51 protein-coding genes and 4 tRNA genes (1 of these 55 running past the window's edge) are annotated in these 57,671 nt (G+C 40.8%); 31 read left to right on the forward strand and 24 right to left on the reverse strand.

What is annotated here, in order from left to right; translation table 11 throughout:
* Window positions 1-209: 209 nt before the first annotated feature.
* Window positions 210-971 carry a zinc dependent phospholipase C family protein gene (locus tag AN214_RS14600; RefSeq protein ID WP_268795506.1) on the forward strand — a complete coding sequence of 254 codons (762 nt, stop codon included), beginning with the start codon at window positions 210-212 and terminating at the stop codon, window positions 969-971.
* Between the two features lies 1 nt (window position 972).
* A complete protein-coding gene (locus tag AN214_RS14605; protein ID WP_054980400.1) occupies window positions 973-1,371 on the forward strand; it encodes a hypothetical protein in 399 nt (132 codons plus the stop codon).
* A 63-nt stretch (window positions 1,372-1,434) separates the two neighbouring features.
* On the opposite strand, the gene topA is transcribed toward AN214_RS14605, so the two are convergent.
* Both topA and AN214_RS14615 read right to left on the reverse strand, forming a co-directional pair.
* Window positions 1,435-4,089, reverse strand: coding sequence for a type I DNA topoisomerase (gene topA, locus AN214_RS14610; protein ID WP_054980401.1), 2,655 nt, complete (start codon window positions 4,087-4,089; stop codon window positions 1,435-1,437).
* Between the two features lie 251 nt (window positions 4,090-4,340).
* On the reverse strand, window positions 4,341-7,349 hold the full coding sequence (locus AN214_RS14615; protein ID WP_054980402.1) for a hypothetical protein: 3,009 nt from the start codon (window positions 7,347-7,349) through the stop codon (window positions 4,341-4,343).
* 167 nt (window positions 7,350-7,516) lie between these two features.
* Between AN214_RS14615 and AN214_RS14620 the strand changes: the two genes are divergently transcribed.
* Complete coding sequence (locus AN214_RS14620; RefSeq protein WP_408002965.1) at window positions 7,517-8,848, forward strand: dicarboxylate/amino acid:cation symporter; 1,332 nt, start codon at window positions 7,517-7,519, stop codon at window positions 8,846-8,848.
* Between the two features lie 168 nt (window positions 8,849-9,016).
* Here AN214_RS14620 and sohB read toward each other — a convergent pair whose 3' ends face one another.
* Both sohB and AN214_RS14630 read right to left on the reverse strand, forming a co-directional pair.
* Window positions 9,017-10,027, reverse strand: a complete 1,011-nt coding sequence (sohB, locus tag AN214_RS14625; protein WP_054980403.1) for a protease SohB — start codon at window positions 10,025-10,027, stop codon at window positions 9,017-9,019.
* A gap of 96 nt (window positions 10,028-10,123) precedes the next feature.
* The gene (locus AN214_RS14630; RefSeq protein WP_054980404.1) at window positions 10,124-12,574 is read right to left on the reverse strand and encodes a VolA/Pla-1 family phospholipase; all 2,451 of its coding nucleotides are present in this window, start codon (window positions 12,572-12,574) and stop codon (window positions 10,124-10,126) included.
* A 206-nt stretch (window positions 12,575-12,780) separates the two neighbouring features.
* Here AN214_RS14630 and AN214_RS14635 point away from each other — a divergent pair, with 206 nt between their 5' ends.
* The gene (locus AN214_RS14635; RefSeq protein WP_054980405.1) at window positions 12,781-13,527 is read left to right on the forward strand and encodes a YciK family oxidoreductase; all 747 of its coding nucleotides are present in this window, start codon (window positions 12,781-12,783) and stop codon (window positions 13,525-13,527) included.
* A gap of 52 nt (window positions 13,528-13,579) precedes the next feature.
* Here the strand turns inward: AN214_RS14635 and AN214_RS14640 are convergent, their stop codons facing one another.
* Both AN214_RS14640 and AN214_RS14645 read right to left on the reverse strand, forming a co-directional pair.
* The gene (locus AN214_RS14640; protein ID WP_054980406.1) at window positions 13,580-14,650 is read right to left on the reverse strand and encodes an AI-2E family transporter; all 1,071 of its coding nucleotides are present in this window, start codon (window positions 14,648-14,650) and stop codon (window positions 13,580-13,582) included.
* Window positions 14,650-14,904 carry a hypothetical protein gene (locus tag AN214_RS14645; RefSeq protein WP_152960777.1) on the reverse strand — a complete coding sequence of 85 codons (255 nt, stop codon included), beginning with the start codon at window positions 14,902-14,904 and terminating at the stop codon, window positions 14,650-14,652. The genes AN214_RS14640 and AN214_RS14645 overlap by 1 nt, the downstream gene beginning before the upstream one ends.
* Window positions 14,905-15,033: 129 nt before the next feature.
* Between AN214_RS14645 and AN214_RS14650 the strand changes: the two genes are divergently transcribed.
* From AN214_RS14650 to AN214_RS14670, 5 genes are read left to right on the forward strand one after another with little or no spacing between them, the layout of a single operon-like run.
* A complete protein-coding gene (locus AN214_RS14650; RefSeq protein ID WP_054980408.1) occupies window positions 15,034-15,702 on the forward strand; it encodes a hypothetical protein in 669 nt (222 codons plus the stop codon).
* 1 nt (window position 15,703) lies between these two features.
* Complete coding sequence (locus AN214_RS14655) at window positions 15,704-17,152, forward strand: M48 family metalloprotease (RefSeq protein ID WP_054980409.1); 1,449 nt, start codon at window positions 15,704-15,706, stop codon at window positions 17,150-17,152.
* A 51-nt stretch (window positions 17,153-17,203) separates the two neighbouring features.
* Entirely contained in the window at window positions 17,204-17,551 is a 348-nt protein-coding gene (gene arsC, locus AN214_RS14660) for an arsenate reductase (glutaredoxin) (protein ID WP_054980410.1), read from the forward strand.
* The gene (locus AN214_RS14665) at window positions 17,551-18,099 is read left to right on the forward strand and encodes an NAD(P)H-dependent oxidoreductase (RefSeq protein ID WP_054980411.1); all 549 of its coding nucleotides are present in this window, start codon (window positions 17,551-17,553) and stop codon (window positions 18,097-18,099) included. The genes arsC and AN214_RS14665 overlap by 1 nt, the downstream gene beginning before the upstream one ends.
* Window positions 18,096-18,530, forward strand: a complete 435-nt coding sequence (locus AN214_RS14670; protein WP_054980412.1) for a DUF2069 domain-containing protein — start codon at window positions 18,096-18,098, stop codon at window positions 18,528-18,530. The genes AN214_RS14665 and AN214_RS14670 overlap by 4 nt, the downstream gene beginning before the upstream one ends.
* Window positions 18,531-18,573: 43 nt before the next feature.
* On the opposite strand, the gene AN214_RS14675 is transcribed toward AN214_RS14670, so the two are convergent.
* The 3 genes from AN214_RS14675 to AN214_RS14685 form a co-directional block, all read right to left on the reverse strand.
* On the reverse strand, window positions 18,574-19,023 hold the full coding sequence (locus AN214_RS14675; RefSeq protein WP_054980413.1) for a flavodoxin domain-containing protein: 450 nt from the start codon (window positions 19,021-19,023) through the stop codon (window positions 18,574-18,576).
* A gap of 136 nt (window positions 19,024-19,159) precedes the next feature.
* On the reverse strand, window positions 19,160-19,912 hold the full coding sequence (gene truC / locus AN214_RS14680; protein WP_054980414.1) for a tRNA pseudouridine(65) synthase TruC: 753 nt from the start codon (window positions 19,910-19,912) through the stop codon (window positions 19,160-19,162).
* Complete coding sequence (locus AN214_RS14685; protein WP_054980415.1) at window positions 19,912-20,202, reverse strand: YqcC family protein; 291 nt, start codon at window positions 20,200-20,202, stop codon at window positions 19,912-19,914. The genes truC and AN214_RS14685 overlap by 1 nt, the downstream gene beginning before the upstream one ends.
* A gap of 95 nt (window positions 20,203-20,297) precedes the next feature.
* On the opposite strand from AN214_RS14685, the gene AN214_RS14690 reads away from it, so the two are divergent.
* Together AN214_RS14690 and AN214_RS14695 are read left to right on the forward strand one after the other, a co-directional pair.
* Entirely contained in the window at window positions 20,298-21,320 is a 1,023-nt protein-coding gene (locus AN214_RS14690; protein ID WP_054980416.1) for a DUF3549 family protein, read from the forward strand.
* 15 nt (window positions 21,321-21,335) lie between these two features.
* A complete protein-coding gene (locus AN214_RS14695) occupies window positions 21,336-21,638 on the forward strand; it encodes a DUF3301 domain-containing protein (protein ID WP_054980417.1) in 303 nt (100 codons plus the stop codon).
* Between the two features lie 606 nt (window positions 21,639-22,244).
* On the opposite strand, the gene AN214_RS14700 is transcribed toward AN214_RS14695, so the two are convergent.
* Window positions 22,245-22,898, reverse strand: a complete 654-nt coding sequence (locus tag AN214_RS14700; RefSeq protein WP_054980418.1) for a GNAT family N-acetyltransferase — start codon at window positions 22,896-22,898, stop codon at window positions 22,245-22,247.
* Between the two features lie 110 nt (window positions 22,899-23,008).
* On the opposite strand from AN214_RS14700, the gene AN214_RS14705 reads away from it, so the two are divergent.
* From AN214_RS14705 to AN214_RS14715, 3 genes are read left to right on the forward strand one after another with little or no spacing between them, the layout of a single operon-like run.
* A complete protein-coding gene (locus AN214_RS14705) occupies window positions 23,009-23,236 on the forward strand; it encodes a DUF2789 domain-containing protein (protein WP_054980419.1) in 228 nt (75 codons plus the stop codon).
* Window positions 23,237-23,277: 41 nt separating this feature from the next.
* Window positions 23,278-23,550 (forward strand): hypothetical protein, encoded by a 273-nt coding sequence (locus AN214_RS14710; RefSeq protein ID WP_054980420.1) that lies wholly within the window; start codon window positions 23,278-23,280, stop codon window positions 23,548-23,550.
* 4 nt (window positions 23,551-23,554) lie between these two features.
* A complete protein-coding gene (locus AN214_RS14715) occupies window positions 23,555-24,328 on the forward strand; it encodes a Zn-ribbon-containing protein (RefSeq protein ID WP_054980421.1) in 774 nt (257 codons plus the stop codon).
* Between the two features lie 193 nt (window positions 24,329-24,521).
* Here the strand turns inward: AN214_RS14715 and syd are convergent, their stop codons facing one another.
* Window positions 24,522-25,070: a SecY-interacting protein gene (syd, locus tag AN214_RS14720; RefSeq protein ID WP_152960778.1), complete on the reverse strand. Its 549-nt coding sequence runs from the start codon at window positions 25,068-25,070 to the stop codon at window positions 24,522-24,524.
* 61 nt (window positions 25,071-25,131) lie between these two features.
* Between syd and queF the strand changes: the two genes are divergently transcribed.
* Window positions 25,132-25,980, forward strand: a complete 849-nt coding sequence (queF, locus tag AN214_RS14725) for an NADPH-dependent 7-cyano-7-deazaguanine reductase QueF (protein WP_054980423.1) — start codon at window positions 25,132-25,134, stop codon at window positions 25,978-25,980.
* Window positions 25,981-25,999: 19 nt separating this feature from the next.
* Here queF and AN214_RS14730 read toward each other — a convergent pair whose 3' ends face one another.
* From AN214_RS14730 to AN214_RS14740, 3 genes are read right to left on the reverse strand one after another with little or no spacing between them, the layout of a single operon-like run.
* Entirely contained in the window at window positions 26,000-26,890 is an 891-nt protein-coding gene (locus tag AN214_RS14730; protein WP_054980424.1) for a peptidylprolyl isomerase, read from the reverse strand.
* Window positions 26,891-26,892: 2 nt separating this feature from the next.
* On the reverse strand, window positions 26,893-30,594 hold the full coding sequence (locus tag AN214_RS14735) for a translocation/assembly module TamB domain-containing protein (protein ID WP_054980425.1): 3,702 nt from the start codon (window positions 30,592-30,594) through the stop codon (window positions 26,893-26,895).
* Window positions 30,591-32,264, reverse strand: coding sequence for an autotransporter assembly complex family protein (locus AN214_RS14740; RefSeq protein ID WP_152960779.1), 1,674 nt, complete (start codon window positions 32,262-32,264; stop codon window positions 30,591-30,593). Before AN214_RS14740 ends, AN214_RS14735 begins: the two co-directional genes overlap by 4 nt.
* Window positions 32,265-32,579: 315 nt before the next feature.
* Between AN214_RS14740 and AN214_RS14745 the strand changes: the two genes are divergently transcribed.
* The gene (locus tag AN214_RS14745; protein WP_010559848.1) at window positions 32,580-32,906 is read left to right on the forward strand and encodes a ribonuclease E inhibitor RraB; all 327 of its coding nucleotides are present in this window, start codon (window positions 32,580-32,582) and stop codon (window positions 32,904-32,906) included.
* 54 nt (window positions 32,907-32,960) lie between these two features.
* Here AN214_RS14745 and AN214_RS14750 read toward each other — a convergent pair whose 3' ends face one another.
* Window positions 32,961-33,911 (reverse strand): diguanylate cyclase, encoded by a 951-nt coding sequence (locus AN214_RS14750; RefSeq protein ID WP_054980427.1) that lies wholly within the window; start codon window positions 33,909-33,911, stop codon window positions 32,961-32,963.
* Window positions 33,912-33,915: 4 nt separating this feature from the next.
* On the reverse strand, window positions 33,916-34,920 hold the full coding sequence (locus AN214_RS14755; RefSeq protein ID WP_054980428.1) for a response regulator: 1,005 nt from the start codon (window positions 34,918-34,920) through the stop codon (window positions 33,916-33,918).
* A gap of 261 nt (window positions 34,921-35,181) precedes the next feature.
* Here AN214_RS14755 and tpx point away from each other — a divergent pair, with 261 nt between their 5' ends.
* On the forward strand, window positions 35,182-35,784 hold the full coding sequence (gene tpx / locus AN214_RS14760; protein WP_054980429.1) for a thiol peroxidase: 603 nt from the start codon (window positions 35,182-35,184) through the stop codon (window positions 35,782-35,784).
* A gap of 56 nt (window positions 35,785-35,840) precedes the next feature.
* Here tpx and adk read toward each other — a convergent pair whose 3' ends face one another.
* Complete coding sequence (gene adk / locus AN214_RS14765; RefSeq protein ID WP_010559844.1) at window positions 35,841-36,485, reverse strand: adenylate kinase; 645 nt, start codon at window positions 36,483-36,485, stop codon at window positions 35,841-35,843.
* Window positions 36,486-36,786: 301 nt separating this feature from the next.
* On the opposite strand from adk, the gene AN214_RS14770 reads away from it, so the two are divergent.
* Window positions 36,787-38,475: a carbon starvation protein A gene (locus AN214_RS14770; RefSeq protein WP_054980430.1), complete on the forward strand. Its 1,689-nt coding sequence runs from the start codon at window positions 36,787-36,789 to the stop codon at window positions 38,473-38,475.
* A 61-nt stretch (window positions 38,476-38,536) separates the two neighbouring features.
* On the opposite strand, the gene htpG is transcribed toward AN214_RS14770, so the two are convergent.
* A complete protein-coding gene (htpG, locus tag AN214_RS14775) occupies window positions 38,537-40,447 on the reverse strand; it encodes a molecular chaperone HtpG (RefSeq protein WP_054980431.1) in 1,911 nt (636 codons plus the stop codon).
* A gap of 277 nt (window positions 40,448-40,724) precedes the next feature.
* Between htpG and AN214_RS14780 the strand changes: the two genes are divergently transcribed.
* On the forward strand, window positions 40,725-41,846 hold the full coding sequence (locus AN214_RS14780; protein ID WP_054980432.1) for a hypothetical protein: 1,122 nt from the start codon (window positions 40,725-40,727) through the stop codon (window positions 41,844-41,846).
* Between the two features lie 58 nt (window positions 41,847-41,904).
* Window positions 41,905-42,507, forward strand: a complete 603-nt coding sequence (recR, locus tag AN214_RS14785) for a recombination mediator RecR (protein WP_054980433.1) — start codon at window positions 41,905-41,907, stop codon at window positions 42,505-42,507.
* Between the two features lie 69 nt (window positions 42,508-42,576).
* Here recR and AN214_RS14790 read toward each other — a convergent pair whose 3' ends face one another.
* The 3 genes from AN214_RS14790 to AN214_RS14800 all read right to left on the reverse strand — a co-directional run bounded on the left by AN214_RS14790 (window position 42,577) and on the right by AN214_RS14800 (window position 44,371).
* Window positions 42,577-43,251 (reverse strand): hypothetical protein, encoded by a 675-nt coding sequence (locus AN214_RS14790; RefSeq protein WP_054980434.1) that lies wholly within the window; start codon window positions 43,249-43,251, stop codon window positions 42,577-42,579.
* Complete coding sequence (locus AN214_RS14795; protein ID WP_234004701.1) at window positions 43,244-43,579, reverse strand: PadR family transcriptional regulator; 336 nt, start codon at window positions 43,577-43,579, stop codon at window positions 43,244-43,246. Before AN214_RS14795 ends, AN214_RS14790 begins: the two co-directional genes overlap by 8 nt.
* Before the next feature lie 255 nt (window positions 43,580-43,834).
* Window positions 43,835-44,371 carry a hypothetical protein gene (locus tag AN214_RS14800; protein WP_054980435.1) on the reverse strand — a complete coding sequence of 179 codons (537 nt, stop codon included), beginning with the start codon at window positions 44,369-44,371 and terminating at the stop codon, window positions 43,835-43,837.
* A gap of 345 nt (window positions 44,372-44,716) precedes the next feature.
* Here AN214_RS14800 and AN214_RS14805 point away from each other — a divergent pair, with 345 nt between their 5' ends.
* The 3 genes from AN214_RS14805 (at window position 44,717) to AN214_RS14815 (ending at window position 47,756) form a co-directional block, all read left to right on the forward strand.
* Window positions 44,717-46,084: a HAMP domain-containing sensor histidine kinase gene (locus AN214_RS14805; RefSeq protein WP_054980436.1), complete on the forward strand. Its 1,368-nt coding sequence runs from the start codon at window positions 44,717-44,719 to the stop codon at window positions 46,082-46,084.
* On the forward strand, window positions 46,084-47,433 hold the full coding sequence (locus tag AN214_RS14810) for a sigma-54 dependent transcriptional regulator (RefSeq protein WP_054980437.1): 1,350 nt from the start codon (window positions 46,084-46,086) through the stop codon (window positions 47,431-47,433). The genes AN214_RS14805 and AN214_RS14810 overlap by 1 nt, the downstream gene beginning before the upstream one ends.
* A gap of 80 nt (window positions 47,434-47,513) precedes the next feature.
* The gene (locus tag AN214_RS14815) at window positions 47,514-47,756 is read left to right on the forward strand and encodes a hypothetical protein (RefSeq protein WP_054980438.1); all 243 of its coding nucleotides are present in this window, start codon (window positions 47,514-47,516) and stop codon (window positions 47,754-47,756) included.
* Between the two features lie 57 nt (window positions 47,757-47,813).
* Here AN214_RS14815 and AN214_RS14820 read toward each other — a convergent pair whose 3' ends face one another.
* The 3 genes from AN214_RS14820 to AN214_RS14830 are packed head-to-tail and all read right to left on the reverse strand — an operon-like array spanning window position 47,814 to window position 52,136.
* A complete protein-coding gene (locus AN214_RS14820; protein ID WP_054980439.1) occupies window positions 47,814-48,737 on the reverse strand; it encodes a class I SAM-dependent methyltransferase in 924 nt (307 codons plus the stop codon).
* Window positions 48,730-50,745, reverse strand: a complete 2,016-nt coding sequence (gene uvrB, locus AN214_RS14825) for an excinuclease ABC subunit UvrB (protein ID WP_054980440.1) — start codon at window positions 50,743-50,745, stop codon at window positions 48,730-48,732. The genes AN214_RS14820 and uvrB overlap by 8 nt, the downstream gene beginning before the upstream one ends.
* An 8-nt stretch (window positions 50,746-50,753) precedes the next feature.
* Window positions 50,754-52,136 carry an MATE family efflux transporter gene (locus AN214_RS14830; protein WP_054980441.1) on the reverse strand — a complete coding sequence of 461 codons (1,383 nt, stop codon included), beginning with the start codon at window positions 52,134-52,136 and terminating at the stop codon, window positions 50,754-50,756.
* Between the two features lie 1,325 nt (window positions 52,137-53,461).
* Between AN214_RS14830 and AN214_RS14835 the strand changes: the two genes are divergently transcribed.
* From AN214_RS14835 to rsxC, 8 genes are all read left to right on the forward strand, one after another.
* A tRNA-Asn gene (locus AN214_RS14835) sits at window positions 53,462-53,538 on the forward strand.
* A 20-nt stretch (window positions 53,539-53,558) separates the two neighbouring features.
* Window positions 53,559-53,635: transfer RNA gene (locus AN214_RS14840), tRNA-Asn, on the forward strand.
* 28 nt (window positions 53,636-53,663) lie between these two features.
* Window positions 53,664-53,740, forward strand: a tRNA-Asn gene (locus AN214_RS14845).
* A 21-nt stretch (window positions 53,741-53,761) separates the two neighbouring features.
* A tRNA-Asn gene (locus AN214_RS14850) sits at window positions 53,762-53,838 on the forward strand.
* A gap of 197 nt (window positions 53,839-54,035) precedes the next feature.
* On the forward strand, window positions 54,036-55,967 hold the full coding sequence (locus AN214_RS14855; RefSeq protein ID WP_054980442.1) for an EAL domain-containing protein: 1,932 nt from the start codon (window positions 54,036-54,038) through the stop codon (window positions 55,965-55,967).
* A gap of 191 nt (window positions 55,968-56,158) precedes the next feature.
* A complete protein-coding gene (gene rsxA / locus AN214_RS14860; protein ID WP_010559829.1) occupies window positions 56,159-56,740 on the forward strand; it encodes an electron transport complex subunit RsxA in 582 nt (193 codons plus the stop codon).
* Window positions 56,741-57,295 (forward strand): electron transport complex subunit RsxB, encoded by a 555-nt coding sequence (gene rsxB, locus AN214_RS14865; RefSeq protein WP_054980443.1) that lies wholly within the window; start codon window positions 56,741-56,743, stop codon window positions 57,293-57,295. It begins immediately after the preceding gene.
* 9 nt (window positions 57,296-57,304) lie between these two features.
* Window positions 57,305-57,671, forward strand: the 5' end (the start) of a protein-coding gene (gene rsxC, locus AN214_RS14870; protein ID WP_054980444.1) for an electron transport complex subunit RsxC. The gene runs 2,180 nt beyond the window's last position; only the first 367 of its 2,547 coding nucleotides appear in the window; it begins with the start codon at window positions 57,305-57,307; its stop codon lies off the right edge, out of view.

Below are 57,671 nucleotides of genomic sequence, written 5' to 3' on the forward strand. Positions count from 1 at the left end.
ATTCTTGTGGATATTTATTTCTCATAACACCTTCCATCTTACTTCATTTTCAAAATAAAAGATGTCTAGTTGCTTAGGGGAAGATCAAACCGGATGGTCTCTTCGTTCTGTACTTGGAGAGGGAGGGCCGAAATATTTGATAAACCTATGGGAAGACTATGCTAACAGTCAAGGCATGTACTCAGATAAAGAATCTGACTCTTCGATAGATGATCATAGATAAAAAGCTACAAAATAAGTGGGCTGAACTTATGCATTACGAGCGCACAGGAGACGTCATTAAAGCCGCTATTGCCTATTGCAAAACCCTAGAGGGGCACGCGCAAGAGAAATCATTTGCTTGGCTGTGTGGCTATATGGCTCACGTTGCCGCAGACATTACTATTCATCCTGTCGTTGAATTAAAGGTGGGGCCGTACGAGCAAAATCAAAAAGCACATAGGGTATGTGAAATGAATCAAGATGCCTTTATTTGGCAACGGCTTAATCTTGGCGAAATTGGCTACGCAGATCGAGTCGAGCTTAATATTGGCTCGTGCACTAATGCAAATAACGAATTGGATGACGATATAAAGCAAATTTGGCGTATTTGTTTAGAACAAACTCACCCTGAATATACAAAAAATGTAGCACCTGATTTTGATGCGTGGCATTCAGGGTTTCAGTTCGTGGTTAATAATGCTGAGGAGAGCCACCGGCTTTTTCCTTGGGCACGACACGTGGGTGTTGACCATGGTCTAACCTATCCAATGTTTGAAGAAGTCGATTTAGATTTCATTACCCAACTTGAAACACCTCAGGGCAAAATGCATTACAACGATGTATTTGATTTAGCGATTGAAAATATCAAATACTACATAACCATTATCGCCAATAGTATTTTTAGTGATACGCCTTGTGATGTTATTTGTAATTGGAATTTAGATACTGGAAAAGACGAAACTAATAAGTTAACAGCATGGGAGCACTAATATGAAACACCTTATTTTAATTATGGGTATGCTCTTTTGCATAGCATGTGCTAACAAGCCGAATGATTATAAAGCCGAGGAAATGGCAGACTTAGCATCACAACTAAAAGATATTGCAGCGGCACTAGACGGCACATTGAAGTTTAGCGACACACATTACACTGACGGCCGACAGTTGCTACAAGACGCAATTAATAATGATGCCAATCGATTAACCCCGTTTAAAAAATACCAGCTTCACGTCATTATTGACGGAAACAACGCGGCGTTACTGCTTTGTGATAACAATACCTTACTAATTGAAGATGCTGGCTGTACTGCACAATCGGATGTGCAGCACTGGCGCCAGCCTATCAATGAATGCAAAACAACTGTAGCGTTAAGCCAAGTATGTAACTAGGCGCTTTAAAAATACTAGACATAAAAAACGCAGCCAGTTGGCTGCGTTTTTTTGATTAGCGAATTATTTTTTGGCTTTCGCTTTAGACTTTGGCTTTGCTTTAGCCTTTGATTCTTCTACCCACTTGCCATCAACAAATTGTGCTGTCCAACCAGTTGCTTTACCCTCAACTTCAGACATTACATATTGTGATTTAGCTTTGCGGCTATAGCGGATAATTGCGTCATTATCATCAGGATCTTTCTCTGGCGCGTCTGCTAAGTAATAAAACTTAGGTGATATACGATCGCGAAAACGTTTTAACTCAGACACTTTAGGTGCTCGCGTTTCACGTGATTTCGGGAACGTTGACGCAGCCATAAAGATACCTGAAGCGCCGTCACGTAACACAAAGTACGCTTCCGACTTTTCACACGGTAACTCAGGTAAGTGTACCGGATCTTCTTTCGGCGGCGCAGCTTCACCATTTTTAAGCAACTTACGGGTATTTTTACATTCCTCGTTAGTACAACCAAAGTATTTACCAAAACGACCCGACTTTAATTGCATTTCAGACTGACACTTGTCGCATTCGATAACAGGGCCGTCGTATCCTTTAATTTTAAAGCTACCACTTTCAATTAAATAGCCATCACAGTCTGGGTTATTACCACACACATGCAATTTTCGCGTTTCGTCAATTAGGTAAGAATCCATTGCTGTTTCGCATTTAGGGCAGCGTTTCATCTGACGAAGCACTTCTGTTTCTTCGTCTTCCACATCTGCGGCGACCGCTTCTTCACCTGGTACCAAATTCATCGTTTGCGTACAACGTTCTTTAGGTGGCAATGCGTAACCAGTACACCCTAAAAAAACACCTGTTGAGGCGGTGCGAATACCCATATTGCGACTACACGTAGGACACGACAAGTCGATTTCAACCACTTGGTTGGTGCGCATGCCGCCTTCATTTTCATCAGAACTGGCTTTATCTAAGTTCGCTGAAAACTCTTGGTAGAACTTATCAAGCACGTGTGTCCACTCGCGCTCGCCTTCTGCGATATCATCTAAACGCTCTTCCATTTTTGCGGTGAAATCGAAATTCATTAAATCGCTAAAGCTTTCAACTAAGCGTTCATTAACAATTTCACCCATTTTTTCTGCAAAGAAGCGACGGTTCTCTACGCGCACGTAACCACGATCTTGAATCGTAGAGATAATTGATGCATACGTAGATGGACGCCCAATTCCACGTTTTTCAAGTTCACGTACCAAGCTGGCTTCACTAAAACGTGCTGGAGGCTTGGTAAAGTGTTGCTTAGGATCAAGTTCAACAAGCTTTAATACATCACCCGTTTTAACCTCAGGCAATGCTTGTTCTTCTTGGTTTTTCTTTTTAACTGACGGCTGAACACGCGTCCAACCATCAAACTTCAGTACTCGACCCTTGGCTTTTAATTCATAGTCATTAGCCGCAAGGGTAATTGTTGTTAAGTCATACTCCGCTGGTGTCATTTGGCATGCCACAAACTGACGCCAAATCAGCTCGTACAGTTTTTTGGCATCAGCCTCTACGCCGTCTAAATGGCCCGACAAAATAGCAACATTAGATGGACGAATTGCTTCGTGCGCCTCTTGCGCACCATCTTTTGACGAATAACGAATTGGCGATGCAGGTAAATATTTATCACCAAACTCATTTTCGATATAGCTTCTACAAGCCTCTACAGCATCATTTGATAGATTTGTTGAGTCAGTACGCATATACGTAATAAAACCAGCCTCATAGAGCCTCTGAGCGAGCATCATGGTCTTTTTAACGCCGTAACCTAAGCGCGTACTCGCCGCCTGCTGCATTGTTGAGGTAATAAATGGCGCTGACGGTTTGCTTTTGCTTGGTTTTTGTTCGGTTGCTGCAACCTTGTATTCTGCTGCTTTTAATTTAGCAACGGCTTCATCTGCATCTGATTTGTTCTTTGGTTCAAACGCTTTGCCTAAATATTTTGCTACTGCAAAACGAATTTGATCTTCATGAGATTTCAGCTCTGCGTGAATATCCCAAAATTCTTCCGGAATGAACGCTTTAATTTCACGTTCACGTTCAACTAATAAACGCACTGCGACCGATTGTACTCGACCCGCTGACAAACCGCGTGCTACTTTCGCCCAAAGTAACGGTGACACCATAAAGCCAACAACACGGTCGAGAAAACGACGCGCTTGCTGCGCGTTAACCATGTCGGTATTTAATTGGCCAGGTTCAGCAAAAGCATTCTGAATTGCGTTTTTAGTGATTTCATTAAATACAACGCGTTTATACTTTGACTCATCGCCACCAATTACCTGCTCAAGGTGCCAAGCAATTGCTTCCCCTTCTCTATCCAAATCGGTTGCGAGATAAACGTAGTCAGCGTCTTTTGCGAGTTTTTGTAATTCAGCAACAACCTTTTCTTTACCAGGAAGCACTTCATAATGTGGTTGCCAGCCTTTATTAGGGTCAATACCCATACGCGCAACTAAATTCGCATAATCTTTTTCTTTGCGATATTTAGCCTTTTCTTCTGGTGACATTTTGCGTACTTCAGCTGGCGATTTAGTAGCGGCTTTGTTCGCTTTACCAGATGTTGGCAGATCACGAATGTGGCCAACACTGGATTTTACGACGAAATCCTTGCCCAAATATTTATTGATTGTTTTCGCCTTGGCTGGTGACTCAACAATAACTAACGACTTACCCATATTTGCCTATTTTTACTTACGCAGTGCGATTTAATTTGTTAACCCATTTAGGGCGCTATTATTAAAGGTATATCGACAAAGTGGCAGCCTGACAAGCATATTTTTCAAAAACTCGCTATTTTTATATGTGTTAGCGTTAAAAACACACGGCTTGATTAAAATTTGACTAGATTGAACTGATAGATTTCTGAAGGAAAATAGATTTAGCGTATAAAAAAAGCGCCTTAGTGGCGCTTTTTAAATCTCAAAGGTTAACCTTCATCAATTATCGTCAAAGGTACCTTTGAAGAGTTACCTTTTGGCGTTAAAAATTTATAGAAAAACTCACCTGAGGTTCTCTTATTTGGTGTACCTTCACGACTTACGGTATGACCACGACGTGATGCTGTTGTCTTGGTTGAATTTGCCAACACATAGTTATCAGCGTCTGTGTCTCCATTTGTCGAACCATATTCAACCGCTGTACCTGCAGGCATTGGGTTGTTATAAATATCACTAAAATAGAATTGGAAGCTTACGCGAGATAAACCAACATCGATTGCTTGATCTGGGTCGGATGTACACTCCCCATTTTCATATACCGCATCAGGTCCATCACAATTCGCTGGAGTGCTGCTATTGTTATCGTCGTCTTCGTGTATGCGAATACGTGAAATATCTGCAAGTTTAATATCACAATAATCCTGATTTTCAGATTGTTCTAACTCGAGAAGTGTGATTGAGTTATTACTTCCATCTTCGAACACCCACGAGCGATCACTTGGAGGAACTACAACTATATCAGAGCAATCTGCTGGAATCGTGCCATTGGTACCGTGAAAACTAGGAATAGGATGAGATTTGCTAATAACATAGCGTCCATATGCAGTGCTTCCTGACATCACAATTTCAATATTACGGCGTAAATCAATTAAGCTTTTACTGCAATCACCATTTGCTTCAGCCTGTTCAGAACACACTAAACCGTTAAATTTACCATTGGCTGCGGTGTATTCACCATCACCATTTAGGTCTACAAATTCCTCAAACTCACCGCCATTGGTGTTGTCTGGTACACAGTTTTCACCCGTACTGCAATCTACATTACCGTCAAATTGGCCGTTTTCGTTATGGTCAACAAATGCTTCAGCTAGATCGTAAGAACTATAAAATTCTCCAGAGTCGAACATGCCGTTTGCATTTCGATCAATGTAATTTTCTTCTCCAGCAGTGGTGGCCAAAATAGTTGCTCGTGCACCAAGCGGTACGCCGTCAGCATTATTGTTAGCATTAACAATACCGTTCAAACACGGTGCCGGTTCGCCAAAAAACGGGTCACAGTTAACACTGTTAGTGTTAGGATTAATTCCATTTATGGTATTGCCCCACTTACTTTCAGTAAATGGTCGTGGGTTTTGACTTTTCCACTGAACGGTACACTGTCCATCTACCGTTTCGCAACGAAGTAGATCTGTAAATTGCTCGCCATCAATTAAACCTACCGCACCACCTTCGGCACGTAAATACACTGCGGTACCGTCTGGCACAAAGTTACCAAAGTGGTCAGCCATATAGACTGTTAGGTCACTAGTTTCACCGTCAGATGATAACGCTTCAACTGAAAAGGTTTCAGCAGCTAAACTAAAGCTATCATTATCAGGTAAACCTGACGTGATTGTTAACAAATCAGATACCGTCATAATTTGCGCATCTAATTCAACCAAAGACAGGTCACCAGTTGGGCAACCTTCTGCACTTGAATCTGCTTGGCAAGCATCATAATGCTCTTTCCAGCATGTAACGTCGTCAGTTGGATAAGAATCTGGAATTTGATTATCAGGGATAAAACACGCATATACGCGCACACTCATCGGTACTTTACCCGAAGTAATTGTTACTTGCGAAATACCATCACTATCAGTATTGATTGATGTACGGTTAAGTGATACGCCACCGTTATACGAATTTAACTTAAAATCTAGACGGCTATTTGCCACAGGCTCATTTAGTTCGTTTTTCAGTCTAAATGAAACATTACTCGATTCTGTGCGGTCTTTACCACCTGTACCTTTAAGTGCGATTACCGTTTGACTTGAATCAACAAACTCAATAGAAGCTACCTCTGCAGCCGATAATGGCAACGTTGTACTGATTGACTTACCGTTTACAAATGCGGTGATGATGTCGCTATCGTTACCCTTACAGCCTAGTGAACGATAAGTGGCAGACGCCTTACCGCCAATACTCGTGGCTAGCGTATCTATTTTAGCACCATCATTTTGGCTACACGCCGAGCTAAACTCTACATCAAGCGGCACATTTAATGGTGAGCCATCAGTATCAATTATATCTACTGTAATAACAGTAGTCGCGCCAGCCGCAAGTGGCACATAATCACCTGAATTATCAGATTTAAGATTCAAACCATTATTAATTGCCAGCGAGAACTCAGCTACACCTACACTAACTGCTTTTGTTTTAGACACGTCACGAGCAGAAACAGTAATTTCACCCGCTTCATTTTTAGTGCCAGGTTCAAATGTAAGTAAAGCAATGCCGAAATTATCCGTAACCTGCGAGCCCGACTCCGGTAGTAATTTACCAACAGTGCTCTCTGCATTAATTAGAATTCCTTCAAACCCCTCCCCCGAATTCGCGTTTAATACTTCAACGAAAACGGTCCCGATTTGATTTGATGAAATATCACGTGATAAAACGGTACAGCCTGTACTTGGATCTAATGGGTTAAGCTTAACTAAGTCTCTATCACTTTCCCAACCATCGTTACACCCGGTTAGAAGCTTAACGTCGATAGTCGTATCTGCTGTTTCGACTGATGCGTCATCGCCTGATGAAAAAAAGTATCCAACACTGCTGACGTCAGAGCCGCCCAAAGTTGCAGTAACGGCTCCTGCACCTTTAAATTCACCAGCACTAAGTCGAATTGTTGCAACTCCATCAGCATCTAATCTTTGGGTGCCAGTATCAGATAATACATTTCCTGTATATTCGGTAGTAAAAGCGACAATGCCTTCAGTAACAGCAACGCCATCGTTTTTGACAGTAACAGTGACGATACCCTGATTAGCCTTAGTTATTGGGTTAGATTCAGTTAGTGGGTTACCATTTTCATCAGAAACTAGAATATCTAATGTGATAACGCCATCAGTGCCGCTACCAGGGTTGTCACCATCATCAGGTGATTTTAAACTACCACCACCACCGCAACCTGTTAGCACAATGCTAAAAAGTAAAGCGTATAGTAATCGGATTGAAGGCATAACTTCTCCCTTGCATTAAAATTATAATTAGAGTTATTCAGTCTATATTAAACTAATAATCCAACAAAAATCATAGCATTTTTAAAAAAACTTACCGTATTTCCTTTAAATTTTTATGTTCACTGGTAGGCTATGCAGAAAATCACAATAAATATACATACTAAATTATGACATCCACTATTTCACAACCTAAAGGTTTGGGGTTAACAGGCAAGATCCTCATCGGTATGGTTTTAGGTATTATCACCGGCTTTTTGTTCAAAGCGCTAATGGGCGAATCAGGTGATTTCACGCTAACCGCGGGTGAGTTTACGTTTTCGTTTAAAGGATTTTTTGTTGACGGTATTTTTCATATTGGCGGTCAAATATTCGTTAATAGTTTAAAGATGTTAGTCGTACCTTTAGTATTTATCTCGCTTGTTTGTGGTACGTGTAGCTTAAGTGACCCTAAAAAATTAGGCCGCTTAGGTGGTAAATCGATTGGTTTGTACCTTCTTACAACTGCCATTGCGATTACCATTGCAATGACGCTAGCGCTTGTAATCAACCCGGGTGAAGGCATTAATATGCCAAGCTCATCTACGTTTGATGCAAAACAAGCCCCGACACTTGTTGATGTCATTATTAACATGTTTCCAACCAATCCAATTAACGCAATGTCTAGCGGGAATATGCTACAAGTAATTGTGTTTGCACTGTTATTTGGTATTGCAATGGCACTTAGCGGTGACGCGGGAAAACGTTTAACAGCAGTGTTTGAAGATTTAAATACAATTATTTTAAAGCTAGTTACTATTTTAATGAATATTGCACCATACGGTGTGTTCTTTTTAATGGCTAAGTTATTTAGCTATATTGAAGGCGACTTAATCCTCAAGCTTATCTTTTATTTCGGCACCGTTTTACTTGCGCTATTTATTCATGCATTGATTGTTTACCCAGTACTGCTTAAAACATTTACAGGATTGAACCCGCAAATATTCCTAAACAAGGTAAAAGAGTTATCTATTTTTGCGTTTAGTACGTCAAGTTCAAGTGCAACTATGCCTGTAACGCTAGAAACAGCGACTAAAAAGCTAGGTGCCGATAACAAAGTTGCTTCTTTCACTGTACCCTTAGGTGCAACCATTAACATGGACGGCACCGCAATTATGCAAGGTGTTGCCACGGTATTTATCGCACAGGTGTTTACTGTCGATTTAAGCTTTACCGATTACTTAATGGTTATCTTAACTGCAACACTTGCCTCTGTTGGCACTGCGGGTGTACCAGGTGTTGGATTGATTATGCTTGCAATGGTTCTTAATCAAGTGGGTTTACCTGTTGAAGGTATCGCCATTATTATTGGTGTCGATCGCTTGTTAGATATGACTCGCACCGCTGTTAACGTAACTGGAGATTGCATGGTTACGTGTATCGTTGCCAAATCTGAAGGCGAATTTGATGATGCGGTATTTAACGATAGCAATGCCGGTAAAGAGTTTGAAAATATACGCTAAGCGTTAGCGTATATTAAAAAGCCGCTAAAATTAGCGGCTTTTTTGTTGCAAGTGCTTAATTAACCTGAACCCAGATTAAGAAGTTAACTAAACATTTGAAATATATGAGCTATGTTGCTTCATACTTTTTAGCTTGATAGTTTTTGTATCCCAAGCTCAGGTTAATTATTAATGATATAGCTCTTTGCTTTTTGATAATAATTTAGCAATTACATTGTCAATAATTCCTGTTACGCCTAACCCGAGTTTATCTGATAAGCCTTTTTTGGTTTTATAGGTTATCTCAAGCAATTCGAATTGCTCATTTAACGCTAGCAATAAATCGTCACTTGTCTGGATCTCATCAACTAATCCTAACTTGTGTGCATCTGTACCAAACCAAGTTTCACCTGTCGCCACTTTTTCTACATTTAGGTTTGGCCTAGCAGATTGAACATGTTCGCGAAACAATTCATGAATTTGCTCTAGTTCTTGCTTAAATTTTTCACGGCCAATGTCATTATTTTCACCGAACATTGTTAGCGTACGTTTAAATTCACCGGCGGTAATTTGCTCGAACTCTACGTGATTTTTCTTTAGAAATTTATTGAAATTTGGTAACTGCGCAATGACACCTATGCTGCCAACCATAGCAAACGGGGCACACACAAATTTATCTGATACGCAGGCCATCATATAACCACCACTTGCTGCAATTTTGTCTACACTTACAATAAGTTCAAGGTTTGCCTGTTTAAGGCGTGCTAATTGCGATGCCGCAAGCCCATAACCATGCACTACGCCACCACCGCTTTCAAGCTTAAGGACGACTTTATCACTTGGCTTTGCGACCTGAATAATCGCCGTCACTTCATTTCGCAATGACTCGACTTCCTTCGCATCAACGCCGCCCTTAAAAGTCAGTACAAACACTTTGTTTAGGTTTTCGCTTGCAGTCTCTTTAGATGCTTTTTTTTCGCTCTTCTCAAAATCTTTAAAGGCATTTTTATCAAGCGTTACGCTTAATAGCGCTTTCTTTTGTTGATCTAACTTTTCGCTTAAGCTTTCAATCGCTAATTCACCTTTACTTGCTTTAGGTTTACTTGAAGCCCCCACAATCAATACAACAATAATGGCAAACGCTACTACAAATGTGACTGTTTTTGCGAGAAATAATCCGTATTCGTATAAAAATTCCAAACTTTAACTCCGTAATTAATGTTTTGCGTACTCTAATTAAAATCGAGGCAAAAAAAAAGCCGCACTAATGAGCGCGGCTTGATATTGTGTTTAATATTATTCAGTTACAACAGTGGTATTTGTAACTTGTAGCATTAAGCCTCTGCTCGCTAAGAACGAGGCAATCTGGCTTTGCATTTCAGCATTAGCAGCTGCAGCATCCGCTGCCGTAACACCATATGCAGGCGCAGGCGTTAGTACTGAGCCATGGTGGCCTTTGGTAAACTTAACTAAGTAACTATTAGGCGTCTCAGTCATTTGTGACGTCGCTACTGGCGTAAGACCCATTAGCATGCCTGATGGCACAGTGCCTGATACAGGGTTAATTGTTGAATATGGTGGAATAACCGTATCTGCTGGGTTACCCGCCCCGTCACCAATTACGACGTTTTGATAGATAGCTGTACCCTGAGAAACAACTTTACTTGCTAAAGAATTAGAGTCAGCTGCATCAACTGCGGTTTGAATTGCGAAAGCGAATTGACTAATCGTACCTGAAATATTCGCTAATTTTTCTGTTTCTTCAGCCTGGGCAAGCATAGTTGTATACGCAACAAATGCACAACCAGCAAATTCACTTTGTGAGCCCGCATAGTCAGCACATGCGGCCTTACCCTCATCAGAACTCATAAATGCAATAAATTCAGCTGATTCAGCTGTGCCCGCTCCTGCCAATACGGAACCTTTAATTACGTTACCAAACGCGTTCGATTCAAGTAAAAAGCCAGCTAAACCACCGCTACCACTTGCAAGTGCTGCTGTGTTTACCTTGAATAGTGGGTCGATTAGAGCTGCTGTTTCTGGGCCTACTAAAGGAGCAACTGACTCATTTGCAGCAGCTAAGAAACCTGGTGCAACCACAGCACCAAGAGAGTGACCAACAAAGCTTACGTCTGTCGGATTGATGCCTTGAAGGTTTGTCGCCGCTAGTGATAAGCGTAAACCGAGTAAGTCAGCCATTGATTGACGTAAATTATCACGCGCCACTAAGCTTGACGACAAATTCATATAATGAAGTACATTACCGTCATCACCCGAAGCAAGAAAATCAACTGTGCCGTCATCATTAGCGTCGATACCACGCTCACCGTGTAATGGGTGGTCAATTGCAACCGTTACAAAACCTTGTAATGTAAGCGCTGCTGTAATCGCTAACATACTTTCTTTTGTACTAGTAATACCGTGTTGTAACATAACAACCGGCCAACCTGTTGCAGGCATAGCTAGTGCTGGCATGCCAAGCTGTGCACGTACTGCATTAATGACCGTTAAGTCTTCTGCTGGCGTTGTAACTTGAACTGGTACATTAGCATAGCTTTGAGGATACGGTAGCGGGTTATATTTAGTTAAGTGACGCTGCTCATCTAAACCTAGATCACGCAGTAACCCATTCGATGCGTTAAAGCAAATTGTGTCTTTACCTTCTGCAGGTTGTTCCGGAATATAGCCTCCATTTGCTACGAAACCAGCAAGCGTTGCCGCGCCATCACATAACGCTTTCCAGTATGTGTCGTTTAACGCAGAATCATCTGTGCCCTGCGGTTTTCTTAAGTAGTGTGGTAATACAACCGAACCACGCTCATACTTGATTTGATCAAAAACTGGCGAAGGCGGCTGCGCGCCTTGAGAGCGGAACAATACGTCACCTACAGTCATACCAGTAGATGGCCCCATCATAAGTTGTGGCATGTTTTGTTTTGTAGCGGCACTCATTGCATACATATTTTTAACCATACTCATTACCGAGCCAGCTGATTGAATGCTCATTGCGCCAGTATAGATAATATCGTCTTTGGTCAAAGAACCTGATTGAGTAACGATATTTTCATAGCTATTAATTACGCCTTGTAGCGCTTTTTGTTCATCAGTTACCAGTGGTAATGATTCAATGTCGAGTTTAACTAAACCGTAAGTTTCTGAAGGTTCAAATGACTCACCGCTCGTATCACGTAGTGCTTTTGTCACAACGTTAATATATGCAGAGCCTTGATTAAATGGTTTAAGCGGAACAATCGCGATATTGTTGCCGCTAGCTTGTGCAACAAAATCAACACCAAATGTTAGCTCTTTAACGTACTTACATGCTAAACCCGCTTGTACTTGCGCACATTCTGTGTCAGTAATGCTTGCGCCCATTACAACTTCAAACAAACGCACTGAATCACCATTAACAGTGCTAGTATCCAGCACTAAACCTGCAGGTACATCTAATGCAATTTGATAAGGTGATTGCGTTGACCAACCATCAAGGGCGCCTAAAGCCGTTTGTGGGTCAGCATAATTAATTTCTTCGGCGGCTTCGCCTGGCATATTTAATGTGCCGTCAGTTGTTCCTAAAAACAGTAGATCATTTGGCACTGACACGACGCCGTTTGACGGATCAAATGCGACAGTAGCTGCAGTCCTTGCAGGCGCGATTACTTCTGACTCATTTTTAACATCTTCTAAGCTCTCACCACAGCCGTATAACGCTGTAGTAATCGCCAATGTGAGTAGCACTTTTTTCATTTTATTGCTCCAAACCCGATCTTTTTTATTGTGTGTATTTGATATTAAACATCAAAAATTAATTTGTCGGTGGTTATTATTAAGACATTAGACCAGTTAAAGTTAACTTAAACAAAGCAATTTCTCCACCTAAATTTAAATAAATCACAAAACTATTTTACTTGACTATGGTATGATGGCGAAAAATTTTGAACACCTAAACTAATATGCATGATTATCAAGCAAGTAATGACGCGCTTAACAACAAAGTCATTCTCGTAACGGGTGCCGGTGATGGCATCGGTAAAGTTGCCGCAATTGAATTTGCAAAACACGGCGCAACGGTAATTTTATTAGGTAAAACAGTTGCAAAACTTGAAGCCGTATACGATGAAATTATCGCATTAGGCGCACCTCAACCTGCAATTGTTCCGCTCGACATGAAAGGCGCAACAAAACAACACTATCGTGACTTAGCAGCCACAATTGAAAATGAATTTGGTCGCCTTGACGGATTATTAAACAATGCTTCTATCATTGGTTCATTAGGCCCACTGGAGCATTTCTGCGTATCAACATTCGAAAACATTATGAAAGTGAACGTTACCGCACAAGCTGTGTTAACTAGGTCACTTTTCCCACTGTTAAGAAAATCCGATAACGCATCAATAATATTTACATCAAGTGGTGTTGGCCGCGAAGGAAGAGAGTTCTGGGGTGCTTACGCAATTTCGAAGTTTGCCACAGAAGGCATGATGCAAACTTGGTCTAAAGAAGTTGGCAAAACGAATATTCGTATCAACTGTATCAACCCAGGTGCAACACGCACAGCAATGCGTGCAATTGCGTTTCCTGGTGAAGATAAAGACAAGTTAAAAACACCAGCCGATTTAATGCCAACATACCTATACTTAATGTCGGATGATTCAATTGGGGTAAATGGCCAATCAATTGACGCACAGCCTAAAGTATAAATTGCAAAACACATAAAAAAATAGCGCAGTAATCTGCGCTATTTTTTTGCCTTTAAGCTTCTGCTGTCTCGTGTTGATTCGACATTGACCACGCATTTAATAACGCCCTCACGAGCGACGCTAACGGAATTGCAAAGAAAACGCCCCAAAAACCCCACAAGCCGCCAAAAAACAATACCGCAACAATGATGTAAACCGGGTGTAAGTCTACCGCTTCTGAAAACAGCAATGGCACCAATAAATTTCCATCTAACGCCTGAATAACACCATAAGCAATGATCACATACCAAAACTCACTGCCCACGCCAAATTGAAATAACGCCACAAGCGCTACGGGGATTGTTACCAGCGCCGCACCAACAAACGGAATAAGCACCGAGAAACCAACTAACGTGCCAAGTAACGCCGCATAGCGCAAATCTAATATTGTAAACGTAATAAACGTGGTTGAACCAACAATTAAAATTTCAAAAATTTTGCCACGTATATAGTTCATAATTTGCTGGTTCATTTCCTGCCAAACCTGACTTATTAGTTTTCTCTCTTTTGGAATAAACTTTTCAAAACCCGCAAGTAGCAAATGTTTATCTTTCAGCATAAAAAACACTAAAAGAGGCACAAGAATCAAATAAACTAACCAAGCCACCACATCTTTCAATGAATTAAGAGATGTAGATAATACCGTTTGACCAATCGTAACCGCGTGCCCTTCCACAGACGATAATATCGATTTAACTTGCTCAGGGTTAACCAATTCAGGATAACTACTCGGAAGCGTCATTAAGTACCCTTTTCCCTGCTCTAACATGGAAGGTAAATCTTGCACAAAATTTGATAATTGATGCCATAACACTGGTATGATACCAACCACAATAGATACAACTACACCACTGAATATCAACATCACCAAAGTGCTAGAAATAACGCGAGACACGCCCGTATGCATTAGTTTTTGCACCGGCCAATCCAATAGATACGCGATAACTAATGCCACCATAACCGGAATAATATACGTGCCAAAAAAATAAAATGCCGCAGCTAAACCCAACGTCAGCATTAATAATGTAATTGAATTTGGATCTGAAAACTTACGCGAGTACCACTGTTTAAAAATATGTAACACTAATTCGCTTCCTCAATGGGGTTAGTTACAGTTAATACATTAGATTGCCATGTATAGGTTCGCTGTTGATTGTCAAGATAGCGAAATACATCGTTGAGCTGTGCATCTTGAGCAAACTTAAACACCACATAATTGGCCGTATTGTTTTGTTTTAATAGATATTTAAATTGAACAAATAATTGAGGACATTTAAGCCCTGTTAAATCTTTCATACAGAATAAAAAACAAGTCTCTTTCGCAACAAACGTTACCACAAAACGCACCGTGAAACAGCTTGATAAAGCAGTTACCGCTCAGTAATTTACAAAGCGCAAGCATGTTTTTGATGATTATGCTAAATTCACAGTATACAAGCCGAATTTGATCATATTAGCTTTCTGTTTATGACAAAACAAAATAAAAAAAACGAACTACCGAAAAACCCCACGTTAAAAGACATTAACTGGTTTAAAAAACAGTTAAATTGGGGTGAACTCCCACCTTTTTATCATTTGGTGGCTGCTTCTGTTGGTGAAGCTGAAGGTGTATTTAGTCATGGCTTTGATAACGCGATTAAGCGTATTACCGATAAACGCAACTGGAACTTAGCACTCCTTGGTGGCGAAGAACTCGAAAACGGTGAAATTAAATGCGATAACCCACCAAGACTTGCCCTCTACCAAGTATTCACTGAACGTGGCTTTGAACTTTTTGCCTTTCCTTATGCCAAAGACAAAGAAATCGACCAGTACGTAAAAGAAAATAAATTGATGGAATTTAAAGTATGGGATCCCCATGCAATGCGCAATGTGCTACGAATTAATCAACTGCATAAGTACATCCAGTTTTATTTTCAGCGCGGTGATGAAGCAGACAAAGCGTTAATTCTGCATTCACATAAAATAGTGCATAAAACCATTGAATTTTTAAAGAGCGAACTAAACATTATAAAAGTATCGGGAGTGTCAATTAAAGAATACTACCAAAAAGCAGAACGCTCAGCCGACGCTTGTCAGGACGAACTTGCTCTCGCTCATTTAATGGCAAATGAAATGCTACAAAAAAAGGAATAACATGCCAAAACCCAGCCTTTTAAAAAAGCTAACGTGCTTTTGTTTCGCACTTTCGCTTCCTGTTGTGGCACAAAGCAATTTTAAGTTACCCGATCTCGGCACCTCAGCAGTACAAGTATTATCAATCGAAAAAGAACGCGCCATCGGCGATGTTATGATGATGCAAGTGCGTGGCACCTCGCGTGTAATGCAAGATCCTGCACTAGATGAATACCTTACCAATATTGGTAATCGTCTTGTTGCCCATGCTGATGACATTCGCTTCCCATTTGAGTTTTTCTGGATTAATAGCAAAGATATAAATGCGTTCGCCTTCTACGGTGGTCATGTTGGCGTGCACACAGGCTTAATTATGAATGCCGATAACGAAAGCCAACTGGCGTCAGTACTTGGACACGAAATCGCTCACGTAACACAACGTCACTTAGCACGACGTTTACAACAAGCAAAAGACAATCAAGGACTAACCATTGCAGGGATGATAGCCGGCATTTTAACAACCATGATTGCCCCCGACGCCGGTATGGCTATTTTGGCTGCAAGCCAAACACAAGCGCAACTAAGTCAGTTAACGCACAGCCGAGGCGCAGAGCAAGAAGCAGACCGCGTTGGCATGCAAACACTTAATAGCGCAGGGTTTGATCCAAGAGAATCAAGCGAGTTTTTAGCAAAACTTGCTGATCAAATGCGCCATATGCCAAAACCACCGGCATTTTTATTGACTCACCCATTACCCGATTCGCGTGTTTCAGATGTGCGTATGCGCGCACTGCAATACCCTGAACGCTTTATCGATTCGTCATTAGATTTCTCGTTAGCAAAAGCACGTGTAATTGCCCGCTATGGCCAAGAAAGCGCGAAAGCAGAACAAGAATTTCGTAAACATTTACGCATTAATCGTTTTGCACTTACCGCAGCAGCAGAGTACGGCCTTGCCTTAACGCTGATTGACCAAAAGAAATATGATGAAGCAAACGACCTTCTCACTAATTTAGAGAAAAAAGTACCCGGCAGTTTGTTTATTCTTGATTCAAAAACCGATTTATTACTCGGCCAGAAAAAATACGACGAAGCACTGGCCATGCTAAAAAAAGAGTACCAACGCCAACCTAATAATCAGGTGGTCACGCTCAATTATGCTAATGCAGCTATCACAGCAGGCAAACTCGATTTAGCGCACCAATTACTCAAATACTTTTTACTCGAAAAACCAGAGCATGTATTAGGTAAAGAATTACTTGCGCAAACTTACAAAGAGCAAGATGACAAAGCGTCTTACCATGAGTTAAAAGCCAGTATTTACACTGATTACGGCGCCTATGCACAAGCTTCTAACGAGGTACAAAAAGCATTAAATCATGTAGATACGGAAGATGAAATTAAGCAGAAACGCTTAAAAGCGCGATTAAAAGAATATCGTCTGATGCAAAAAGAGCTCGCGAAACTTTAATTTCATCTGTAAGCACATTACAATCACGCAAAAAATAGATTTGAGAATCCTATGACTGTTAAAATTTTTCACAATCCACGCTGTTCAAAGTCGCGTGAAACTCTTGCATTGCTTGAAGAAAATGCTGTTTCTCCTGAGATTGTTGAATATTTAAAAGACGTGCCAAATGCAGACGATATTAAGCAACTTTTATCCTTATTAAACTTTGATTCTGCGCGTCAATTAATGCGCACCAAAGAAACAATTTACAAAGAGCTTAATCTAAAAGATGAAACAAGCGAAGACGCGTTAATTGATGCAATGGTTGCGAATCCAAAATTAATTGAGCGCCCAATCGTTATCAATAATGGCAAAGCAGCAATTGGCCGTCCACCTGAAAGCGTGCTTGCAATTATCTAATGTCTTATTTATTAGTGCTGTATCACTCTCGTACCGATTCAGTAAAAAATATGGCGTACGAGATCAGCGACGCAGCACAACACTCTGGCATCGACGTAAAAATTCGCTGTTTCAGTGATGATTCTGACGACCTAGTTGTGACCATTGACGATTTAAAAAATTGTGCGGGCCTTGCCTTTGGTAGTCCAACACGGTTTGGCATGATGGCCTCACCAGCTAAACAGTTTTGGGAAACCACCAGTGATTTATGGCTAGCCGGTCAACTGATTGATAAGCCCGCTGCTGTATTTACGTCATCAAGCAGTCAACATGGCGGTAATGAATCAACATTACTGTCAATGGCATTGCCTCTATTGCATCACGGCATGCTGTTATGCGGCGTACCCTACGATGTACCAGCGTTGTCTGCCACACAAACTGGCGGTACTCCGTACGGTGCAAGCCATGTATCTGGGCTTACAAATTCAAGTAATTTAAGTCAGGACGAAATCGCCATTTGCCAAAGTGTCGGCAATCGACTCGCTAAACTAATTAAGCAATTACAATGAGTAAAATAGAGAAACAAGCAATTACAAAGCGCTACCAAAAAATTGCGCTATTCGGTTACATTGGGTTATTAATTTTAATGCCAACCTGGTTACTTGGATTATCACCACGTGAAGGTTACAGTACAGGGTTCGTTATTGGCCTTTACATTGTGCCTTTATTACTAGCGCTCAAAGGCATTATTCAAGATAAACCTTACACTTACGCTTGGGCTAACTTTATTGTCATTATCTACTTTTTGCATGGTTTTACGTCCTTGTGGGTAGCACAAAATGAAATGATTTTTGTTTTGCTTGAACTGCTTTTTGCCAGTTGTATGTTTATTGGTTGTACATACTATGCTCGCTATCGTGGTCAAGAATTAGGACTTAAAATTAGAAAGCTAAAAGAAGAGCTTGCCGAAGAAAAAGCAGCCTTTGAAGAGAAAGAATAAAAAAAGCGGCAAATATGCCGCTTTTTTTATCTTTTAACCAACATTAATTATCTAATGCTTCGAGCAGTGAGTTAAACCAAGGCGCTGCTACTGGCAAAGGATCAAAGTGTTCGCTCGCATCAACCTTCAACATCTCTAACACTTCATTGCCTTGCAACTCAATGAGTAATTCTCTAAATTTTCTGCCAGCGCCACAGTAAGTTTCCCCATAACTACTGTCTCCCATTGCAATCACAGCAAATGGCTTATCAGAAATTAGCGGAAACTCCGACTTAAGGGCCAAATACAAAGATTCAAGTTCAAAAGGAATATCCCCCTGCCCGGTTGTTGAAGTAACTACCAAAATCACATCACTTGAGACAAAATCAGCAACACTGCCTGAGTTATAGAGTTCAAATCCATGCCCTTTTGACTGCGCAATTGGCTCTAGTTGTTCACCAAGGGCTTCTGCCCCCCCGTAAACGGTACCAATGAAACACTTAATATTTGCCATTTTCTCTCCTAGCGTTAGTTCCCTAAACCAACTTCATTAATCTGTAACGCCTCACATCTTTAACCTTGCAAATAAGGTAGTTAACTTAATCACAAATTAATAAAGCTGGCACTAAAACAGTTTAGGCAAACAGATGTTATTTTAGCAACCGATAATCTTGTTCTTTATCTGGCCAGCCTAAGCGCTTAAATAATTCAAGTTCCGGCTCGCCAATCGAGGCCTCAATATGAATAGTCTGCTTACTAAAAGGATGCTCAAAAGTGAGTTCTTTAGCAAACAACATCAAGCGATTTAAGTCAAATTCTTGCTGGAAAAAATGATTCTGCTTGTTGTCACCGTAATTTGCATCATTCAAGATGGGGTGATTGATATGGTTTAAATGACGCCTAATTTGGTGCTTACGGCCGGTTTTTGGTAAACACTCTACCAGTGAATAACGCACCGTCGGAAACTTACCAAGTGGCTTATTGATCACAGCTTGGTGCAAACACTTAAAGTCGGTTTGTGCTTCTTGCGCTGGTTTTTCTTTATCGGCAAACTTATCGGCAATCTTGTCGTGTTTATATTTGAGTGCATGATCCACATGCAACGATTCTGGCGCAAACCCGCGTGTTAACGCTAAGTATCGCTTGCTGATCTTATGCTCCGAAAAAAGTGAACTTGCGGTACGTGCAACATCACTACTTAAACCAAATAACAACACGCCAGATGTAGGCCTGTCTAACCTATGAAGTGGAAACACATGTTGATCAATTTGGTCGCGTAACATCTGCATCGCAAAATGAGTTTCGCGTTTATCTAAAAAAGAGCGATGCACCAATAAACCAGACGGTTTATCAATCGCAATGAAGTGTTCGTCACGATATAAAATCGGTAATTCACCAAACATTAATTAAGCGCCTTATCTATTTTTTTAATTACATCAATCACTTTTGGATAATCGCCTAACATTTGCTCTGCCATCGGCGTAATATTGGCTCCTTTTGGCAGCGGCTGATTTGCAGCAATAAGTTGTTTCATTTTGATAATAAATACAAATTGTAACCATTGTTCAAACCGCATTGTGTCATAACAAAATGGCGCGGTAGATGCGAATGCTGCAGTATTTGGTGGTGTGTTTGACCACAGCTGATGTACTTTTAGCGTGTCACTTAATTCGTCGAGCAGTTGAATGATCATATCGGTGTTATATTACTTAGCTATTCACGTATTTTATCAAAACTTCGCTGCTTTTCATTGTATAATGAGCAAAATGCTCGAATGGATAATTATTAATGCAACACACTATCTCAAGCCTTGGCGAACTTCTTGATAATGCAGGCACCACATGGCGCGTTTTTGATATGGGTCGCCGTATTCAAAAAATTGATAAGCAAACATTTTCGCAAATAGAAAATAATCAAATCCCCTATCCATTTCCACTGCAACAACATGCGTTTTTAGCGATTCAATTTTGGAATAGCCACGAGACAGAAACGCCCTACATTTGGTTTTTGAAAATGCCGCTCGACGAACAAAGTAAACTAGTTCAAGCAAGCCGCAATCATTTTTCATCAATGGTAATCGAGGCACTTGGAAATCAACTTACGGGCAATGATGAAGCGCAAAGCCAGCTCGATAATAACCCGTATGTATTTACACCAAACGCAAATAAACTCGCGGCGTTTAATGCCATTATTAAAAAAGAACTAAAACAAAGCGCATCAGCCTACTATGAACATGTAGAACTTTATTTTAGCGGTAAGCTCGGTTTTAATGAATGGCAGCAACTTGGCTTACAAGGCATCGCTGATTTTTCAATGCGCTTAACTGATCCCAATCAAGACAACTTAATAAAAGCATTAGATCAGTTACCACAGCCCGTTGTTAATTCATTGGCTGCAACCCTTGAACACAGTGCAATTTCGGTTACTTTAACCGAAGCTTTGTACGTTCAGTTTGAAAACGCCGTTAAACAACAAAACAGTGAAAATATCATTAACTACTTACGCATGATGTCTAATACTTCTGCCACGGGTATTTTAGAACGTGCTGTCGCAATATTAGTAACGACACCAACCTTGCTTAACCTTGATGTCGTGTTAACGCTTACAGGGCGCTGCTGGCATGTGCTCGAAAACCATGTTGTCGCTCTTATGGATTACCTAGCATCAGAGCACGACCAAGATGTTTTTGCTGGCATATTTGCTGATCTTGTTGCAATTCCAAGTTTACGCCCTCATATGTTAGCAATGATCCGAATGCAAAATAGAAGCGAAGCCCTTTCGCGTGCAATTGGAAAACTATTTCAACAATAATTATTAGGTAACGATATGGCGTCAATTTGGCTTATTCTGGCTGTTGCAACAGTGATCTACTTATTTTGGCTTGACCGACAAGCTGCTGAAAGTGCAAGAGAATATGCCAATCGCCATAGTGAAAAACTGAATGTACAGTTTCTTAGTATTGCGTGTACCAAAAAGCGTGTTGGTATTTTAAAAAATGGAAAACCAGGGCTTAAATCAACTTTTGTTTGGGAGTTTTCGAGTAATGGCGAGGACAGTTACAATGGCGTGGTTAATTTAGAAAATGACAAAGTAATTAGTGTTGATGTGCCGCCACATAAAATAAACTAATTTTTAGTACGTCAGAAAAAGCTAAGGCGCAACATAATGCCGCGCCTCAAATTCGAAAAAACATCCATTTTTCCTCGGTTATCCATCACCATTTATGCTTTCGCACATCCATTTCTCATCCATTGAAGGAAACCAATCCATGCTTCCCTAGCTATCCTTGTCCCAATTCCTACCCTCATCCTGAGGTGTCCTCTTTGCTCCTAGCCTTTCCCTGTATTTTGGTTTTTCCTAAACCATCCTTGAAACGCTCCTGCGTTTATCCCTTTTGCATCTTTGCAAAACACTAACTCATTTAGTGCACCGCCATCCTTGCATCCTTGTCCTTTGCTCCCTTGATACGCCCTGTATCTATGCCTAAATTCCATTCCTTGGCATAAAACATACTTCCTGTATGTTTGCTTCCTTGTTGATATTAATAATAGTGAGAATTTGTGACTAATGTAATGAGGTAAATTGATTCTAAATTTATTAATCTTTTATACATATTATAATTTTTCTTGTATTACATAGAGTTAAATGAAAATAAGTGCTATTTACAGCATTTAAAGCATCACAAACTCACATCATTGTGAGATATTTCCTACACACTATTTGTCAGAAAGCGACTTAGCCCTTTTGCTTAACAAACAGTTTTCCTGACACTTTAGTAAATGTAAGGTCAGTTTCACCTTGGTATCCTTCACTTATAAATAAATCGTGAAAACGTTCCCGTGTAATAAACACCGCACTTGCGTGCACCCCATCAGATTTAACAACATCATCAATTGCCCTTAATAAATAGCGGCCAATACCTTGGTGTTGCACATGAGGATCGACTGCAAATAAGCTAATAAAGCAGCAGTTAGCGAAGCTTGCGACGGCTTGGTGGATTGCTTTTTCTTTTTCGATAAGCTGATTGGTAGATAATACCCCGGTGTTGAGCATTAATTTTAAGCGCCAGTGCCATACTCTGTCCGCAGCTAAAGCATCATTGGCTTTTTGCACACAGCTAACTGCGAGCAAATTGTCACCAGCAAATACGCCGATAATGTGCTGATGGGTTTGCCAAAAGCTGGCTAGCTCTTCACGTATTAATAAGCGGAGTTTTTTTTCGTATGCACCTTTATTTGCTTTATCGTATCCCAAGATTTGCTGAAATAACTCATCATCGTGATACGCTTGATACAATACACTTGCTGCGATTTTACAGTCTTCCGCGGTTAAATAGCTGGCTTTTAATTCGGTATCTAACGCTAGGGTTGCTAATGTTTCATCGGCCATAATATCTTCCTTTATTATTATTGTTCACACTTCAAGTTAGCACATTATTTGAGCTATTCTATAGTTATAGCGTTAAAACAATCTTCTTTAGCAAACATAGGAGCAATAATATGGAATCAGGTTCGCATGCAATGAATGATCTGTTTTCACCGCTTGGGCTCGATTCAACAGATGAAGCGATTGAACAATTTATCGCTACCCATAAAATTTCCCCAAGCCTAATACTTGCCGATGCGCCATTTTGGAGCCAAAGCCAAGCGAGCTTTATTAAAGAATCAATCGAGCAAGATGCTGATTGGTGCGAAATTATCGATCAACTCGATAGCCTGCTCCGTTAGATTACAGTAAAATTGCCCAATGGTTTTAAAAGGGCACATTTATGCAAGATATCGTCATCGCAACTATCAGTAAGCTATTAGCTACCAACAAGCAACCCAATGTTGCACTCGTAAAAGCAAATTTACCTCAACCGGTGCCAATGCCTATCATTATTGATGTGCTTGCACGTTATAAACAAAACCCAAGTGAATTCGAACGTCAAACACTAAAGCAAGTGCAACAGCCAGAACAAACCTCAAGTGCGTCGCAAACGCAACTCGATCGTATCGAAGCTAAGCTCGATAAGTTGTTATCCCTGCTAGAAAATAAATAATCCTATGTACATTGTCGACCTTACCTTTGATTGCTATCAAGACACCACTCTCGATGCGGCTGAACAAGCCATAGTGCGTTTAGTTAATGCACTGCGCTTTAATGGCCAAATTATTGGGGAAGAATTTCCAACAACACTAAAAGATGGCTTTTTTATTACCCGTGTTATGTGCCCAGAAGAAGACGCACTGCATCCATTAAATCACAGTCCATTTGTAAAATTTAGCTTAGAGAAACTCAATGAAGCTGGCCTATTACAGCCGAAAGTAAAAGTAATTGGGCAAGATATTCATTCTAATGGCTCTGACGCTTGTTCATCGCCATCAAGCTATATTTTATATACTACCTATTTGCACACCTGTAGCCCGCTTTACTGTGGTGACGACTTTATGCCCGTACCACTCTATAAAGTGCCCGCGGTTGCCAATGGTGACTTTAAAGCTCTGTTAAAGTGGCAAGAAGATTGGCAAGCTTGCGACCAAATTCAAATCAATGGTGCAACACGCTGCGAATTTGCAGCAATTAAAGAATTAGCCGATATTGATAGTGACCTTTTCAGACGCGGTATGGATTTATCAAAGCGCATTCGCTTCCTTACGAAAAAACCGGTGTATTACTATTTATATCGAGTGGGCGGATTATCAAAAGAGCAAGAGTTGTCGCGTAAATGTCCGAAATGTAACTGTGATTGGCGCTTAGAAGAGCCATGGTTTGGCTTGTTTGATTTTCGCTGTGATACCTGTGAGCTAGTCTCTAATATTTCGTGGGACTTTCAGTAACGTCAATACTTCTATAAGGCGCAAAGCGCGCCTTATTATAGTAACTACCACTTTTTAACTTCGACAAAAAAACATTCTGCAACAAAGTGAAAAATGTGACTTTTCACTGTGCAACATCAGAATTTTTTAACGTACGTGATGATGCTTTTGATCGAAAACAAAATCAGATAATTAATAACCTTGGTATTACACGTTATTGCGTGTAGTAGAGACCCTTGCAGTCAGCTAAAAATGCTTCCATGGAGTCTGCTAATTTATGATGGGGTTCTTTGCCTAGGTATTCAAGCCAGATACTTGCATCCTCTAATTTCATTACAAGTAACAAATCATCTTCTTCACAGGTTGCAAAAAACACCGTATCAGCCTGTTTTAACCGACGCTTCATAAGCACATGGCCGGTAATATTTTGCTGTAAGCGATCAAAGTCTTGTTCGCTCCAAGCTTGCAACAAACAAAGATTATGGTCCTGATAACTGGCAAATAAATTATCGCTGTAAAAGCTGCTAAAATAAGCCTGAAGTGCCGCCGGAAATTGTGTTTCAAGGGCTTTTTCTAACGCCTGCATATTACCGTTTTGCGCCACTTGCTGCCAAGCAACCGATTCATTTTCGACACTATTTGGTATTTCACATGGACTTGGCCAATCCCTATCGTGAAACACGCGTGGTGCCTGCCCTGTTTTCTGCTTTGCTAATTGCGTAATTTCCGTGTACACGCGTTGTAAGTTTTCGCTAATTGACATACTGCCTTTGCCCAATTTATTCGTTACAATAGTTAATTATTTTACCGATTTTAATCTGATTATGTCACATTACCAAGACGCGCCTGAATTAAAAGGTGCATTACTCGGACAACAAACCGAATATAAAGACAATTACGATGCGTCGTTACTGTTTCCCATTGCACGAAAACTTAATCGCGACGATTTAAATATCGATGAAAGTGCATTGCCATTTAAAGGCGAAGATACATGGACAGGCTATGAGCTTTCTTGGTTAAATCAAAAAGGTAGGCCAGTCGTAGCCGTTGCTGAGTTCATTTTCCCAGCCACCAGCAGTCATATTATTGAATCAAAATCATTTAAGCTGTATTTAAACAGCTTTAACCAAACTAAGTTTGATTCTATGGCGCAAGTTCAGCAAATTCTAACCAGCGATTTATCTAAAGCGGCAAATTGCGATGTGGTTGTAAAACTGTTTAATGCCGACGATTTTGATTGCTTAATGCCAACACCGTTTACTGGCACCTGTTTAGATGATTTAGATATTGAAGTAAGTGAATACGATCTCAATACCGAGCTACTCAAGGCCGATGCGAGCAATGAGATTGTGACTGAGACACTGTATAGCCATTTATTAAAATCTAACTGCTTGATCACATCACAGCCAGATTGGGCATCAGTGGTGATCCGCTATACCGGCAAAAAAATATGCCATGAGAGTTTGCTCAAATACCTTATTTCATTTAGAAATCATAACGAATTTCACGAACAATGTGTCGAGCGCTTGTTTTGCGATATTCAGAATAAGTTTTCGATGACACAACTTGAAGTATTTGCACGCTATACGCGTCGTGGTGGTTTAGATATCAACCCGTATCGCTCTACCGATTTTTCGACAACGCAATTTAAGTTAAAAAGTAACCGCCAATAAGCGGTTACTTAAACTATCGTTATTTTTCTGTGGTTTTTGCGCGCTTAGGCACGTTTAAGCCACAGACATCGATGTAATTTGCTTGGTGGTGAAACCAAGGCTCCGGGCGATTGCGTCGTGATTCAATATACAGCTTAAAACTATCACTGTTGGTTTTCATCACTTCAATATTATGTGCTGGCGAATCGCTTAAATCTGCTGCGACAACAAAATTGCGAATTGGATTAAAGCTAACATCTTCAATAGTCGTTTTTGGTTTTCTATCTAGCCGTTGAATATGCTCAATACCCGTTACAACGCGTCCAAACGATGTGATATTTAAATCTAAATAACGGTGATTGCCCAAAATCACGTAAAACTCTGTACCGCCACTATCCAGCTCGTTGCCTCTCGCCATCGCAAAATTGCCAATACAGTGAGTTTGCCATGTTTGAGTGCCCGCCGCGTTTTGCGCCACAGCAAAACCATTTAAAAAGCCAGTTTTATCAGCATAACCATCTTGTGTATCCACAAGCTGTATTGTAATGGGTTTTTGTGTTGTTTTTATAAATTCCGCGGCGATGGATTTGCTAGCTGCTTTTGGCTGTTTCTTTTCTGAAATATCACCACCTTGCGCAACAAAGCCTTCGACAAAACGATAAATATTTAAGTCTTTATAAAATCCTTCCCGTACTAACTTTTTAAAGTTAGTAACGTGATTAGGAGCAAGCAACGGGTTGAGCTCAATTACTACATCGCCAGTGTTTAGCGATAGTATTAACGTGTTTTCTAAATCGAGCGCACGCCATTCATTTTGGCTTGATTGTGCTATCACTTTGGCAGGTGATAATGGCTTATCATTGCTTTGGCTTGCTGTGCTGGTAACGGCCAACGTACCGACAATCAGCGATACTAGGGTTTTTCTTATCATTATTAGTCCCAATCAAATTTATATAAAATATCGAGCGAGTCATTTAGGCCACTAATCGCTTCAATATACAGCTTTGGTAGTAATTGATAGCGCACTGCAACTTCGCTCATCGAATCAAATATACCAATACTGTATCGCACTTGAATGCCAGGCGCGACATAACCTGAAATCTCTACTTTGGTTTCTTCACCACTGCCGCGCGATGATAACGATACATCTTCGATACCGATTGCTTCACCAATTTTTGTAATACTGCCCTCACCACGCGCAAGACCGCGCGATAATAAGAGCTGGGTTAACATGCCATCACTCGATGAATTAGAATCGCTAAGTGGACGCCCTGACAACAAATAAGACAGCGCCATGGCTTGATCCATCTTGGGATCTGAAAATACTTCAAGGCGCGGCTGTTCAACACCACCTGTAAGTTTTATGCCAGCAATAACACCGTCTTCAGTAAGGTCGGGGTTACGAATTGCTCTCACATTTAATAGTGGTTTATCAACCGCACCATTAAAGGCGATTTGCCCTTTTTCGATGTGCAGCTCTTGCCCTAACCCGCGATAGTAACCTTCTAATAACGCTACTTCACCCGTTGCAATCAGCGGCGTATCGCCTACTTGTTTAAACAGCACATCGCCCTTTAACTTTGAACGTAAACCAAATGAATCAATACGCACATTGTCATCAATGACAACTGAAAGGCCGATGCCGTAGCGAATTGGTAACGGTTTCTTTGTTTGTTTAGCAGCATCAACAATAACTTCATCATCGGAAACGCTTACAGCACCTTCAGGTAATTCTTTTACTTTAATGCGGCCATCAACGACACGCACTTGCCCTGATATATTGGCGAACTGTTGTTCATAGGTCATATTAATATTTGGCGATATTGCAAACCACAAATTAGGCTCAAGGGCGATTTTAAAACCATTGCCTTTAATATTAGCGCTCGCACTCAGTTCGCCTTGCCAATTTGCTTGGCCATCAAGCGCTAAACTGCCTTTATTGCTATCAAATAATTCGCCGTTGACATTAGCACTGTGATCATTAAAGTTTATAGCCATATTGCCTTGTTCAATGCTCAATGGTGTCCATGGCGCGAGAAACGCAAGCCCTTGTAGAGCTAGTTTTCCGTTTACTTGTGGCGAAAACGCGCTGCCTGATAAGGTAACATCGGCATTAAGTTCACCGTCGAGCTTATCAATTTGCTGGCTAAAGCCGGTTAAATTACTAAAGTCGAGCGCTTGTAATTGTATTTTGCCTGTTAACGCACGTTTTCCGGTCACATCTGTAATATCGATATCACTGATAATGTTACCCAGCACGGACGATGTTAAGTTTGCGTCTAACGTTACGTTTTTTTGGTCCGCCTTAGCGTTAAAATAAAACTGTTCGATTGGCACTTGCGTTTTAATAAAGCTTTCGTTGATTGCAAAATTAACGTCGCTGGATTTGATCTCACTATTTAAACTCAATAATTTGCCATTTTGCCAGCGTGCATCTAAATGGCCGACTAATTGTCCTGCAGGCGTTATGCTTTTAGGAAGCGCTAACGTTAATACAGAAAGATCGAAGTGCGTTAATGCTAACGATAATTCACCTTGCTCGGCCGATGCCGTTAGCGGTTTTAAACAAAAGGCTGTATTCGTACCTTGCCAGCAATGTTCGCTAACATTAACTTGGCCAGAGTTTACGTGATAACTGAAATCTATCGCTTGCTGATTAGTTAAATTGATTGTTTGATTTTTAAGCGCCAGCTTATTTAAGCTACCAGTATATTGGTTATTGATTAAACCACCGTTAATGTGTGATTTTGCATTTAATGTTTCAGATTCTAACGATAGCTTAGCCAAATGTTGCTTTAAATCACCCTCTATCGAAACAGAAACCGCATGAATAGGCTGATCATCAAGTGAAATCCCTTTAGCATCAAATGCAATTTTACTTAAATAATTTTTTGCAACATCAACATGGCCTTCACTGCTTAGCGCATCAATTCGGTACTCTTCAAATGCCAACTGTTTTAAATTTGCTTGCCAGCGCGCTTTTGGTTTTTCGAGTTCGCCGCTAATTTTAAACTCAGCGTTTCCGTGTCCTGACAGCCTTGGGTCAAGCGTATCGGGGTTTACTAAATTCAGCTTTCCTGAAATATCCCACTCTTTTGTTATTTCGCCATGTAACGTTAATTGATTTTTGCCACTGGTAATCTGTAACTTAGATATTGACGCTTTTAGGCTATCATCAACTTTCATCGCAACAATCGCATCGATAGGCGCATTGTTTATTTGACCGGCAACTGCAAATTCCGGAATATCGAGTTGCCACTTGTTACCATTTGCGCGTACCGCCAAGTCACCTTTTAGCGCTAAATTAGAAGCAACCGAAGGCAAAAATTCCTCAGTGCTAATATTCTCAGATAATACTGAAATAGAGGCATCAACGCCTTGTTGCCAATTGACCTTACCTGCGAGTGTTAATGTACTGTTTTCACTGTTGATATTCAGGCGTTCAATATTGAGTTCAGAGAAGTTACCTTTGCCCTCACCATCAATCGCAAGCTTTGGCATATCTGTAACACTTAGCTTTGTGTTCAAACTATAATCAAAAGCGGTTAAATCGCCTGTTGCACTAACGCTAACATCATCTACGGCGATTGTTTTATCGTCTTGTACTAGCTCTAAGTGCTTTGATAAAACGTTCAGTTCAAACGGTAATTGCTCATTCAGCAGCGATGCACTGCCATTAAGTGATGCACTGTATAAACCCGTTAATTCACTGCTTATTGTTAATGCACTTAAATCACCTTCAAGATTCGCCTTAATAGCGTGCTTTGGATGTTTAACGGTTGCGTTTAAGCTTATTGGGTTATGGTTTGCTAATGATAAAGCACCTTTCAGTGCCGCACTGATGTCCTGATAATAAAGGCTAAAGTGAACAATATTTAAATCACTTGCTTGCTGCTTTGCCTGCAGCGATACATTGCGGATCACTTGCGATACATCTGCTTGTACTAGCTCAAATTGCGATACACGCAGCGCGTTTATTTGCCAATCAAGTGGGGTTTCAAAGTGCAGTGGCGATATTTTTGGCATCGTTATTGGCGATGTTGTTTTTGTAGCACTGGTTTCTTTATCTTGTGTAGGCAACGCTAACTTAATCTTATTTACTGCTAAGCGTTCAACGGTCAGTTCACTCTTTTGCGCATTAAGTTGGGTAAAAAACTCAATTACATCAAGCACCAACTCGCCTTGGGTGAAACGAAATGATTTTATTGAAAATGTTTTTACCGCTAGCGACATTGGCAGCTCTATTTTGCCAAGTGGCGATTGCGTATCAGGCTCTTGGGTATTTTTATTTGCTGCTAACTCAACCGCAACAGATTGCGCATTAAACTGCTTCACACATATCGCCGCACAACTATAAAAACGCACATCAAGCTGCGCATTAACTAACGTAAGCGCTAACTGTTCATTTTTATAATTAACGCTAAACTGACCGCCGCGTAACAAAGGATCGTCTTTCATGGAAATAGAAAGATTTGGCACCAGTTTGTTTGCACCATACACTATCAGTTGATTACCAACACCACTGAATACCAGCGCGACTAATCCAATAAGTGCTACTAACAAAGACCAAAATAGGTTACGAAACACGCGTAAAACAGTTTTCGTTAGCGTGGTTTTACTTGCTGTTTCACTCATATTTCTGGCCCTATCGTAATACTAAAGCGACCGGTACGCGTGTCATCAGTAACAGCAAAGGCATAATCAATTCGCACCGGGCCAATTGGCGTTAACCAGCGCAAACCAAGGCCTGTACCTACCTGAATTTTATCTTCGAAATCGTTGGTTGCAGTACCGGCGTCAATAAATAACGCGGCCCGCCAATTCGGTAAAAAGCGATAGTTATATTCGGCACTGGTAGTGGCTAAGTACTGGCCACCAACAACTTGATCATTAATTTTTGGTGCCACCGACTCGTAACGATAACCGCGAATGCTTTTATCACCACCAGCAAAGAAGCGCATCGAGATTGGCACATCATTGATATCGTCAGTGATTATGGCGCCAATATTAATGCGGCCAAATAGCAGATGACGCTCAGCAAAAGTGGTAAGGCGTTGACCTAATAACTGCACTTTTACTAAATCTGTATCGGATGCGAGGCTTTCACTGGCAAATTCGGTGGAAATTAATAACTGCTCACCCCAATATGGCGTAGTTCCACCCAACGTACGTTTTCTTGCGTAACTAATGCCCGGCAGTACCATATTGCTGTGATAATGCGTGCTGTCTATTTCGTAATTTTCGATTTCATACTTTAAAAACGCGGTACGGATCCAATTACTCTCTGTAAGCCATTGTCGTTGTGCTTGCACCGTTGCTTTTCGAGATAGTTTATTATCGTCATAAATATAACCCGCGCCAAAACGCCAAACATCATTATTCGGATCGTTCACCGGAATGGTATAGCTAATACGTGCTTGTGGGTCTACTTGACTAGCTTCAATGTTGGTTTCAAGGTAATGGCCGTTTTCGCTGATCCATGGTTTAGTCCATTTAAACCGTAACTTTAAACCGTTATCGTCAGTGCTTACACCACCACCGACCTCGAAACTATTCTCAGGTTTATGCAGCAATTGAACGATAACCGAGATCTCACCATTTTCACGGTTAATAATATCGGGATAAACACGCACACTTTTAAAATAAGGCATATTTGACAGTTGAATATTAAAATCAGTTACCGTGTTGTTATCATATGGATTACTAACAACCATTGGATTTAAACGGTGCACCAACTCGTACGCTTTTATTTCTTTATCTAGCACAACAGGGCCAAATTTATAACGAATTCCCGAATCCACATGTAAACGAATAACCGCGCTGTAAGTACCACGGCGCACTTCAATAGTGTGCTTTAACCACTTTGTGTCAAAGTAACCATATTCGAAAAGCACGGAGCTTATCTGGCTTTTTGCTTTTTCATACGCGCTATGATTAAGCGCCTGACCAACCGCCAAGTTAAGTTTTGCTATCTGTTCGTTAATTTCTTTTTGCTTTGCAGCGTCACCAAAGACCTGAATATCGAGCTGGCTAATTTGGGTCACCGTTTTTGCATCGACATTAACAACGAGGCGTACTTGCCCGCCGTTATCTTCTGCTTTAACGTCAATGGTCGGTAAGTAATAACCAAACGGTTTTAACGCATTTTGCGTAAGCGTTTTGGCTTTTTTAATGATGCTTGGAGAAAATGACTGTTGTTTGAGTTCATTTAAATATAACTCGACGTTGCGTTTTAGCCCGTCGTTTTCTGTTTTTACAGTAATGCTCGAAACAATTGGCGATGCCAATACTGAACAAGAGAACAAACATAACACTGTAAAAATAATAATGCTGCGAAACAATTTATACTCAATTTATTTTAATCATGAATTCGGAAGCGATTGATTCTTTAAGCGCATATCAGCCGTTGCTCGTCGACGCTCGCTGAACTTAAAATGCAACACATAAAGGGCCGTGATAAAAGCACGCTCAACGAGAATAAAATAGAACGTCAAAAATCAACCGTACCTATTCTAACCTGCCAAAATGTGCGAATAAACAAAAACATTCACGATTACATATTTACCCCGTTTCACGCACGCAGTAAACTTAGCGCTACAAATTATTACGTGAGTACCTTGATGGATTTTCCAACAGACGACAATGGGCAAATTTTGGCCGAGATGCACCAAGAAGGTGTCGATTTAACCAAAACACATACACTCGACTTCTTTATTCTTTTTGAAAAAGTCAGTGATGCAGATAAGTTTGCCAAAGTTATTAGCGAGGACGATCTTGCACCTAATACCAAGCAACAAAAGTGCCCAGATACGGGGGTATTTGAAGTGTTAGTGAGTGTTGAAATGGTACCAGACCATCAGCTTATTACTGATTTAGAGAACTACCTAGAATCGGTTGCTAATCCGCTTAATGGCTACGGCGACGGTTGGGGTATTTTAGCTGAGTAAGTAAGCTAATAGCGTTAGTAAGTATGTTTACTTGCTAACGCTAAGCCTGCAGAATTACGCCACATTAATGGTGTTTCGCCCTGCTTCTTTTGAACGATATAGTGCTTTATCGGCGTCTTCAATCCACTGTTCGTATTTTGTATATTTACCATCAAACTGCGCAATACCTATGCTTATAGTAAGCGTGATTTCCGACTCTTCGTAATGGATCACCGCATCTTCTATGGTTTTACGCAAGCGTTCGGCAAATACTTTGGCGCCATCTAAGTCGGTGTCAACTAACGTTACAGCAAATTCTTCACCGCCATAACGCCCTGCAACATCCGACTCGCGCAGCACTTTTTTCAACGTTTGTGACACAAAACACAGCGCCGCATCGCCACCTTGGTGACCAAATAAATCATTGATCTTTTTAAAGTGATCAATATCGAACATTAGCAAGCAACTTTTTGCCTGGCTGCGTTGCTGGCGCTTAAATTCTTTTGAAAAGCTTTCTTCCCAAAAACCCCGGTTATAAAGGTTCGTTAACCTATCAACTCGACTTAATTCTTCTAGTTTTGCGTTCGCTTGTTCAAGCTCTAGTTTGTTAACCGCTTCATCAGTCACATCATAAATAATCACGCACAAGTGAGACACTTCGCCTGTGGTGTTCGTCAGCGGAATAAGAGTGCCATTTTGGTACATGTAATCCGCTTTCCCAGTGATTGGTCGGTAATTCTTAAACTTAAAAATGTACGGATGCTGTTCCCAAATGGTGAAAGAGCGCGTTTTTAACACAAACACCGATTCGGCTTTTGAACGAAACCAAGGTTCATCAATACCGGGGAAGGCATCAAATACGTCCTTGCCTTTTACCGCACTCGGTAACAAACCGGAATGCGCTTCCATAAAGCCATTCCAAACACAAATATTGTATTTTCTGTCTAACACCACCAAACCGACGTCTATGGTGTTAAACATATCCATCATCCAGTGAATTTCATTGAGTTCAAAGTCTACGCTCATAGTGTTAGTCTTCTAATAAGTATTGTGTTTTAAACTTGAGTGTTTTTAGTGAGTCTTCAGTAAATAACAACATTAGATCACAGTTAACGTTGTGATTTTCAATGCCGTAACTGATCTCAATTGCTAACGTGCGCTGCCAACGTTCTTGGTTAGTACTGACTAAATCGGCTACATTACAGTGCTGCCCCATTACCACAGGGTGTCCTTGTGAAAAGTGCATATCAAGCTGCTTAGCAAGTCCCGTTAATACTGCGCCAATAAGAATATTCCCCACATCCATTAACAGTTCTAATTCCACTTTTTGATTCAGTTCACCTTCATAATTCATTAAAGATGCGATTTCGACAAAACTTGAATCATTGAGTAGCAATAATGCTTCGCCCGATACGCCACCGCCTATAAAGCCCTGACATACACCAGATGTGGACGCATTGGTATCAATTGATTGCAGCGCCATTGAAAGCTCATTGACTTCCAATACGTTAACGTTAGGAATCGGCAGTTCAACAAAGACATTTAGCAAGCGTGCTAATAAGTTACCCGCTTGTCCCATCGCTACGTTAGTAATTTCTTGATAGATATCTCTAAGTTCAGGATCGAGTTGCTCGCCAAGAGAATGCTGCAAGCGTTCGCGCATGGCTTTATCTTTAATGCCATGCTTTTCAATAATCTCTTCTAGCTTGGCGCCATCGCACGGCTTAGTTATAAAGTCAATTGCCCCCAGAGCCATCACTCGCTCATGGGCGGTTGGCTGAATATCACCAGACACCACTACCACCAGCACATGCAAATTCTCTGCTTTTATTGCTTGCAGCACTTCGTAGCCGTCCATTTGCGGCATATTAAGGTCGAGGAACAGAATTTCAGGTTGAATCGCTTTTATTTGCTCTAAACAATGAAGACCATTTTCAGCGTATTCAATTTGTATGTCCCAATCATCTGGTAGCGAACGAGCGAGCTGTCGCCGCGCCAAACGAGAGTCATCACATATTAAAACTGGGGTTGCCATACTATCACTCTTATTTTTTGTCTTTATAAGTTTAGAGCAGGAAGTAGGTTTTAACTAGCACTGCATGAAATCTACGACTATTGTGCTAAAAATTGTAACAAATTACAAAATTTTCGTTCACAAAGTTACCAATCTAATCAAATTGTAACGCATTGCATCGTTTACTTAAAACTGCTAAGCGATAAGTATTATTATCACTTTATCAGTGTCTTACACGTGTGCTAAATTAACAATACTTACAGCAGAAACTATGTTTTTATTATGTTAAAAAATTTAATGACGTTAACGGGTTTAATTAGCGCATCTCTTTTATCTTTAAACCTAGCGGCAGCGCAATATCAGTTACCACTGAACCAAACTGATTCTGGTAAAATTTCAGCCAACAGTAAAATGCTTACCTTACGTGGTAATGCGGTTGAACTAGGACAACAAGCACCCGAATTCAAAGCGGCAAACAATAAATTTGCACCAGTCTCTTTAAGTGATTTTGAAGGAAAAGCTGTACTTATTAGCACAGTACCAAGCCTAGACACTGGCGTGTGTAGCTTACAAACAAAACACTTCAATGATAAGTTTGCAGCGAATTACAGTGACGTGGTGATGCTTACTATCAGTATGGATTTACCATTTGCACAAAGCCGCTTTTGTAAGGCCGAAAACATTACCCAAATGCATACTTTATCAGACGCAGTATGGCGTGAGTTTGCCCAAAACTATGGCTTGCTAATTCAAGATATGGGGTTATTAGCGCGTAGTGTGATCATCCTAGATAAAGACCACAAAATTGTTTACAAGCAGTTAGTGACTAATTTAGCGAAAGAACCTGATTATGTCTCAGTAGAGTCAGCGCTTAAGAAGTTATAATTAACGTTCTGATATAAAAAACCGCCTAGATGGCGGTTTTTTTTATTTATTAGGTACTAGCCCAGTAAATCTGCAAGTTGTGCACTTACTGCTTCAACTGCTTGTGTACCATCTAATTTGTGGTACTGCGTGTTACCTGCGTCTGCTTCAGCACGGTAGTAATCAACTAACGGCTTAGTTTGTTCGTGGTAAATTGCTAAACGCTTACGTACAGTTTCTTCTACGTCGTCATCACGAATAATTAAGTCTTCGCCTGTTACGTCGTCTTTACCTTCTGTTTTCGGTGGGTTGTAAACAACGTGGTACACACGACCAGAACCTGGGTGCACACGACGGCCGCCCATACGTTCAACAATGATTTCGTCTGCAACGTCAAACTCAATACAGTGATCAACTGTAATGCCGTTTTCTTTCATTGCATCTGCTTGAGGAATTGTGCGTGGGAAACCATCTAATAGGAAACCGTTTTCACAGTCAGCTTTAGCAACACGCTCTTTTACTAAGCCAATAATAATTTCATCAGAAACAAGCTGGCCTGCATCCATTACTTTTTTAGCTTCAAGACCAAGTGGTGTACCCTCTTTAATCGCAGCGCGTAGCATATCGCCTGTCGAAATTTGTGGGATACCGTACTTATCCATTAAAAATTGTGCTTGCGTACCTTTACCTGCACCTGGCGCTCCTAAAAGAATAATGCGCATGACTTTTCCTCAAGATGTTTTTTAATTGGGGGAATTCTTTCACAGTGGCTGTTGATTCTCAATAGTGATTAGCCAAAAGTTTAACCTTTGTTTAACCAACTAACTGCAAAGCCATTATTTCGCGTATTTTTGCTAAGAGGCTGGCGAGCTTTGTTCAATAATCAAGCTAAAGATATAAAGGAGCTTAAGTCAAAGCAAAATAAATAGCGCCGTGTTATGCCAAAGTCTCAGGCCAAACACTTGCTTTTACAACATGCTGCTTTAAGCTGGTTCAAATAATAATCAATTATAAGGAACACCTATGCAATCTGTCGTTATTGTATTGCTCGGCATTATCGGCATGCTGTTTGGCTGGTTTGTCTATTCTAAGTTTATTGCAAGTCGCATTTTCCAAATGGATGACAAGTACATTACCCCTGCTCATCAAATTAATGATGGCGTTGACTTTGTACCAACCAAAAAAGTGGTACTTTGGGGTCACCACTTTACCTCTGTTGCTGGCGCAGCACCGATTGTTGGTCCTGCCATTGCGGTTTATTGGGGCTGGGTACCCGCTGTTATTTGGGTAGTACTCGGGACTATTTTCTTTGCTGGTGTTCACGATATGGGCGCACTTTGGGCGAGCAGTCGCCACAAAGGTAAATCAATTGGCGCACTATCAGAAGAAGTTATCGGTAAACGCACCCGCGCTTTATTCATGATAGTGGTATTTTTAGTGCTGTTAATGGTTAATGCGGTATTTGGCGTGGTGATTGCCAACTCATTTGTTAGCCAACCAACTGCAGTATTGCCAGCGTGGGCTGCGATTGTGTTTGCCTTAATTATTGGTCAGTTAATTCGCCGCAACTTTAACTTAGTGTTTTTGTGTTTGTTGGGAGTAGTCGCGCTTTACTTAACCGTGTATGCAGGTAGCGAAATGCCACTGGCCTTACCAAAAGAAATGTTCGGGTTAAGTGACAAAGCGAACTGGATTATTTTGCTATTTATATATGCCGCTGTCGCATCATTATTACCTGTGTGGGTGCTGCTACAACCTCGTGACTTTATTAATGGTGTTCAGCTATTGGTAGGGTTAGTGTTACTTTACGGCGCCGTATTTATGTTTATGCCTGACATTACCGCACCTGCTTTTAATAGCGAAGTCGCAGAGTCTACGCCAAGTATTATCCCACTATTGTTCGTCACGATTGCCTGTGGTGCGGTATCTGGTTTCCACGGTATTGTATCGAGCGGCACCAGTTCAAAACAATTAGATAAAGATACCGATGCACGGTTCGTTGGTTATTTAGGTGCTGTTGGTGAAGGTTCGCTTGCCCTTATTACCATTGTTGCTGTCAGTGGTGTAACACTCGCAATGAGCCCACAGGAGTGGCACGAAGTGTATAGCCATCTCGGTGCTGGCAGTGTCGGCGCATTTATTCAAGGTGGCTCAAACCTAATCTTCCAAGGTTGGGGCATTCCATCTGAACTTGCGTCGACCTTACTTGCTGTAATGGTTGTATTGTTTGCTGGAACAACAATGGACTCAGGTGTTCGCTTGCAGCGCTATATTATTCAAGAATGGGGCGAAATATATCAGATCAGCGCATTTAGGAATGGCATTATTGCTACACTGATTGCTGTTGCGTGTTGTTTATTATTAGCGTTTGGTGCAGGCGGTTCGTCTGGTTCGGGCGGCATGATCATTTGGCCATTATTCGGCTCAACTAACCAAATCCTTGCCAGTTTAACACTGTTAGTTATTTCTGTGATGTTAATAAAGATGGGGCGACCTGCACGTTACACATTAGTGCCCATGCTATTTGTGCTAGTGATGGCATTTTTCGCCGGCATACTTAAACTGCAAGAATACTACAGTGCGGGTAATTGGTTATTAGTTACCTTAGATATTATTGTGTTAGTCGTGTGTGTTTTAGTAATGCTCGAAGCGTGGACAGTAATCAAAGCGCAAAAGCAGCAGTTAGCGCCAACGACCGAAGAAAATGACTAATTTAACTAACCACTAACAACAAAAAAGGGCGCTTAGCGCCCTTTTCTTTTAACCAGATTGGTTACTTGCTTAAATCTAACATTAGTTTGTTTAAGCGAGATACAAAGCCTGCTGGGTCTTTCAAGCTGCCACGCTCTGCAAGTAATGCTTGGTCAAACAGTACATCAGCCCATTGTGCAAAGTTGTCTTCATCTAGCACATCATTTAAGTGCTTAACAAGTTGATGCTCTGGGTTTAACTCAAACACTGGCTTAGTTTCAGGTGCTTGTTGACCGATTTGCTCCATTAGCTTTTGCATTTGCGAACTCATGTCGTGTTCATCGGCAACAACACAGGCTGGCGAGTCTGTTAAACGGTGAGTAAAGCGCACTTCTTTCACTTTATCACCCAGCGCTGTTTTAACACGCTCAATTAAGCCTTCTACTTCTTTTTCAGACGCTTCTTGCTCTTTCTTGCTCTCTTCATCATCCAGATCACCAAGGTCTAAATCACCACGGGTGATTGATGTTAGCTGTTTACCATCAAATTCCGTCAGGTGACTCATCATCCATTCATCAACACGGTCAGAAAGCAGTAACACTTCAATGCCTTTCTTACGGAAGATCTCAAGGTGTGGCGAACTTTTCGCTGCTTGGAAGCTATCAGCCACAACATAATAAATCTTATCTTGGCCTTCTTTCATGCGCGCAATGTATTGTTCAAGCGATACATTTTGTGTCTCAAGATCTGAGTCAGTTGACGCGAAACGAAGTAGCTTAGCAATGGCTTCTTTGTTTGCCATATCTTCAGCTGGACCTTCTTTAATCACTTGGCCAAACTCATTCCAGAATGTTTGATATTCTTCTGGTTTATTTTTACCCATACGATCAAGCATTTTAAGTACACGCGATGTGCAGCCTTTACGAATTGCTTGCGTCACTTTGTTGTCTTGTAAAATTTCACGCGACACATTAAGTGGAAGGTCGTTTGAATCTAATAAGCCTTTAACAAAACGTAAGTAGTTAGGCATAAACTGTTCAGCATCATCCATAATGAATACACGTTGCACATACAGTTTTAAGCCGTGTTGACGGTCGCGATTCCACATATCAAATGGCGCTTTTTTAGGAATATAAAGTAGGCTTGTGTACTCTGTTTTACCTTCTACTTTATTGTGAGCCCATGTTAGTGGCTCTTCCCAATCGTGACCAACGTGCTTGTAGAATTCTTTGTATTCTTCATCAGATATTTCTGATTTATCACGAGTCCAAAGCGCTGTTGCTTTATTAATTGCCTGCCACTCACCAGGCGTTGCTGGAATTTTCTCGCCATCAGGACCTTCTGATTCTTCCGTTGGCGCTTGATACATTTCCACTGGAATTGATACGTGATCTGAGTATTTAGTTACGATTGAACGTAAACGGAATTCTTCTAAAAATTCTTTTTCATCGTCACGTAAGTGCAGAATAATTTCGGTACCACGCTCAGCTTTTTCGATATCCGCTAGCGTATATTCACCTTCACCTTGTGAGTGCCATTCAGTTGCCTGCGCTTCACCCGCTTTACGAGTACGCACTGTCACACTATCAGCAACGATAAACGCTGAATAAAAGCCTACACCAAACTGACCAATTAGTTGTGAATCACGTGCTTGATCGCCCGTTAAGTTCTGGAAAAATTCAGCCGTGCCTGATTTTGCGATGGTACCAAGTGAACTAATCACTTCTTCGCGACTCATACCAATACCGTTATCTGAGATAGTTACGGTGTTAGTATCTTTATCAGCGCTAATACGCACGCGTAACTCGCCATTACCTTCGTAAAGGTCGTTATTCTCTAGTGCGAGAAAGCGCAGTTTATCTGCGGCGTCGGATGCGTTTGAAACAAGTTCACGTAGAAAAATCTCTTTGTTTGAATAAAGAGAGTGGATCATAAGCTGTAGAAGTTGCTTTACTTCGGTTTGAAAACCAAATGTTTCTTTCTGGGCAGACATTGAAAACTCCGTCAAAATCTTAGGTTTTTGCTATAGTGCAATTTGATATAGGGTTGAGTTTCTAGATTTCAAGAGTAAACGTTCAAATCCGAAATAGTTGCCGAAATTAAGCGCAATTAGATTTACACTTGTTTTAAATATTCCCCGTAAACGATACAATCACCAACTACGCTGTATTGAGTTAATTACAACAATGACAATCGCAATTCGTACTCTGATTTTTATACTAATAATTTGTTGCACAGCCTTCGTTTATTCAGCAATCCATAATCGCAATGTGCAATTAAATCATTTTGATTTTCTCTCAAGTCATCAAATTTTGTCGCTGGAAAAAAAGCCAGCGCTCAACGATTGGTATTTTTTTGCTTATCCATTTAACAATTATCGCTATGGGCTATCAAACAAGGAAAAAGTTGATGGTAAATCGAGCGTATTTCTAATTAACAAACTGCCTAGCAAAGAGGGTATTGCAACCATTAAACAAACGATTGATGCTACGCCATTTGAAAATAAAAAAATTGAGGTATCTGGCTACGTGAAAGCCAGCAATTTAGACGGTGAGGCCTTATTGAGACTTTATTTAATTGATAATGAAGACAGCATTACTCGCCGCGCTGAAGCTAAGTTTATTGGCACTAAAAGCGACCTTGAGTGGCAGCGTTTTTCAGTAGTTGCGGATATTACGTCCGACATATCGGCATTGTCATACTCAGGTGTACTCCAAGGCTCAGGGCAAGTGTGGTTCGATAAATTTGAAATTAACGAGGCACCACATGATGCAAAAGACACGAGCACCCCTTTCGGTTATGTTAGGCCAAAAGATGATGCCCCCAGCGAAGACCGCACCAAATATTTAAATATAGTTGGTTACAACACAACGCCATTTGGTAAATTTACCCTAGGGCCTCAATCTATTGATCTATCAACTTGGAAAATCAGTGACGAACTTGATGGTGAATACCAAGCGCGAAATGATGGCGACACCCTATTGCTCGAAAGTGTAATTGATACCCCTGACTTCGGTGTGCTGTTAAAACGATTTGACTTCGATGCAACACGTGCCAAAAAAGAAAACGTCACCGGCATCACCTTTCGCGCACAAATTAAACACCAATTTGTTAAGTCCATGGCAAGTATTTGGATGCGCATCGAAGACAAAGACAATAATTCCCTAGCATTTGATAACTTACGTTATACGAGTAGTGGTGGAACAAGAGACTGGCGCGACATTGAGGTAACACTCCCCATTACAGATGAAGCCACCATAGTGTCGTTTGGTGCCTTACTTATTAGTAAAGGTAAGCTTTGGCTACGTAATCCACAAATTGAATATACCTACGAGCCTATCGCACGCAATACACAGTTATTAGCAAAGCCAAGTAATCTCAGCTTTGAATAATTGGCTCATTTAGTAACTTAGTGTATGTTATAGCAAAATTGGAAAACTCAAACTCCTTATGAAATTAACATCAGGCGTAAGCCAACTTGTTGAAGCCTTGCGCTGCTTGCCTGGCATCGGCCCAAAATCAGCGCAACGTATTGCATTTCACCTGTTAGAGCATGATCGCGATGGTGGTCGTCAATTAGGTCAAAGTTTAACGTTTGCAATGGAAAACGTCGGCCATTGTAAAACTTGCCGAACTTTTTGCGAAACCGACCAATGTGATATTTGCTTAAGCACAAAACGCCAAGATTCAGGTCTGCTATGTGTCGTTGAGTCACCAACGGATATTCTAGCGATTGAGCAAACGGGGCAATTTCAAGGCCGCTATTTTGTGTTAATGGGTCACTTATCGCCACTTGACGGTATCGGACCAATGGAACTTGGTTTGGATGTATTTGAACAACAATTAAAGTCGGGCACCATTGAAGAAGTTATCTTAGCGACAAACCCAACCGTAGAAGGTGAAACAACGGCGCATTATATTGCTGATATGTGTGCTAAAAATAGCATTAGTGCTTCACGTATTGCCCATGGCGTGCCAGTTGGTGGTGAACTTGATTTAGTAGACGGTATGACACTCTCTCATGCGTTTTCAGGCAGAAAGAAAGTCAATTAGCCTGAACGAAGTTAAAACAAAAAAGCCCGCAATGCGGGCTTTTTTTGTATCAACGCTAGCGTAAATTTTTTAGTCTAGTAACTTAGATTCAATTCGTTGCGCTGCAACATAACAAATCAGTTTAACAATAGCACCGTAGTAAAACGTCAAAATTGATACCGCAAATGCGGGCCCAATTACACTGCTAAACTCTTGTGCACTAATATTTGATGCCATTGCTACCCAACCAATCAAGGTCGTAATGCCGCCACACCACAAAGCAGAATTTCCCAGTACCGAAAAAACACGCTTTGATTGCACAAGTTCTCGCTCACTAAAGCTTCTTTCATCACTTACCACGCAACCAAATGCAAAGGTAAACTCTTGCCAAGACGTAGCAGCAATAGCAAAAAAGATAGCTGGAGGAAACACCAACATTGCAGATGGCACATCAATAAACGCGGTTACATCCGCACCCATAACCATGCCAAATACCATCATCGACATAAACACAATTAGACTTAAAATAAACATGATTAACCCTCTTTGAGTTGTTGGCATAAAACGGTAGGCTAGATTAAACGTCTGCTGCCAATACCAATATTGAATTGCAATCGGCGCGAGGCCTTGTTGTTGTTTTAAATAATACGTTTCTTCTAAATCGCCAATTACCGCATCGCGTATTGACGCAGGTAAGCTCCAGCTCAATAGTTTATTTGCCAGCACCATTTCGTGTTTGTTTTTAAGCGGAGATGAACTATGCATAACGTGCTAACTTACTTAACTGCACACCTTGCCATAAGGTATCAAGTGCATTTTTAGCACGATTAAGTGCCTGCTTTCCTTGACCGGTTACGGCATAAAACTTCTTTGCTCTACCACCTCGTTCAGCAATCGCTTCCCCTTGCGAACTTGTTAACAAACCTTTTTTTTCAAGGCGTTCCAAAGTGGTATACAAGGCCCCTACACTCACATCGCGATCAATTGCTTCAATGAGCATATCGCGAATAGACACCCCGTATGCATTGTCATTGAGTTTTAAAATGGCAAGCATCACCATTTGTTCAAACTCACCTAGAAACTTCTCTTTCATTGCTATTTAAATATATTATTTTTATCACAATGTAGAATAAATAATTCAACCCGTCCAATTAATTCTACAATGTAGTATTAATATACGAATAAAGCGTGAGATAAGATAACCCGCATTAAAAGTAGTTTGTGCACCAAATTAATCTGAGTTGAGGTTAAATAGAATTTACAGATTCAATGAGTTATAGAAAATTGAACGCAAGTAATAAAGCCAAGCGTGGTTTTAACTGCTTGGCTTCCCTTGATGTATATTTTGTTATTTTTGACTTAGTATATTTTGCAACTCAACAATTTGCATCGGCGTTAAATCGGCCGTGTTCAAAAGGTGTTTTAACGCATGAAAAGGTCCATCCGATTCATCACCTTCAAATTTAAACTTAAATACTTGAGCCTGTTTTTCACCGTCACTCAAAACAAATACATTGCTACCGCTTTGTGACGACCAAGCTTCATCGGCGTGTATTTCGATATGCTTTTCAATATCGCCCTCACCACTTTTAAATGCAAATACCTTCAATCCTTCATCATTTTCAACCTCAAGGTTACGTAATAACTGACGCACCTTTTCTTGCTTTTCAGGTGGTAAACCCGCAACTGCATCTTCAATTTGCTGCTCACTCGGCTTGCCATCGAACTGTAACTTAATAGGCGTTGTTGCCCCATCACTTATCAATTCAATATCGGTTTTGTATTCAATAACTTTTACTTTTTTCTCTGTATCACCCGCCACCGCTGAAGTACATGCAAGTGCTAATGCCGCTAATGGTAAAAAACGTGTTTTTTTAAGTAACATAGTTAATTCCTTGTTTAATTGGTTTTGTTGTTAACTCTGTTTGTTTCTAAGGAATTTTCATGCCAAATGTATAATCACCTGATTTAAAATGATTTTTATATTTTTTGAACATTTTAAGGAAATTGATTTTACCTATATGCGGGTCGCATATCCTGATATCAGGAATTACAGTACAAAAACGGTGAACTCTTTTTTAAATGCTTAATTACATTTGATTCGTAACTATATAACTTTCAATGTGTTGTATAGCTATTCTTAATTTAGGTATTAGCTGATAATCTGGTACAAAGTTTGAATTAATATATGACCACGTGTTATTTACATTCGATAAAAAGGAAGCCGTCTTTGAGTATCAGAAAACTGTTAATTATCACTTTAGTGGTGTTGTTTGCCAGCGTCGCATTAATTCAAACGGCACTCACTATGTATTTTAAGCAGCAAATCGAAAGTGAAATCTTAAGTAAAAGTGAAGTATTAACAGAAAAAATATTAGCCTCGACCAAAGATAAGGTTCGTAAAAAGCTAATTGAAATTGCCCCAAAAAGTGGGGATAACAGCGATATGAGATTTGAATTTCATATCGCGTCAGAATCCGATAGCGATGCTCATGCAGCATCTAACGCGCACGAAAACAGTACCACGGTTGTAAAACGCCATGTGGTAATTGATAAAGATAACGAACGCAGTATTGAAATTATTAGTCAGAACGCAGAGCAGATTGAAGCGGTGTTTATGGCTGTAGACGACTTAGACAATATGCAAGTACATCGTCAAATTAGTACCGAATACCTTACCGACAGTGCGAGCTTTGAACGCTTTACGCAGTCAATTCTTTGGAGTATCGCTATTTCCTCTGCCCTTGCATTGCTACTGGCGCTTTGGCTTACCAACAAAATCACGCGACCAATTAATCAGCTAGTGCAAGCGATGGATGAGTTAGATAACGATAAACTCGGTATTCAAATTCCTGCAAAAGGGGTAACCGAACTTAAGCGTTGTGCACAGCAGTTTAATTCAATGAGCAGCAAACTGGCCGAATTCGCTAAAGTACAGCAACAAATAGAACAGAAAAAACACTTAGCGCAGCTTGGTGAATTAAGTCGCGGTATTGCCCATGCACTTCGTAACCCAGTTCACACCCTAAACTTAACCATAGACCAATATTTTAAAGCACCCGAAACAGAGCGCATTAAACTAGAACAGATTGCACATACTAAAATCGAGCATATTGATAAAAATATTAATGCACTTTTAACCCTCTCCAAAGATAAAGTCGACAGAAGTACAGAAGTACCACTTGCTGCAGTACTTACGGATATAAAGCTCGAACTATTATCAGAAAATATACCCATTAACATCAATTGCGATAACAGTATTAAACTCGTTGGCCTCGAGACCGAAGTGCGCAGTATATTACATACGCTTATCGTCAATGGTATTGAATCAGGCGGCGAAAACAACGTTATTGATATTGATGTAAATACACATGAAAACTCGGTAAACGTTGATATTAATGACAAAGGCAAAGGTGTAAATTCAGCGATTCAAGATCAATTATTCCAACCGCATGTAAGCGACAAATCAGATGGTGCCGGCATCGGCCTTTATCTCGCTAAACAGATTATCAATTTATATTACGCGGGCGATATTCAACTTATTAACACCAGTCAAAATGGTAGTCACTTTCGCGCAATGTTTAAAAGAGAAGTTTAATGGAAAACGTACATATTCTATTGGTGGAGGACGATACTGCTCAAAATGAGTTAATCGCTGCAATGCTAAGTGCTGAGGGGTTTACCGTCACAGCGACATTTAGCGTGGAAGAAGCGATTGGGGCGCTTAAAGCTGATAATCGCATTAGCTTAATTTTTAGTGATTGGAAACTGGGCCAGTTAAGCGGGCTTGAGTTGTTAGAATTTACGCGAAAAAACAACTTTCCCGTGGGTATTGTCATTGCCACAGCCTATGGCTCAATTGATCATGCAGCTCTTGCCATAGAAAAAGGCGCGGATGACTATTTAGCAAAGCCATTTCAGCGCCAAGAGCTATTACTTGCACTCGCCAAAGCAAATAAAGCAAATCAGTTACGTTTAACCAACCAAACGCTTAATAATCAACTGAGCCAACAAGACAGCATGGTCGATTTGATTGGCAGTGCTCCCTGTATACAAAAGGTATTTCAACGCATAGAAAAAGTGGCTTCCACTAACGCAACTGTTTTAATTAGTGGTGAAAGCGGCACCGGAAAAGAGCTTGCTGCGCGTGCGCTTCATAAAATTTCACCGCGCAAAAATAGCCCCTTTATTGCCATTAACTGTGGCGCAATTCCTGAATCCATTGCCGAAGCTGAATTATTTGGCGCCAAAAAAGGGGCTTTTACTGGTGCTAATCAAGACAAGCTCGGTAAATTTGCCGCGGCCGACGGCGGTACGTTATTTTTAGATGAAGTGGCGGAGCTTAGCCCGCAATTACAAACTAAACTACTGCGCTTTTTACAAGAGGGGGTGATCACCCCGTTAGGCTGTCACCAAGAAGTAGCACTTGATGTGCGTGTGATTGCCGCAAGCCATAAACAATTATTAGCACAAGTTGAAGAAGGCCTTTTTCGTGAAGATTTGTATTATCGCTTAAACGTTGTGCCTATTCATATGCCTGCGCTGCGTGAGCGAAGTGAAGACATCGGCAAGCTTATTCACTACTTTAAAGACAAATTTAGCCAGCAATATGGTGTGGTTATCGAACCATTAAGTGCACACACGTTAAAACAGTTATTAAACTACCCGTGGCCTGGTAATGTTAGACAGCTATCAAATTGCATTGAGCGTTACGCCCTACTTGGCGATGAAGACGAACTATTTGAGAGCCTTACACACGAAAACGGGCAACTCCAGCAAGGCGATAAATATACCCTGCCAAATGAAGGAATAGATTGGCATCAGTTTGAACGCGATATTTTATTGCAGTCGCTTAAACGCTGCGAAAATAATAAAACTGCAGCCGCAAAATTATTAGGGCTAAGTTACAAAGCCTTTTTATATCGACTCGAAAAACACCAAATTTGACCGCTTATCATTAAATTTCACATTGCGTAGGTTTTTGCATTAAGCTAAAAGCCACATTTACTCGAAGGTTAGGAGCGACAATGAGTGGCACAACGATGATTGTAATGATCGTGTTTGTCTCAGTAGGTTTTGGCGTATTGGCAGATATGTACAACAAGCACATTAAATTTAAAGAGAAGACGTTAAAACACAATCAAGCAAGTGATGCACAAACTGAAGATTTAAAACAACAAATCACCAAGCTAACTGAACGTGTTCAAGTACTCGAAAAAATTGTAACGGACGATGGCTACCAAGTAGCGAAAGAAATCAATAAGTTATAAAAAAAGCGCTAAGTATTTTACTTAGCGCTTTTTTTGTTTCGCATAGTTCTACTTATTTTATGCTAGACGATAAACCAGCGCTTTTAGATTTGCGCCATCTGGTTCTTCAAAACGTGGAGCCGCTGGCAGCCGTTCAACAAAGCTCAGTCGTCCTTCAGTGGCGTCACTGACCATCTCAATAAACTGGTTTTCTGAAACATCGGGGCTGTTAGCACATAACAATAGCTGCGTGTTGCTGTGACATAAATCAGGCAAACGGCGTAAGATTTTTTGATAATCTTTGGTTAGTACGAAACTACCTTTTTGAAAACTCGGCGGATCAACTACAATTAAATCAAACGGTGCGGCTTTTTTTAATTTACCAAATGACTTCAAAATATCGTGAGGTAAATAACTAATATTTTCTGCCACGTTATTTAGTCGATGATTATCAGCCCCCGTACGCAACACTGATTTATTCATATCCATATTAATAACTTGTTGAGCGCCACCTAATTTAGCGACAACCGAAAACGCACAGGTATATGAAAACAAGTTAAGTACTTTTGCATCGTGACTATTATTTTTAACAAACGCCCTGCCCTCACGCATATCAGGAAAAATACCCGTATTTTGCGTTTTGGTTAGTTGTACCCAATATTTGGTGCCAAGCTCTGCGACTTCAAAGCGGTCTTGCACCTCACCAAACGGCACAGATACTTGCGTATCACGTCCGGCACGGTACTGAAACACAAGCCCTTTTGCGTCAAATCCAGCAGCTTGCTGCGCTTGCCAAACTGCATCAGTTAATGCATTTTGCGTTGCTTCATCAATTGGGTTGTAGCACGCAAGAAATAAATACGGCGGGTACCAATCTAAATTGATGAAATTAGTTTCACCTTGGCTATCACCACGGCCATGATAAACACGGCACACTTCATCGTTAAACGGTGCGCCTTTAGCAATAGCGCTTAGTAAATTGGTTAAATCGATATTAGGCATTTATTAATTCTTGATGTAATTGTTGAATTTGATCTCGTACGCTTGCTGCCTTTTCAAATTCAAGGTCACGGGCAAACGCCAGCATTTCAGATTCAAGTTGTTTGATTTTCTTGTTAATTTCATCGGCTGATAAAATTTCAGCAGTCGCTTTACTAACCGTTCTCTTACTTGCTTTGGGCGTATCATCAACTTGCTCACCCACGTCCATAATGTCGGTGATTTTCTTATTCAAGGCTTGTGGTGTAATGCCGTTGTCTACGTTGTATTGATGCTGAATACTGCGCCTACGTTCTGTTTCGTCAATTGCGCGCTTCATTGAATCGGTTATTCGGTCCGCATATAAAATTGCGCGGCCGTTAATGTGACGCGCAGCACGACCTATGGTCTGGATAAGCGAGCGGGTTGAACGCAAGAAGCCTTCCTTGTCAGCATCTAAAATCGCCACCAAAGACACTTCAGGCATATCTAACCCTTCACGAAGCAAGTTAATTCCGACCAGTACATCAAATACACCAGCACGTAAATCACGAATAATTTCAACGCGTTCAACGGTATCGATATCAGAGTGAAGGTAACGCACTTTTACATCGTGATCATTTAAATAATCAGACAAATCCTCAGCCATGCGCTTGGTCAGTGTGGTAACTAATACACGCTCGTTAAGCTCAACACGTTTATAAATTTCAGACAATAAATCATCGACTTGCGTTCCGACTGGGCGAATTTCAAGTTCGGGATCTAATAAACCTGTTGGACGAATAACCTGCTCGGCTACTTCGTTATTAGAGCGTTCTAATTCATAATCCCCAGGCGTTGCCGACACATAAATCGTTTGTGGCGAAATCGCTTCGAATTCTTCAAACTTTAACGGACGATTATCAAGTGCCGATGGTAAACGAAAGCCATACTCCACAAGGTTTTCTTTACGACTGCGATCACCACGGTACATTGCACCTACTTGCGAAACGGTTACGTGTGATTCATCAATGATCATTAACGCTTCGTCTGGCAAGTAATCAAGCAATGTCGGTGGCGGCTCGCCAGGCGCCCGACCCGATAAATAACGCGAGTAGTTTTCAATGCCTGAGCAATATCCCAGCTCACTCATCATTTCAATATCGTATTGGGTGCGCTGTGCCACACGCTGCTCTTCAACTAAACGGTTATTATCAAGTAACTGTTTACGACGAAGTTTAAGTTCTTCTTTAATGTTATCAATGGCAGCAAGAATTTTCTCACGCGGCGTCACATAGTGGGTTTTCGGGTAAATTGTGGCGCGAATAATATGCCTTTCCACAGCGCCAGTAAGTGGATCAAAAATGCTTAAGCGGTCCACTTCGTCGTCAAACATTTCAACGCGAATAGCCATGGTTTCAGATTCAGCAGGGAAAATATCAATTACTTCGCCGCGCACACGATATGTGCCACGTTGAAAGTCAATGTCATTGCGGGTGTATTGCAGTTCAGCAAGTCGGCGCAGTAAGTCACGCTGATCTATGGTGTCACCTTGTTTTATCAGTAACATCATCTTTAGATAGGAATCAGGATCGCCCAAACCGTAAATAGCCGAAACTGATGCAACAATAATAACGTCTTGTCGCTCAAGCAACGCTTTGGTCGCAGATAAACGCATTTGTTCGATGTGGTCGTTTATTGAAGCGTCTTTCTCTATAAAGGTATCACTTGCAACGACGTACGCTTCTGGCTGGTAATAGTCATAGTAAGAAACAAAGTACTCCACCGCATTTTCAGGAAAGAACTCTTTCATCTCACCGTATAGCTGAGCAGCTAGGGTTTTGTTATGCGCCAAAATAATGGTCGGGCGATTTAGCTCTGCAATAACATTCGCCATGGTAAAGGTTTTACCTGTACCGGTAGCACCCAGTAAAGTTTGGTGGGCCAATCCTGCTTCGAGTCCATCAACTAGTTGCGTGATGGCAGTTGGTTGATCGCCATTGGGTTTAAAGGGCGATACCAATTTGAAATCTGAAACATTTTCTTTACTCATATTTCCCTCTAAACAGTGTGTGGCACAATACTATTATGGCATTTGGTTAACTGCTTTTTAAACCATGTGTATGAAACACATGCAGTGAATAAGTTACCCACTAACGCACCAATAAATAGCCCTTGTAAGTCGCCGATTAAACTACCGACATAGGCAAATGGCAAATAAAACACAAATAAGCGTACAATACTAAGCACCAGCGCGTGCATTGGCTTGTGTAATGCGTTTAATGATGAATTAGTTAAAATTATAATACCCTGCAAACCGTAGCCTAACGGTAAAATGTAGATAAACAGTTTTATCACATCGATAACACTTTGCTCTTCAGCAAATATATGGCTTATCACACCACTTAACGCGATAAGCACTAGGTAAATAACGAACTGCCATATAAGTACAAACTTCAGGCTCGCCATATAAGCTGCCTCAACACGGTCGTAACGATTTGCACCGAAATTTTGGCTAATAAAAGGTGGTAGTGTCATAGAAAGTGCTAACACCACAATACTGGCGATTGATTCGATACGACTTCCCACACCAAATGCCGCCACCGCATGCGCGCCATAGCTTGCGACAATCGCAGTCATAATTGCCATTGCTATCGGCGTTAGCATATTTGCACTGGCTGCTGGTACGCCAATTTTTAGCATTTTTACCGTTGCAGTCATTACACTTTGCTGACACTTTTCCCAGGCCACAAGTTTGCGCTTAATAATCAGTAGATAAAGAATAAAAGCAACACCAAATGACCACGCAATAACACTCGCAATCGCAGCACCTTTAATGCCCATGGCAGGCACTGGTCCAAAGCCAAAAATTAAGATAGGGTCCAAGATTGCGTTTATCACCCCCGCCCCGCCCATAATAATGCTGGGTGTTTTAGTATCGCCACTGGCACGCAAAACGGCGTTACCAATCATTGGGGTAATAAGTAGCGCGCTGCCGATAAACCAAACCGTCATATAATCACGAATATAAACCAGCAGTTCTGGTGTCGCGCCAAGTAATGTAAAAATCGGAGTAATCAGTAAATAGCCAATAAAAGACGTCACCACAACTAACAATGCAGACACGATTAATGCGACTGCACCATCGAAACGCGCTTCAGCGTGATTATTTGCACCAAGTGCTTTAGCAATTATTGCCGATGTGGCGATACTGAGGCCTATTGCAAGGCTGATAACCGTAAATGTAACCGGAAAGGTAAAACTAATTGCAGCAAGTTGTTCTGTGCCCAACATACTGACAAAAAAAGTATCGACAATATTAAACAACATTAAGGTGATCATGCCGAAAATCATTGGCACGGTCATTTTAACAAGTGTTTTTTCAATCGGCGCTTCGAGAAGCGATGCGGCGCTATTTGCTGATTGCGATTTAGACTGTTGCATGAGGACCCTTATATAAGCACCGCAACATTCTAATGAAATGAGCGCGTTGATACCATCGCAAATTAACTTTTTACAAACCCGCCCAGCCAATGTAAACAAAAAGTAAACCAAAAGAATTCTACATTTACATTTGATTTATATAAACACACTGATATTCCGATAGATACTCAGTTAGTAACAGCTAACAACCACTGCTCCGACTAGTTTTTACACAACAACTTGCGCAATAAATATACCGAGATTATATTTCGAACAATTTTCAACCAAAAACCATCAAATAAATTAAACCATTGAATTTATTAGTAAATATTTTTTGTTTGAAAACTATTGCATTTCTCTTACAACCGATAAATAAAGGGCTTGGTTATGTTCTCAAAGATTCATAAACAGAGTTATCCACAGATTTAGTGGATAACTAAATGTAGCCCTTTATTAATCAGCGATTACAAAAATAAATATGTCATAGAGTGCGCTAATATCAGTATCAAAAAAATTGCCAAGAAAAATATTGGTACTTTTGCACTAGTGATTAATTCATTAATCGTTAGGTAAATTAAAATAGTTATTATTAGAACCGATTGTGCGTTTTATTTGCTTTTGTATAAGGCGATTTATAATCGAGCATGTCTTTTTATTAGTGTCTGATAATCGAGAAACATACTTTTTAAGTTCCTAATCACACTTAGAGTCAAACTGGGTATAGCGTATTGCTTTTTAGTATTACACGTTTTTACTAGTTTAATTGTTCTGGACTTAATTCTATGTGTGATAAATATTAGTGCCTCTTTGTTTCTTTATACACTCGAGTTGGAGATGTATCGCCACAGTTTTGCATTAACCTGCCAATTCAGTGAAGAAAATAAGTCACAAAGTATTCATCAATGCTTTCTTTAGCATCTATATCTAAAAGCACAATTAAAAGTACGTGAACTTAAGTCTGCGTTTTATTGTGAATTCGACATTGTGAATTTGACTCAGTAATAAATAGCTTTTAGGTATTTACCGATAAACACTAATTACTTAAAACCGCTAAAAATAAAAACCAAGCTCAGGGTTTATATAATCAGTAAGCACAATTTTGAAGAAATAAAATGAACAGCAAGGTAGCGAGTGTCTAATTTTTAACTTTAGATACTTCATTTTAATATGTAATTTCCATCGTTCTTAAAAAGCTAATGAACAAATAACACACGAAAGCAGTTAAAAAACTAGCAAGTTGCACAACAAATATGCATTCAAACCACTTTTTTAACTTTCTTAATTAATAGTTGTTGACACTTCCCCATGCTGTCATTAATATTTCGCCCCGTTGAGAACAACGCCATTCCCCCTTAGCTCAGTTGGTTAGAGCGACGGACTGTTAATCCGCAGGTCCCCCGTTCGAGTCGGGGAGGGGGAGCCAAGTTCTTAGCATTTAACGATTCCCCCTTAGCTCAGTTGGTTAGAGCGACGGACTGTTAATCCGCAGGTCCCCCGTTCGAGTCGGGGAGGGGGAGCCAATCGTTAATCTACTTTAAGTATGCTTGTTCCCCCTTAGCTCAGTTGGTTAGAGCGACGGACTGTTAATCCGCAGGTCCCCCGTTCGAGTCGGGGAGGGGGAGCCAAAGCACACTGCCCTATTTAGTTCCCCCTTAGCTCAGTTGGTTAGAGCGACGGACTGTTAATCCGCAGGTCCCCCGTTCGAGTCGGGGAGGGGGAGCCAAATCTTACCTTTCTATATAACATTTTATTACCTTTATTAGACTTTTCTTAGAATATAACTTACCATTTCATAAGTGATTTTTTGTATTAGTGACAGAGTCTTGGTCTTGCATAGCTGACAAGTATGCCGATCTATCGTTGTCCCCTATTTCATTTAATACAATCTACCAATTAATACAGCGTGAGATAAGAAAAACCATGGCAGGATTAACTCGCTTTATTACAATCCAAGTATTTTTTTGCTTGCTTGCAACAGCACTTACTGGATATATGCTTAATTCAGCGTTGCATCAATATGCAAACTCGCAACAGTTAAAAGTGCAAAGAGCAATCGATCTCGAGCTCTCTCAAGTAACGACAGATCAAGATATCGAAGCATTCGCAAAAAGTATAAAATTACAGTACAACCTTGATAAATTAGTTATTAAAGACAAAGAAAATGAAACTATTTTCAGCAATCAAGGAAACTTAAGCTACCTGCCCTTTTTGGTAAAACACCTACAAGATTACAAACCGTTTATCCGTTCTCAACATGGTACGGGAAGCGATTTAGGCCTAAAAATAGAATTTACATTACGCCTACAGCAAACAGCTGAGATCGTACAAAACGCTTTTTTGATTTTATTTCTGATCATTTTAGTACTCACCCTTGTGCCTTTTATCACGTTAAAGCTAACGTTAATGCAAGCGTCAAATCGTATGGGCGATGCCATTTCAAATATGGTCGATAAGTACATTGAAAATGACAGTAAAGATGGCAAACTCGATTCATCGCTTGCAGATAACGCTGTAAGTAATATTTTTCCGAGCATTGTTCGTTTAAATGGCTTTTTAAAGCGCAAGCAAAAAGACATTGAATCCTCTGCCCTTGATATTAAACGCGAAGCCTACAAAGACACTGTGACAGGACTAGGTAACCGCAATTTATTTATTGAGCACTACGAACACCAAATTGAAAACGCCGACAAACCATGTTTCGGTACCCTTGCCGTTATTCGCTGTACTGAATTGAACTTGATAAACCAAACGCGCGGTTATCAGCAAGGCGATGAATACATTAAAGATGTGTCAGATCTCATCACCCAAGCTATTGGCACCTACTCTGGCAGCACCAGCTACCGCTTAAATAGCTCAGACTTCGCGGTACTGTTAATCAACGTGCCAATTAAAGAAGCAGAGAAGCTTGGCGAAGTACTGCAAAGTAAATTTACTGAATTTCAGCAACATGTTGAACTTACCAGTGTTGCAAATACCGGTATTGTGTCATTTGAAACAGGCAAGCCCCTCAGCCCATTATTGGCGCAAGTAGATACAGCTCTTAGCCTTGCGCAAAGTAAAACCACAAATGGCTACCATATTCAAAAAGAAAGCGACATTATTGATAACGTTTCAGCAAGTTTTGGTAATCAAAATTGGCGTCAAGTGATTGATGACGTATTAAACAACAATCGCATTCAGTTAATGATCCAAACCATTATGCCGACTAGTCGTAGTGCTAAGGCTTACTCTGAGATTTTCGCGCGTTTTAAAACGTCTGATGAACACATTTTGCCAACCTCTTCTTTCTTAGCAATGAGTGAAAAGCTTAATCAACACGCACACGTTGACCGTCTTGTTATCGAAGAAGCGATTAATGCTATTAAAACGCGTAACTTGAACGACCAGTTTTTCGGTGTAAATGTATCGGCTAAAAGTGCCCACGACGAGCAGTTTTCTATTTGGCTTGAGCGTCGCTTGTTAAAAGATAACGCCATTGCCGCTAAGTTAATTTTTGAAGTGAGTGAATTCGGCTTACAGCAGAATGTAAAAGCATCAAAACGCTTTATTGATATGATCCACCGTGTAGGTGCACGTATTACCGTTGAACGTTTTGGTGTTGGCTTAACCTCATTTAAATTTTTCCGCGATTTAAAACCTGATTTTATTAAAATGGATGCAACCTACACGCGCGGCTTAGAAGAAGATAAAAACAACCAGTACTTTATGCGTTTAATGGTTGATTTGGCCCACCGCATTGGCGTTACTGTACTTGCCGAAGGTGTCGAAAGCCAAGAAGAAAAACACATTATCGAACAGCTGTGTTTAGATGGTGCACAAGGCTATTACATCGAAAAGCCGAAAGAGATTTAATTTACACCATTTAAAAAGGGGCGTTATCGCCCCTTTTTAACGCCATAATTACCTTTTGTTTAAATTTCACACTAAACACCCCACACTACCTTAACAATTGAAACTGAATGAGATTTGTTTAACGGAATAAGTTGAGCTTTAATCCGAAAATTTGGATAATAAGCGTCAAATGTAGCGCATATAAGATTTCAATGACCGAATACCTACTGTTACTCATTGCCACAGTATTAGTAAACAACTTTGTTTTGGTACAATTTTTAGGCCTGTGCCCGTTTATGGGTGTGTCTGGTAAGTTGGATACCGCAATTGGTATGTCTCTTGCGACCACTTTTGTACTCACTTTGGCATCAGTCACCAGTTACCTCGTAAATCAATATATTCTTATACCGCTCGAGCTCACCTTTCTGCGCACTATGAGCTTTATTTTAGTGATCGCAGTTGTTGTGCAATTTACCGAAATGGTGGTACGTAAAACCAGCCCGACATTGTATCGCTTACTGGGTATATTCTTACCGTTAATCACCACCAACTGTGCAGTACTTGGCGTAGCATTATTAAACACCCGTGAGCAACACTCATTTTTACAATCGGCAATTTACGGCTTTGGCGCCGCAGTCGGTTTTTCATTGGTACTTGTTTTATTTGCCGCAATGCGCGAGCGTTTAGCGGCAGCGGACGTACCAGCCCCATTTAAAGGCGCGTCTATCGCCATGATCACAGCCGGTTTAATGTCGTTGGCATTTCTTGGCTTCACCGGACTGGTAAAACTGTAAATGACTTTATTCTATGCCCTGCTCGCCTTAGGCGGTTTAGCGCTGTTATTTGGCGCAATTCTTGGCTTTGCAGCAATTCGCTATAAAATTGAAGGCAACCCTATCGTCGAACAAATCGATGAAATACTACCGCAAACGCAATGCGGTCAGTGTGGCTACCCTGGCTGTCGCCCTTATGCAGAAGCCATTGCTAACGGTGATGACGTTAACAAGTGCCCACCGGGAGGCGAAGCAACAGTACAAAAGCTCGCGGATTTAATGGGGGTTGAAGCCAAACCGCTTGCTGGCGGCGAAGAAAAAGAACCGATTAAAACGGTTGCCTACATTCGAGAAGATGAATGTATTGGCTGTACTAAATGCATTCAAGCGTGTCCTGTTGATGCCATTGTCGGCGCAACACGCCAAATGCACACGGTATTAATTGACGAATGTACAGGATGCGATCTGTGCGTTGAACCTTGTCCGGTAGACTGCATCGACATGGTGCCCGTTAAAACCACAAGTAAAAACTGGAAATGGGACTTACAAGCCATTCCAGTAACAAATATCGATTAGAGGTTGTTGGTGGAATCTATTTTAGAACAAATTGAACGTGGTAAGCTTTGGTCGATACCGGGTGGTGTGCACCCTGCCCCGAATAAAGCGAGTTCAACACAACAACCAATTAAGCGCTTGCCGTTACCTGAAAGTTTAACCATTCCGCTTAAGCAACACATTGGCGATAACGGGCGTTTGCTCGTTAAAACGGGTGATCGTGTATTAAAAGGTCAAGCCTTGACCGAACCCGCTGGCCACTGGAGCGTACCTGTACACGCGCCAACCTCTGGTACTATCAGCGAAATCGCGATGAAGCCAACCACACACCCAAGTGCATTGCCTGAGCCGAGTGTCGTATTACTACCAGATGGTGAAGACACATGGTGTGAACTAT

Source organism: Pseudoalteromonas sp. P1-9 (assembly GCF_001399975.1).
Classification (GTDB): Bacteria; Pseudomonadota; Gammaproteobacteria; order Enterobacterales; family Alteromonadaceae; genus Pseudoalteromonas.

Bases quoted from the DNA above. Each gene is read 5' to 3' on its own strand.
- AN214_RS14705 (WP_054980419.1), top strand. From the start codon at position 23,009: ATGGAATCAGGTTCGCATGCAATGAATGATCTGTTTTCACCGCTTGGG.
- AN214_RS14730 (WP_054980424.1), bottom strand. From the start codon at position 26,890: ATGATAAGAAAAACCCTAGTATCGCTGATTGTCGGTACGTTGGCCGTT.
- AN214_RS14795 (WP_234004701.1), bottom strand. From the start codon at position 43,579: ATGAAAGAGAAGTTTCTAGGTGAGTTTGAACAAATGGTGATGCTTGCC.
- AN214_RS14675 (WP_054980413.1), bottom strand. From the start codon at position 19,023: ATGGCAAATATTAAGTGTTTCATTGGTACCGTTTACGGGGGGGCAGAA.
- htpG (WP_054980431.1), bottom strand. From the start codon at position 40,447: ATGTCTGCCCAGAAAGAAACATTTGGTTTTCAAACCGAAGTAAAGCAA.
- topA (WP_054980401.1), bottom strand. From the start codon at position 4,089: ATGGGTAAGTCGTTAGTTATTGTTGAGTCACCAGCCAAGGCGAAAACA.
- tpx (WP_054980429.1), top strand. From the start codon at position 35,182: ATGTTAAAAAATTTAATGACGTTAACGGGTTTAATTAGCGCATCTCTT.
- AN214_RS14630 (WP_054980404.1), bottom strand. From the start codon at position 12,574: ATGAAAAAAGTGCTACTCACATTGGCGATTACTACAGCGTTATACGGC.
- AN214_RS14800 (WP_054980435.1), bottom strand. From the start codon at position 44,371: ATGTTACTTAAAAAAACACGTTTTTTACCATTAGCGGCATTAGCACTT.
- AN214_RS14745 (WP_010559848.1), top strand. From the start codon at position 32,580: ATGGATTTTCCAACAGACGACAATGGGCAAATTTTGGCCGAGATGCAC.
- AN214_RS14650 (WP_054980408.1), top strand. From the start codon at position 15,034: ATGACAAAACAAAATAAAAAAAACGAACTACCGAAAAACCCCACGTTA.
- AN214_RS14770 (WP_054980430.1), top strand. From the start codon at position 36,787: ATGCAATCTGTCGTTATTGTATTGCTCGGCATTATCGGCATGCTGTTT.
- AN214_RS14695 (WP_054980417.1), top strand. From the start codon at position 21,336: ATGGCGTCAATTTGGCTTATTCTGGCTGTTGCAACAGTGATCTACTTA.
- AN214_RS14635 (WP_054980405.1), top strand. From the start codon at position 12,781: ATGCATGATTATCAAGCAAGTAATGACGCGCTTAACAACAAAGTCATT.
- AN214_RS14600 (WP_268795506.1), top strand. From the start codon at position 210: ATGATCATAGATAAAAAGCTACAAAATAAGTGGGCTGAACTTATGCAT.
- AN214_RS14700 (WP_054980418.1), bottom strand. From the start codon at position 22,898: ATGGCCGATGAAACATTAGCAACCCTAGCGTTAGATACCGAATTAAAA.
- syd (WP_152960778.1), bottom strand. From the start codon at position 25,070: ATGTCAATTAGCGAAAACTTACAACGCGTGTACACGGAAATTACGCAA.
- AN214_RS14605 (WP_054980400.1), top strand. From the start codon at position 973: ATGAAACACCTTATTTTAATTATGGGTATGCTCTTTTGCATAGCATGT.
- AN214_RS14855 (WP_054980442.1), top strand. From the start codon at position 54,036: ATGGCAGGATTAACTCGCTTTATTACAATCCAAGTATTTTTTTGCTTG.
- rsxA (WP_010559829.1), top strand. From the start codon at position 56,159: ATGACCGAATACCTACTGTTACTCATTGCCACAGTATTAGTAAACAAC.
- AN214_RS14690 (WP_054980416.1), top strand. From the start codon at position 20,298: ATGCAACACACTATCTCAAGCCTTGGCGAACTTCTTGATAATGCAGGC.
- rsxB (WP_054980443.1), top strand. From the start codon at position 56,741: ATGACTTTATTCTATGCCCTGCTCGCCTTAGGCGGTTTAGCGCTGTTA.
- AN214_RS14815 (WP_054980438.1), top strand. From the start codon at position 47,514: ATGAGTGGCACAACGATGATTGTAATGATCGTGTTTGTCTCAGTAGGT.
- AN214_RS14615 (WP_054980402.1), bottom strand. From the start codon at position 7,349: ATGCCTTCAATCCGATTACTATACGCTTTACTTTTTAGCATTGTGCTA.
- AN214_RS14735 (WP_054980425.1), bottom strand. From the start codon at position 30,594: ATGAGTGAAACAGCAAGTAAAACCACGCTAACGAAAACTGTTTTACGC.
- AN214_RS14810 (WP_054980437.1), top strand. From the start codon at position 46,084: ATGGAAAACGTACATATTCTATTGGTGGAGGACGATACTGCTCAAAAT.
- AN214_RS14790 (WP_054980434.1), bottom strand. From the start codon at position 43,251: ATGCATAGTTCATCTCCGCTTAAAAACAAACACGAAATGGTGCTGGCA.
- adk (WP_010559844.1), bottom strand. From the start codon at position 36,485: ATGCGCATTATTCTTTTAGGAGCGCCAGGTGCAGGTAAAGGTACGCAA.
- truC (WP_054980414.1), bottom strand. From the start codon at position 19,912: ATGTTTGGTGAATTACCGATTTTATATCGTGACGAACACTTCATTGCG.
- recR (WP_054980433.1), top strand. From the start codon at position 41,905: ATGAAATTAACATCAGGCGTAAGCCAACTTGTTGAAGCCTTGCGCTGC.
- queF (WP_054980423.1), top strand. From the start codon at position 25,132: ATGTCACATTACCAAGACGCGCCTGAATTAAAAGGTGCATTACTCGGA.
- AN214_RS14655 (WP_054980409.1), top strand. From the start codon at position 15,704: ATGCCAAAACCCAGCCTTTTAAAAAAGCTAACGTGCTTTTGTTTCGCA.
- AN214_RS14830 (WP_054980441.1), bottom strand. From the start codon at position 52,136: ATGCAACAGTCTAAATCGCAATCAGCAAATAGCGCCGCATCGCTTCTC.
- AN214_RS14620 (WP_408002965.1), top strand. From the start codon at position 7,517: ATGACATCCACTATTTCACAACCTAAAGGTTTGGGGTTAACAGGCAAG.
- AN214_RS14750 (WP_054980427.1), bottom strand. From the start codon at position 33,911: ATGAGCGTAGACTTTGAACTCAATGAAATTCACTGGATGATGGATATG.
- AN214_RS14665 (WP_054980411.1), top strand. From the start codon at position 17,551: ATGTCTTATTTATTAGTGCTGTATCACTCTCGTACCGATTCAGTAAAA.
- AN214_RS14715 (WP_054980421.1), top strand. From the start codon at position 23,555: ATGTACATTGTCGACCTTACCTTTGATTGCTATCAAGACACCACTCTC.
- AN214_RS14755 (WP_054980428.1), bottom strand. From the start codon at position 34,920: ATGGCAACCCCAGTTTTAATATGTGATGACTCTCGTTTGGCGCGGCGA.
- arsC (WP_054980410.1), top strand. From the start codon at position 17,204: ATGACTGTTAAAATTTTTCACAATCCACGCTGTTCAAAGTCGCGTGAA.
- AN214_RS14670 (WP_054980412.1), top strand. From the start codon at position 18,096: ATGAGTAAAATAGAGAAACAAGCAATTACAAAGCGCTACCAAAAAATT.
- AN214_RS14685 (WP_054980415.1), bottom strand. From the start codon at position 20,202: ATGATCATTCAACTGCTCGACGAATTAAGTGACACGCTAAAAGTACAT.
- uvrB (WP_054980440.1), bottom strand. From the start codon at position 50,745: ATGAGTAAAGAAAATGTTTCAGATTTCAAATTGGTATCGCCCTTTAAA.
- AN214_RS14710 (WP_054980420.1), top strand. From the start codon at position 23,278: ATGCAAGATATCGTCATCGCAACTATCAGTAAGCTATTAGCTACCAAC.
- AN214_RS14820 (WP_054980439.1), bottom strand. From the start codon at position 48,737: ATGCCTAATATCGATTTAACCAATTTACTAAGCGCTATTGCTAAAGGC.